A 56,720-nucleotide genomic window follows, 5' to 3' on the forward strand; every position below is an offset into this window, starting at 1 on the left:
TGCCGCAAGGTGTCGGGCAGCCATAGCGATACCTTCGCACGCCGGGTCTGAGGCAAAAAATGGGGAGCGGCCTGCCCGCTCCCGCCTGTGAACCTCGCCTCAGATCAATCCGCACCGCTCAAAAAACCGCTCCCGCCCCAGAATCATCAGCGCCGCGCGCTTGTGCGGAAAATCGAATTCCTTTTCGCAGTGGAAACACTGGTTATGCATATGGCCGATCATCTTCGCGTTATCGGCACGCGGTTCCGCCACCACGCGCTGGGTGCGCGGGTCATCCAGGAACAGGTAGTGCACCAGCGCCGACAGCCAGCTGGCGACCTTGTGCGGACCGCGATGATGTTCCTCCCCCACCAGCATGTGGATGCCACGGTCGTAGTCGGCCGCATCGTAGAACGGTGCGATACGGTCTTCCTTGGCCCAGTAGGCTTCGAAATAGGCAAAGGGTTCATCGTCGAAACAGCCGATCAGCGTGAGGGTGTGCGGATCGGCGGCGAGCTTGTCGAGGTATTCCCGATGCTGCTCCAGGCTGCCGCTTTCCTGCCAGAAACTCGCCACGCGCGCGCTGTTCTGCCAGCGATTGAAGCGCGCCAGGTCCACATCGATTTCAACGGTGCGCAGGGAAATCCAGGCGCCGAGGCGTGCGTCGTAACGTCGGTAGACTTCACCTCGGGGTTTCGGTGCGCGGACCGGGTGGCGCTTGCCCGCACTGACAATCATCTGTTGCGGGTAGCTGCCACTGGACGATTGCCCCAACCACGGCTGGGGCAGTTGCCAGAACAGGGTGCGCTCGCAGCGGTACTGTCCGGCGGTCTCGGCGACCACCAGCAAACCAGTGCTCAAGGCCTCATGCGGTGCATGTGCGAGGTGCCAGGTCAGGCGCTGCCGAGCGGGTTCCCTGGCAAACAACCAGTAGCAGGCGGCCCACAAGGCACGGGCGGAAGGCACATCGCCGGGGTTCTGCAAATGCACCTGCAATTCATCGCCACGTTCCAGGCGCAAACGCGCCAGCGGCTGGCCTTCCAGGGTCAGGCTCAGGTGGCTTTCGGTTTCATCAGCATTCAAGGCAGGCCCGGCCGGCAATGGCAGGACCGACAGGTCATTGAGATTGGACATGGGAGGGGCTCACGTAATCGTCGACAGATAAGGAAGTGACGTGAGCCGGAGGAAGAAATTTAGCCGATCAAGGTACCGCCATCACGTCGATGCGGTACGGCTCGAAAATCTTCAGCATCTGGCCGTTATCACGCAGGCGTTTGAGCATTTCGGCAAACGCGGGCCCCGTGATCGGCGCCTTCGGCCGTAGCAAGGCGTAATGGTGATAGACCTGATCGATACGCTCCGACACCAGGAACTGCGCGGCCATATCCGCATTGCGCACCATAAAGTCACTCAGGTACGAACGGGTGACCAAGGCAATGTCCGCTCGCCCACGCGCAACCATCAGCAGGTTGCTGTCATGGGAATAGGTCAAGGTGGCGTTGAAATGCTCGGCCATGTTCCTGGGGTCGGGATTGAAGCTGGCGAAGGCGTAGTGGTATCCGCTGAACACCGCCAGGCGTTTGCCCGCGAGGTCGGCGAAATAGTCCTGGCCGCGACCGGGCTCACGCTGGGCGATGAAAATCTCTGCGTCTTCCAGCCCCATGTCGATGCTGGTGTGGGGGATTTTCTGCCAGCCCCAGGCGGGGTTTTCGAAGATGGCCATGTCGATCCGGCCCTGCTCTAAATCGCGGAAACGCCTGGGAATCGAGGTGGGCACCAGCACAAACTGGTAGTCGGTTTGCAAGGCGTTCAGGGCCTCGACCAATTGCGGCAGCAACCCGGTGTCGGCGCCCTGCTCCGGGCGTACCGTGTAAGGCGGGAAATGCGCCGCGCCGACGCGCACCAATTGCGCAGCCGAGGCCGGCATCCACCACACGGCGCCCAGTGCCCATATTGTTAGTCCTGCAGCCAGCCGCCATGGCGAAAACATCAAGGCACACACCGTTCAACCGATTGATGGCGATAAGCTAGGCGTTTTTGTCTGGCGAGACAACTTTCCACCACCAAATTAATAGCTTGCGCCTCAGTCAGCTTTCAGAACCATCAGCAGGGCTTCTTCGGCCAACTGCTCCAGCGTCAGGTTGCCCTCGGCGCGAAACCAGGTAGTGGTCCAGGACAAGGCGCCGGTGAGAAAGCGCCGCGCGATAAACACATCACCCTTGATATAGCCCGCAGCCTTGGCCTCGCCCAGCACGTGCAGCCAGAGGTCTTCATACACGTCACGCAGCGCCAGGACCTGGGCCTGGCCTTCCTGCGACAACGAGCGCCATTCATACACCAGTACCGCCATGGCTTCGCCGCTGCCGCCCATGATCGACTGCAACTCGCAGCGGATCAGCGCCAGCACACGCTCGCGCACGTTCGTCGCGTGCTCCAGCGACGCCCGCATCATCGCCGTGTTGTAGTGGATGGTTTCCTCCATCACTGCCCGCAGGATCTCGTCCTTGCTCTTGAAGTGATGAAAGATGCTGCCGGACTGAATGCCCACCGCACTGGCCAGATCACGCACGGTGGTGCGCTCGAAACCCTTGTTGCGAAACAGGTGCGCCGCGGTTTGCAGCAATTTGCCCCGGGCGCTGTCAGGATCGGTCAACTGGCCGCCTTCGACCATGGTGCGCATCACCCGCAGGGCTTGGTGCTCATCCATGCTGCTCTCCTCTACTTCCACTGACGTCTTGGCCGGCAATTTAGGCCGTGTGCGCCAACCAAGCAAGCGCTTGGCCAAATCTTGCTCGAAGCGATGAACAGGGAACATTCACTCACGGTCGGCATTCACGAGATTGCAAAGGCTGGACAGGTGATTGACGGCAATCTCGGTGCGCAATCGCCAGGTTTTGCTGGAGATCGAATAGGCCCTGGGCGGAACTACAGGGCCGGGCTACGCTCTATCCCCATCAAGAAGGGACGAGTACGGGAACCTGCACAATGCCTCATTGGCTGATTATTGACCTTGAAGCCACAACGGATGAAGGCGGCTGGCCCGTGACGGAGATGGAAGTCATCGAGATCGGCGCGAGCCTGGTCAACCGCCAGGGCCGCGAACTGGACCACTTCCAGCGCTTTGTGCGGCCGTTGCGCCGCCCATTGCTGACGCCTTTTTGCCGTCAGTTGACCCACATCACCCAGGCAAATATCGACGCCGCCGCGCCCATCACCGAGGTGTGGCCGCTGTTCGAACGCTGGCTGGGCCAGCATCAATCGCGCCTGGAAGGCTGGGCCAGTTGGGGCGACTATGACCGTGCGCAGCTTGAACTTGAATGGCAGCGCAATAGCCTGGTCAGTGCGCTCGCCAAGACGCCCCATGTGAACCTCAAGCAGCGCTTCGCCAAGGCCCGGCGCCTGGACAAGCCCCTGGGGCTAAACGGCGCGCTGCAATTGGCGGGCATGCAGTTCCATGGCCAGCAACATCGGGCACTGGAAGATGCACGCAATACCGCACGCCTGCTGCCGTTGATTTTACCGGTCTAGGCAGCTCCCCCGCCCTTGGGCATACTGGCCGACCTTTCCAGACCCTTTTTCCGAGGATTCGCCCATGTTCAAAGTCAACGAGTACTTCGACGGCACCGTCAAGTCGATCGCTTTCGGCACTGCAGAAGGTCCGGCGACCATCGGCGTGATGGCTCCGGGTGAATATGAATTCGGCACCGCCCAGCGTGAAATCATGCACGTGGTTTCCGGCGCCCTGACCGTCAAACTGCCTGACGCCAGCGAGTGGGAAACCTTCGCCGCCGGCAGCCAGTTCAACGTTCCGGCCAACAGCAAGTTCCAGCTGAAGGTCGCCGTGGACACCGCTTACCTTTGCGAATACCGCGGCTAAGCCTTCGCCCGCTCAAAAAAATGCCCGTCTCCTGCGAGACGGGCATTTTTAATGGGCGCTGAAAACTATTCGAGAATGGTCACTGGCATGCCCACTTCCAGGCGGCCGTTGCCCTCATTGACCAGGTTCTGGCCGAACATCGCGCCGTCCTCCGTCTTGCGGTAGGTATCCAGTGTGGCGAAAGGCTCACGGTCGGCACTGCGCTCGCCGGTTTGCGGGTCGATGGTGGTGAGAATGCAGCGTGAGCAGCGTTTGACCGCACGAAACTCCACATCACCGATGCGCAGGCGCTTCCAGCCGTCTTCAGCGAAGGCTTCACCGCCTTCGATCACCAGGTTGGGACGAAAGCGCAGCATCTCCATGGGGCGGCCGATTTTTTGCGAGAGGTCGTCCAGCGACGCTTGCCCGATAACGAGCAACGGATAACCGTCGGCAAACGCCACCTGGTCGTCATCGCGACCGTAACCGGCCTCGGTCGTGCGGGCACGGTCCAGGGGCATCTGCACCAGCCGCGTCGGCTTGCCGATAAAGGCGCTGACCCAGGCGGCGGCTTCATCACCGGCGTCCGGCACGCGCAAGGTGTCGCGCCAGATGGTCACGCCGCGCAACTCGGCATCGCTGCCGGGCAGTGCCACGTCCAGCGGCGCATGGCCGGGCGAACTCAAGGTCAGGCCACCGCTGCGGCTCCACAGCGCCGAGAGCTGGCTCATCTTCGCCACTGCCCGCTGCGTAAGGAAACGCCCGCTGGCCTCATCCACCAGCATCCAGCGTCGATCCCCGTCCAACCCGAGTTTATCCAGGCCGATCTGCTGCAAGGTTTCGGCCATGCCGGACTTCAAAGGGTAACGGTACAACGCACTGAGACGAAGCATGGGCCTGCATTCCTGAGGGGGCAAAGATGCAACCCTAAGGTCAAGCGGTGGCTTCGTCCAGCATCAGTCGCTGACGCACCACATCCACCAGTTTGTCGGGCTGGAATTTGGACAGGAAGTTGTCGCATCCGACCTTCTTCACCATCGAGTCGTTGAAGCTGCCCGACAGCGAGGTATGCAACACCACGTACAGCTTGCGCAGACGCGGGTCGTTGCGGATCTCGGTGGTGAGGCGGTAGCCGTCCATCTCGGGCATTTCGGCGTCGGTGAAAATCATCAGCAGCTTGTCGGTCATCACGTGGCCGGCGTCAGCCCAGGCCTTGAGCATGTTCAGTGCCTTGAGGCCATCGCTGGCGATGTGCATCTTCACGCCCAGTTGGCCCAGGGTGTCGCGCAATTGCGACAGGGCAACGTTGGAGTCGTCCACCAGCAACACTTCGCGGCCACGGGCTCGTTCCAGCACCGGGTCTTCGAGCTTTTCGCGGGAAACCTTGGCGTTGTAGGGCACGATCTCGGCAAGGACTTTTTCCACGTCGATGATTTCCACCAGTTGATCGTCGACCTTGCTGATGGCGGTGAGGTAGTGCTGACGCCCGGCGCTGGTCGGCGGCGGCAGGATGGACTCCCAGTTCATGTTGACGATGCGGTCCACGCCGCCCACCAGGAACGCCTGCACCGAACGGTTGTATTCGGTGACGATGATGGTGCTGTTCGGGCCAGGCACCAGCGGGCGCATGCCGATGGCCTGGGACAGGTCGATCACCGGCAGGGTCTGGCCACGCAGGTTGACCACACCGCACACAAAGGGATGGCGCTGGGGCATCAGGGTCAACTTGGGCAGTTGCAGGACTTCCTGCACCTTGAACACGTTGATTGCGAACAGCTGCCGCCCGGCCAGGCGAAACATGAGGATCTCCAGGCGATTCTCACCCACCAGTTGCGTGCGTTGGTCTACCGTGTCGAGAATGCCGGCCATTAAAAGCTCCTGGTGTGCGCTGGAAAATGCGCGAAGGGATTGTGCAATTCATTACTGCTGTTATCGGCGGCGAAAGCCAGACCTTGACCCCCTTAAAATGCCACGCAAATTCATTGATGTCACACTGACATCATGCTCTACTGCACGCACGTCTCCAGACAGCGGTACTGCGGCATTGCACGACATTCAAATCGGTGCAAGGTTCCGCCATGTAAGGGATTCCCCTATACACAATCAGGCCCAACCTGATATTCGCAATATCTAATAGCCATTAATGTGACGCCATTCTCATTGCATGAATGGAGTCAGGCTTTTGTTTGTCATCGCAAGCCCTCGGCCCACGGGTCTTCTGGACGCTCACGTCGCGGCAACTGATGGTGTGCAATTGAGCCTGCTCACAAGGGCCACGCGCAGCCGTCGCCGTCATTCAAATAAACGTCCTACTGAACAATCAGAAGCGACCTACATACTCCAGTTATCTTTCAGCAGTAGTTTTACGCCATTCACCCTGTGCGACCTCTCATCACCCAACCTTATGTTGCGGAGATTTGCATGATGAACGACGGTAACGAGTGGCAATTTGCACTTCCAGAGTTCCTGTACGAGGCTGAAAAGCTGCTGGCCAAGTCGGAGGAGTGCCTGAGTCACCTGCATTTGATTCGCAACGACAACGACGCCATCGACTGCATGAAAGTCAGCCTGATCAAGCTCGCCGAAAAGGCCGATTGCCTGGCTCTGGGGGCGATCAGCGAATTTTCGCGGCATATCCAATACCTGATCGCCAACGCCGAAAACCCTCTGCAGCTGCACGATGAGGCCCTCAATGCCTTGGAGGATTGCCTGAGACTGCTGGCCTGGCAGCTGGAGTTGATCGATGCGAAGACAGGCCTGTTGGCACTGGATGAAGCGGAACAAACCACATTGATCGCCACGGTCACACTGCAGATTCCACAAAAGGACTTCAGATATAAACCGCAGCAGCGTATTCACCACGCTTCTTGAGGGGTTATCCAGTCGGATTCAGCGCTAAGTTGTCTAAAAACGACAGATTTAATTAACGCGCTGAAATTGAATGCCCCCTGCATGGATATCAATTAGCCATTAAGGCTACAGGCCTTTTAAAACAATAAACCTCACTTCATTAACTCTGGGATTAGCGTCCCGGGGTGTTTGCGCGTCTAAATAAGCCCGCCAGACAGGCACCTGGCGACCAACGGTAAGAGTAGTGGTACTATCACCCCGCTCGAAGTGGCTGAACTTTTGCCACTTTGAAAACGATTCAATCACGTATTCCAAACAGCGTCCGGTCAGCGTCGACCGGTCTTCCAGCAGCGAACCTTCATTGGCTACATCCGCTATGCATGCCAGCCTCAAGACATTCATCGCAAGGTCCGCGTCCCGCAGCAATGCACGCCGTTTGATCCTCACCCTCTGTCTTGGCTCGCTGCTGCTGAGCCTGTGGGCTTATTCCCACTCGGCACCGTTGCCGCTGATGATCCTGCTGTTCAACCTGGCCACCGTGTTGGTGGTGGGCGTGCAACAGTGGTACTCGCGCAAATCCATCAAGTTCCAGCCCCAGGAATTGGCCGATCGCCTGCTGCAAGTGCAGGAAAACGAACGCCACCGCCTCAGCCGCGAGTTGCATGACGATATCGGTCAACTGTTGACCGCCGCCAAGCTGCAAAGCGAATGGCTCAAGCGCCGCCTGCCGGATGAGCTGCAAACCCAGTGCAACGTCCTGTGCAACACCTTGAACGAGACCCTGGCCAAGGTGCGCGACGTGTCCGCCATCCTCAACCCTCGCCAGCTCGCCAGCCTGGGCCTGGAAGCCAGCCTGCGCGCGCACCTGCTCAAGACCTTGGAAAACACCCCGGTGCATTGGAGCCTGGAATGCCAGCAACGGCTGACCGGCATCCCGGAAGAAATGGCCGTGGCGGCTTTTCGCATCACCCAGGAAGCCGTCACCAACATGCTGCGCCACGCCCAGGCGCGCAACCTGCTGGTACGCCTGCAACGCCTGCCCGAGGGACTGTCGCTGACCATCTGCGATGACGGCCAGGGCTTTTCGCCCGCCATCAATCCCAGCCTGGAAGGCCAGCGAGGCATGGCGGGCATGTCCGAGCGGATCGATCAGCTTGGCGGTTCATTATCCGTGAGCAGCCAGCCAGGCAACGGAACACGCATCGACGCGCTCTTCCCCTGGGCGCCCCGCGCCCTCGAACGGGCCAGCGCCCCTAAGGTTATCGAGTGAGCTGCACATTACTGCTGGTGGACGACCATGCCCTGATCCGGGCCGGCGTACGTGCACTGATCCAGGATATTCCCGGCTACACCGTGACGGGCGAAGCCAGCGATGGCGCGCAGTTGCTGGAGCAATTCAATACGCTGCTGCCGGACATCGTGCTGCTGGACCTGTCGATGAAGCACACCGGCGGCCTGGACGCCTTGCAGCAACTCAAGCGTGCGCACCCCAAGAGCAAGGTGCTGATCCTGTCGATGCACACCGACCCGGAGCTGATCATGTGCGCGCTGGAGGCCGGCGCCCACGGCTATCTGCTCAAGGACACCACCGCCAATGAGCTGGAACACGCGCTGCAAGCCCTGCGCAACAACGAGCGCTACCTGAGCCCGGCGATCGCCCACACGGTGATCAACCAGGCGCTGGTGCGCAGCCAGGGGTCAGTCACACCCGCTGGTCACAGCCATAACCTCACGGCTCGCCAACTGGAAATCCTGCGTCTGATCGTGCGCGGCAAATCCACCCGCGAGATTGCCCACGGCCTGGGCCTGAGCATCAAGACCGTGGAAGCGCACCGGTCGCAGATCATGAAGCGCCTGCAGATATTCGACGTGGCGGGGCTCGTATTATTTGCCGTGCGCGAGCAGATCATCAGCCTGGACGACTAGGGGCGAACCCACCGGTAAATGCACGCGAAGCGCCTTGGGCAGCGCTTCGAAACGCAGGTCGTCCCCTTCCAGCGGCTCGCCATCAAGGTTGATGTACAAGCCCTGCGCCACCTTGATGTTGACCCACGGCAGGCGCGCCCGCACGAACATATTGTCGAGCCCGCCGTCGCTCATCAGATTGAGCAGCGTGCCGACCACTTCCTGGGGCGCCGGCAGAATGCTGACGTCGAGCAAGCCATCATCAGCCAATGCGCCAGGGCACAGCACATGCCCCCCGCCCGCCTGGCGACCGTTGCCGATGCCCAGCGCCAGCAGCTCGCCCTTCCAGTGGAAGTCCGGGCCTTCCAGCTCGCCATAGGCGGCCTTCAACTCGCTGAAGCGCGTCAGGCCGGTGAACAGATAAGCCGCGCCGCCGAGGACTTTCTTCAGGTCTTCGGAGGTATTGGCCGTGACCTGGCTGCCGAAGCCGCCAGTGGCCATGTTCAGGAAAATCTGCCCGCCGACACGGCCCAAGTCGATTGCCCTGGGCGGCACATCCAGCAACGCCAGGGCCTGGGCCGGCTCCAACGGCACGCCGGCGGCCTTGGCAAAATCATTGGCGGTGCCCAGTGGCATCAGCACCAGGCTGGCGTCGCTCTTGGCCTGGGCCATGGCTTCGGCCACGTCACGCAAGGTGCCGTCGCCGCCGCCGGCAATGATATGGGTATACCCAACGTCCAAGGCCTCCTTGACCAGCCGTTGAGCGTCACCGCCCTCCCACGTCACCCGCACCGCCAACTCCCAACCCTGCTCGCGCCGGGCCAGCACCGCCGCGCGCACGTCCTCGTTGAGGGCTTGCTTGCCGTGGAGGATCAACAATGCCTTGGGGGTGGTCATGGGGGGTGTACTCCTGGGTTCAATGGTGCTTGAAGGATGTTGACCTTTGAGGAGTAGGAAAAAGTCATTCAGGCCGAAAAATAATTGGCCTACTATAAATTATCCATCGCGTTGCACATCGACACCTTGCCCCTGGGCGCAGGCTCCACCGCGACCCATTGCTTAGCGCCCGCCGGCAGTTCGTGCAGCTGGAACGAACAGCTTGCATAGATGGACGCCTGCACCATGTAGTCCATCCCCGGCCGAGGCACGAAGGTCATTGTGCTGGAGCATTGCCGGGAATACTGCAATTTCCCCAGGTAATGAAACGCGATCGGCGTGTTCGCCGGCACCACCAGCTCGGACGACACGGCAGCGTCCCACGAGTAAATCGGCCCTGGCATGCCCAGGCTTTCGCCGTTGTGATCGGGGAAGCCCGCCTTCGTCGACGCCATCACCCCGGCGCCCGGCACATTCCAATCCAGGCAATCACGCCCCGGTACTGCGCGCACCAGACCGTCGGTGATCAACCGCACGCGAGCGGTTTCGCCGGACGTCGGGGCGACGTAGCCGGTGGACAGCGAGCGGATATTCGCCACCTGGCCGCAGCCCGTCAGCAGCACCAGCAACACCACGGGAACCCCACGTAAAACATTCATTGGCAATCAACTCGCAAAGGAAAAAAGAGCCGCTTACGGCTGTCGGCAATTCTGGTTGACCGACAGCTGCGGCGCCGGCTCGTACTTCACCATCTGCAAGCCATCGGCGCCCTGGAAGATGAAGTACTTGATACGGCAGTCCTTGAACATCGGCGAGTAACCCTCAGCCCGAAAGCCTTCGCCCTCGACCCGCTTGGTCACGGCGTTGGTGCGGCTGACCACCGCGAGCACCTGGGCATAGCTCTGGCCCATTTTCACCCCCGGCTCGCCGGTGACTGTCATCGACGAGGCACAACCGCCCGCCCCTGCCGCCACCAATGCCAGCGCGACGCCGTACAGTCCATTGCGTAGCTCGTTCATTCCCTGCTTCCTTTCAGTAATGGATTACCGGCGGCCTTCGCACACCGGTGATTCGCCGATACGGCCTTCCTTGCACAAGTCAATGTTGTCCGTACGCTTGAAACCGGCGTCTTTCATGCAATAAAACCGTTTGAGTACCTGATCAATCGGCGTCTTGTCCCCCGTCCCTGTCAGGTTGGTATAGCCGCAAGCGGTCATAGCGCTCTTGACGCCTGCTTGCGAGACGCCGCTTTTTTTCCAATTGGTGAATTCCGGCGGCGGTGGTTGAAAGCCCCTGCCCGTGCAGCCGATCAATAACACCGCGTAAACACTCAGCAGCAGGCTCTTCCTGAACATTGTGCTCTTCCTCAGGGTTTGCGCAGATCATTCATTCCCTACGACCTTTTAGTGATGGATCAGCGGCGACCTTCACACACCGGTGATTCGCCAACGCGGCCAAGCTTGCATAGGTCCAAGTTATCTTTGCGTGTGAAGCCCGCATCTTTCATGCAGTAGAAGCTCCTAAGCCTCTCATCGATTGAGCCGCCGCCCGTGCCCGCCACATTTTCGTACCCGCACGCGAGCATACTGCTCTGGACGCCCTCTACGGAGACCCCACTCTTTTGCCAATAGATAAAATCAGGCGGCGGCGGTTGGAAGCCTCTGCCCGTGCAGCCAATCAATAACATCGCGTAAACACTCAACAGCAGGCTCTTCCTGAACATCACGTTCTTCCTCATGGTTTGCGTAGATCGTTCATTCTCTGTTTCCTTTCAGGTATGGATTAACGACGACCTTCGCACGCCGGTAACCAGCAAGCCCAGACCCAGCAGCAATGCGGACTTGAACATCCTGAATGCCTTAGGGTTGAGGTTTGACTTTGACGAATTGTGATCGATTTTCCTTGAAATCCTTCCAGTAAACGGCGCATCCCGGTCCCGCGGCGCCGTAACAGTTATGGACGCTTTCACCAGCATAAAACACCTTCAACCACTCCAATACGGGGTTACTACCAGGGGGTAGTGTACCGCCGGTCCCAGGGTTAAAGCCTACGCCGGGTGTCCGTGCAACCGGGTCGAAACGATGATTCTGGTACTGCAGCGCCATCTCCTCGCGCTTTTCCTCAGAGCTGAACCTTGAGCGGTCCTGCAATATCCCCAGCAACGAATCGGCTTTTTGCACCCCATACGCAGCCCCGAAGAAATTCATCGACGTATCACCCAACACGCCAATGTTTGATGAGTCACGTGCCAAAGACTCCATGGCATTGCCCGTGGTCATGGTGCCCCGGCTATGGCCGTCGATATGCAGCCCGCTTTGACCGAACTGGACCATGTATTCCTTGGTCTGCACGGTCGCGTTGGACAGGCCCCAGAAATCGTTTTCCAGGTTTTTCTGATATGCCGCAATCATCAGCTCCGAGGTGAAGTTGTTGGCTTTCTCGAAGTGGATTAAATACTGCGGCCCGGTATCGGCAGAACTGTGCTGGTTGGCATACCTGGCCGCAGCGTCGGCATCATTGAAAATGCCGTTGTTGGCGATATGCACCTTGTTGTCCGGCCCTTTCTTGAGGTGCAGTTTCTCTTCGTCGCTCAACTCGCGATATTCAACTTTGCCTTCTTTATCAACCCGCGCCTTACCATTCTCATCCTTCAAGACCTCATACACCCGCGCCTTCTCGATAAAGATCTTGCGATACGCCTCATCCGCCAACAACGAAACCTGATGATAGAACTCGCGCTTGATCTCCTGCTCGGCCTCGACCTTGCGCCCCATTTCCGCCACATCCAAGCGTCCCACGGCGACGTGGGCAGCCTCGGTGTTGCGGTTGAGGTTGGCAATTGTCTGGTCGACCGTCATGCCACCAACCACACGCTGGCGCTCGGCGTTGGTGATCACCAATGTGCCGGCGCTGATCGCGCTGCGGGTGTCGCTGGATTCGGAGTCGGAGTCCGAGCCGTTGTTGAGGCTGTTGGCGAGCAGCGCCTTGGCCGTGCCCAGTTTGCCGTCGAGCATGTCCGAGCTCAGGTCGACGCCTGAGGTCTTGGCGCTGGCTTCGGACACGTTGTGGATGTCGGACACGGTCAGCGTGCCGGTGGTCAGGCTGTTTTTGCCGTCGGCAATGGCCTTGTCGGAACTGGCGATCACGCCGCCCTTGAGGTCGGTATTGCCGCGCACGTTGATGTCGAAACCACCGTCGCCGGCCCGGATGCCCGATTGCTCGATCACGCTGGCAAAGTTGGACTTCTGCTTGGCGTTGGTGGAACTGAAGCTGGCGGTCGCCGCACCGGCACACACCGGCGGGATGCAGATGCTGATCCCGGCGCTCATGCTCTTCTGCTCGGACGCGAAGGTACTGGTGTCCTGCAGGCTCTCGACATTCAGGTTGCCGCCAATGTCGGCCTTGACCGTCTCGCCCGACACCACCGCACCTCGCAGCGTGGTGTCCTTGCCGGAAATCAGACTGGCCTGTTTGCCGGCCGTCACGTGGGTGTTGCTCCACACCAGGTCATTGCCATCGGCATTGCCACGGCTCTGGGAGGCGGACGCGTTGAAGCTCAGGCCGTTCTTCTCGCTGCCAAACGAGATGCCGATGCCCAGGCTGCCATTCACGCTTTTGTTGGTGCTGTGTTGCTCGATGGTGTTCTGCGCGCCCGCCAGCAGGATATTGCCGTCGGCTTTCAACAACGCATTGTTGCCCGCCGTGATCTCACTGCCCTGCACGGTCAGGTCGTTGTTGCGCGTGCCGCCCGAGGACACGATCGTCACATCCCCTCCGGCGGCGACCGTCGAAGCGGCCGCCGTGTTGCTGGTCTGCTCGCTTTTGCTCTCGCTCTTGTTCATGCCCAGGGCAATGCTCAGGTTGATCCCACCTGCCGCCGCCGGGTCGGCCATGACCTGAGTATAGGCGTCGTTGGCGGACCACGCGGTACTCAGCGCCGCCAGGGTCTTCATGCGTTTGTCGTCGGTACGCTCGGCGGCTTTGTTCATGCGCTGGGCGGTTTGTACCGCACTCACAATCGGGTTGGTCAGGGTCAGGCTCACGCCGGTCTGCTTGAAGCGCTGCTCCTGCTGCTGCGCACTGAGGTTGCGCGCTTCGAGGATATTGACCTCGGACGCCTCGATCGACACATCACCATTGGGCGCGTTCACATTGCTGCCCACCTGACGGTACTCGCCGCCGGCGCTGATCAGCACGTTGCCGTCGGTTGCGCCAATGTTGCTCGCGGCCGCCGTGGTCTGCTGACCGCTGTCCTTGTTGGTCTGTTGCTTGGAACCAACGGTGACGGCGATCGCGCCGCCGCTGAACATGCCGCTGGTCTTCACATCCTTCATGTGTTTTTCGTCAAGCTGCTCGGTGGCCGCCAATACCTTGATGTCATTGCCCGCCGCCAGCACCGTGCCCGAAGTGGACACCACATTGCTGCCGGTGACCGTGATGTTGTTGCCGGCCTGCATCACCGCCTGCTCGCCGCTGAAGGTCGAAGCCTGGGCGGTGGTCTGGCTGACCGTGTCGCGAGTCGTGGTGGTCTTGCTCGAAAACATCCCGTTGCTGCCCTTGACCTTGTGCGCTTCATCGGCGCTGTTGAAGCGCTCGCCAGCCTCGACGTTGATGTCGCGCACCGCACTCACGGCCACAGCCCCCGCGTCGCTGTTGACCAGCGCCCCGCGCACCTGCACGTCACGCCCGGCGCCCACGCGGATGTCGCCGTTGGCCTGCACCGAACTGCCGACTTCATTGCGCCCGGCTTCCTTGCGCCAGTTGTCGCCATCCCATTGGTTGGCCTGGGTGTAGGACTCTTTCACGGTGGTCAGGCTGATGTCGTTGCCCGCCACCAGCGACGTCTTGCCGCCGGCGCCGGTATTGCTGACTTGCGCCGCTTGCAGGTTGATATCGTTGCCGGCAGTGGCAATCAGGCTCGCCGCCGGTGCCGACACATACAGCCCCGCCACCCGCGACAGGCCGGTGCGGGTGCCCTGCGCGCTCTCGCTGTCGGTGGTGACCGAACGCACATTGATGTCGTTGCCTGCGCTCAGGGCCAGCCGGCTGTTGGCGCTGATCAGGCCGCCGATGTTGTTGATGTCCTGGCTGGCGCTCAGGGCCACGTTATTGCCCTGGATGCGCCCGCCGAGGTTGTCGAGGTTCTGCACACTGATGTTCACGCCATCGCGCCCGGACAGACTGCCGGAGTTCACCAGATCACCGCGCACATCAAGGTTCAAGGTGCGCCCGGCCATCAGTGCGCCGGAGCCATCCAGATCGCCTTCGCGAACCCGCACATAGACCTGCGGCACCAGCACCTGGCGGACTTCACCGCTGGCCAGCGTCACGTCCCTGGACACCAGCCATACGATGTCGCTGGTCAGCTGCGCCATCTGCTCGGCAGTCAGGGCGACGCCGGGGATCAGCTTCCACTGACCCGCCAGGGTCACGGCGCTGTCGATCATGCCGCGATACTGTTCCTCATCACTGGCGTAGCCGTCGAGAAAGCGCCGGCCGGTGAGTTGCGCGATTTGCTCACGGATCAGCTTCTGTTCGTAGAAACCGTCACCGAGGCGCTGTTGCGTGGCAGCCGGGTCCAGCTTCAGGCGCCCAAGCATGTAGTCCGAAGACAACCACTTGCGATAGTTGGCAAAGCGCGGATCGGTCTCCACCAGGTAGCTGGCGGTGCTGTTCGGGTTGGTCTGGAACAGGCTGCTGTTAGGCAGGTCGGGGTTGAAACCGCCGGTGCGGATCTGCTCCACCGCGCCTGCCGCGTCCAATTGGGTCAGCGCCTTCACTTCGCTGATCGGGCTCACGGCGTGGGTGCGGCCAGCGCCCGCCAGCGCACCGGTGCCCGCCGTGCTGTCGGTAACGTTGGCCAGCACCAGCGCGCCGACCTGGGTGCCGCTGCCGTTGATGGCCGCGTACTCGGTGTACACCGAGGGTTTGAGCGAGATCTGCTGAATCAACGGTGCCGGCGTGTACGCAGTGACGCCGCGGCCCTGACGGTCGCGGCCTTTGCGCTGAATACGATAGAAGTTGCTCAGCGTGCCGCTGTCGGTGGTAATGCGCTCGCCATTCAACTCGGTATTGATCACGCTGCCGACGCCGCTGGCATTCAACGCCTGGCCGGCGATGATCCGACTCTTGTCGTTGAGCACCTGGTCGGCGATCAAGTTGAGGTTGCCACCGGCGAGCATCTGCGCCGGGTCGGAGCTGACAATCTGCGTCTCGGTGACGCTGCGCGTGTAGTCATAGCGGTTCCAGCGCGTACCGGAGCTTTCCGGCGTGACGAGGTGCAGCACCTCGTCGTTGTACAGCGAGATCTGGTCCGGCGTGTAACGGTTGGTCGAGCCCGACAGCAGGAACTCCTGCAGTACCTGATTGGACACCAGCACGCGCTGGGTGGCGAAGTGTTCGTTGGTGTTGTTGATCTGCCTGGCGTTGACGCTCAGATGACCCAGCGCTTCGACGGTGGCGCTCGCATTGTTCAGCACCTGTGCCTGGCCAGTGGCCTGGTCGTTGGCGTCGAGCAAGCCGCCGATCACCGTATCGCCGGCGCTGAAGATCAACCCGTGTTCACGGTTGTTGATGACCTGCGCGCCGATATCCAGGCGGTTGCGTGCCGCGATGGTCGCCGCCGTGGCGCCTTCGAGGGTGTTGTTGAGGGTGCCGGCGCTGATCGACAAATGATCACCGTAGAGGCGCCCGGTGCCGAGGTTGTTCAGGGTCGCGGCGCTGAGGCGAGTGCTCTCGCCATCGACTACGCCACGGTTGTCGAACTGGTTGACCGCGTTGACCTGCGCGCGCCGCCCACTGATCACGCCGCTGGCGCCGTTGTCGATGGCGCCGGCATCCACGCGCACCAGTGCGCCGGACTGCACCGCGCCCTGGTTGCTCAGGGTGCCGCCGATCTGCAGCGACAGGTCGCCGTTGCTCTGCACCAGGCCGCTGTTGATGAGATTCTGGGTCAGTCGAAAAGTCAGGTCGCCCAGGCTCTGCACCCTGCCGGCGCCGCTGTAGCTGGCGCTGTCGATCAGCACCGACTGGCCCGCAATCAGGGTGCCCGCGCCGTTATTGATGGCCAGGCTTTTCTGCGCCGGGTTGCGATCGGCCAGGGTCAACACGCTGCCCGCCGAGAGGATGCCCGCGTCGTTGTCCACGCTGCCGCTGCCCTTGAGGTTCAGCGTGGTGTCGGACACGATTGAGCCGACGCGGTTGGTCAGCGTATCGGTGTCCAGGTCGACACTCTGGCCCTTGATGCCCTGGTTCGCGCCCTGGGTCGCGCTGTTGTCCACGCTCGCGGCGGTCAGCAACAGATGCCCGTCGGCGCGCAACAGGCCCGCCTGGTTGCTCAGTTGCTGGGCGTTGATGTCCAGGGTGCGCGCGCTGCCGATGAAGCCCTGGTCGTTGAACACCTGACCGGCGCGCACCGTGACGTCGCGCTGGCCGAGGATGCCGCCGGTACTGCCGGAATTGCGGTTGCTCAGCTGTTGGCCGTGGGTATCCACGCTCAGGTCCGACTTGGCCTGCATGATGCCGCCGTCGTTGATCAGCGCGCCGCTGTCGACGCCCAGCGTATCGCTGGCGTTGACGGTGCCTGCGCTGTTATCGAGCAGCTGGCCATGGGTATCGAGCAGCAGTTGCGCGCCGGTGATCACGCCACTCTGGTTGTTCAGGCCGAAGGCGTTGAGAGTCAGCGCCGTGGCCGCCTCCAGACGCCCGCCACGGTTGTTGAGCACGCCGGTGTCGCTGTTGACGATCAGGTCGGCCGCCACCGAACCAAGGGTGCCGCCCTGGTTCAACAGGCTGTCGGTCTTGACCGTCAGGGTTTGCGTGGCGGCGACGGTGCCGTTGGCGTTGTTCAACTGCGCGGCCTTGATCCCCAGCGCGCCGCCGGCGGTAATCTGCCCGCTGCTGTTGTCGAGGGTGCCGCCGTCAAGGGTCAGTTTTGCAGCGGTGACCAGCTTGCCGTTCTGATTGTTCAGGTGCTGGCGCGCGCTGACGGTCAGGTCGCCAAGGCCGCCCGACTGCACCAGGCCGCCGGCGTTGTTCAGGGTGTCGGCGCTGACGCCGAGGGCGCCGCCGCTGGAAAGCGTACCGCCACTGTTGTCGAGGCTGCGCGCGACGGTCATCTGCATACCGGTGCTGCCGGTCTGCACCCACTTGCCGGCGACGTTGGACAAGTCCAGCGCGGTCACGCTGATCTGTGCCGCGCCGACCTGTGCGGCATCGCTGAGCAGGCTCTGATTGGCGTCGGCCGTGAGGGTCCGGCTGGCGGTGACGCGGCTGCGACGCAGGTCGAGGTTGCCGGCGGTGCTGGTCAACTCGACGGTCTGGGCGGACGTCTGGCTGTCACTCAGGTCGACGTGCGCGGCGCTGGCCTTGAGGGTCTGCGCCGCGAGGTTCTGGCCCTTGGCGCTCAGGGTGCCGGCCGAGGTCAGCGTCAGCGAACCGCTGCTGCCGAGCTTGCCGGCGCTGTCCACGCCTGCGGCCAATGCGGAACCTGCGTGGCTGCGAATCGCCGAATTAGCGCCGGTGGCGGTCAGCGCGGCATTGCCCTGGGCGGACACGATGCCACGGTTGTCGATGTCGCCAGCGGTGTGCGCGTCCAGGTTGCCCTGGGCGTACAGCGTGCCGTCGTTGTCGATGCCCTTGGCGGCGCGGACGGTCAAGTCGGTGGCGCTGCTGATCTGGCCGTGGTTTTCAATACGGCCGTCGCTGCCGATCACTACTTCTCCGGCACTGGAACCGATCTGCCCGGCGTTGCGCACACCGACGCCTGCGCCGTTGCCGACCAGGGTGATCTTGCCGGCGTACATGCCGCCCAACTGCGCCACGTCGATGCCGACGGTGGGTGTGTCGGTCGGCGCCGCGCCGGTGGTGCCGGCCTTGATGGTCAAGTCTTTGGACCAGATACCCGCGTTCACCTCGACGGTGCGCGCGATGATTTCGGTGTAGTCGGCACGGCTGGCGTCCATGCCTTCGCCGCCGATGCTGACCTTGCCGCCCGAGACTTGGTAGCCGCTGATCAGGCCGTTCTCGAACTGTGCGCGGCCGGTGGTCAGGGTCGCACGGTCGGCGTTGATAAACCCGCAGCCCTCACAGGTGATGCCCGACGGGTTGGCAATGACCACCTGCGCCTTGGAGCCGCCCACTTCGACAAAGCCGCGCAACTGACTGGGATTGTTCGAGTTGACCTCGTTGAGAATCACCCGTGCACTGCCGTTGACCAGGTTGCGGTTGCCTTCGATCCAGCCGCCCAGCTGGGTCTGGCTGTTGGTCACGCCGTTGTTGAGGATCACCCCGCGCTTGTCCACGTCGAACTGGGTGTAGGTGTTGCGCGACACGCCCGCGCCGCTCGGCCGGGTGATGTCCACCACCGTGGTGCCGTTGCCGGCGGCACCGATGGTCGGGCGCTGGCCTGCGGGTGCGGAGCCGTCGACCACCACCTGCGCTTGAACCGGCGCCACCAGCGCGACCCAGCCCATGCCCAGCATCAGCGCAAACCGCAGTGGCGTCAGCGTGGCAACCGCCGTACCCGGACGCGCCACGGCGCCGGAAGTGCCGGGGGCCTTGCACACGCTCTTGACGTTTTCGGCCACCACCATCAGCAGGCCGCGAGCCTGGTTGAAGACAATTCGATACAGATGCTTATTCATGCAGATCCTTTGCGCGGTGGCTGATCAGAGCGCGTCACTGGGTAACGGGTGAGTGGCAAACCAGGCTTGCGCCTCCAGGTCCAGGACGGCGATCCCCTGGAAATTCATGACGCGCAGTCCGCGCTCATCGCCTCGGTGGTACAGCGAACGGAAGATCCGTCCAGGCCACAGCCGCCGTCGCAACAGGCCGCTGACCCGTCGCGTATGCCCGAACGGCGCGACCCAGTCGTTGATCCACAGGCGGTCGCCGCTGTCCCAGTCTGCGGCGGGCAGGCAAACGGCCGGCTCGCGCAGATAACGCGCCTCGGCCTCGGCACTGAGGTTGAGCCACGACAGGAAAAACACCGGGCGCCCCGCTTCGCTGATCAGGATGAACTGGCGGAGCTTGATCGCCGGCAACAACAGGGTCGACAGGCTGTGCAACGGCGCATCGCGATGCGCCGCCGAGTGCATCCACAACCACACCGCCGAACCCAGCACCTGGGCTTCGTCGATGGGGCTGTCAGGCGCCGTGGGCGCGAGCACTTCGAGGGTGTCGTCGGACATGCTGGCCTCCTTCAAAATGACCAGTTGGCGCTGAAGCCACTGGTCACGTCGGCGGTCTGGAAACCCTTGGGTTTTTCCAGGGGTTTGCCGGTATAGATGTCATAGGAAAACTGCTTGTAGCCGCCGCGCAGGCCCACCACTGCACCGGCCAGGCGGCGACCCAGCAGGTACTCGGTGGAATGCCCGCCAACCTGACCGTAATCCACGCCCACATAGAGTTCCTGGCCGGTGTTGCCCAGGCTCAGGCCGAGGTCATTGCTGAAGGTCCAGCCGCGTTCGGCAGACAGAATCTGCTCGCCATCAAACCCACGCACGGTGTAGCGCCCGCCGATCGAAAAGCGGTCCTGGGGGATCAGCGGCGTGCGGTTCCATTGCCCGCGCCAGCCGCCGATGTAACGCAGCTTCTGCTGGCCGACGCTGAACGGCACCTGCAATTGTGCGTTGGCGGAAATGATCTGCGAGCGCGACGTGCCTTCGCCGTTTTCTTCCTCGGGCGCGCGCAAGGCATCTCGTGCACCAGTGCCACGGCGATAGCCGACGCCGAGGTCGAGGGTGTTCGCACCGATGAACTCACGGTGATTGATCCCCGCCTGCCAACCGGCCATGCGCCGGCGCTGAAATTCGATTTCGGTGTCTTCGATGTAGTTGCTGGACGTACGGCTCCAACCGCCGAAGGACACGGTGGTCTTGCGCACCGCATCGCGATAGATCACCCGCGACAGTTGCACCTCATTGGTCCGGCTGCGGCCGCTGTAGGAATACGCCTGGTTCACCCCGGCGATAGTCTGGTGGTAGTCGTACTCGCTGGACGTCAGGCTCAACTGCCAATAGTCGTAGGGCACCGAATAGTGAATGGTGTGGCCCTTGGACCCACGGTCGCCGCTTTCACCGCCGCCCAGGTCATGGTTGAAGCTGATATAGAACAGGTCGTTGAGAGTCGCCACGTTGTCCAGTGACAGCGCGACGTTGCCCTGGTACTTGCCGGTCTGCTTGCTGCCGGAGTCGTCCACCGACAGGCTGACCCGTACCGGCACGGCCTGCTTCCAGGCGATCACCACATCGCTTTCGCCCGGCTGCGCATCGGCGCCTTCAGCGGGGGTGATCTGCACGTCGGCTTCGGCAGTGGGCACGCGCTTGAAATTTTCCAGCGCCTGTTCGATGTCGCGCAGGTTCAGCACATCGCCATCGGACGCGGGCATCGCATTCCAGTAGTGGGCGCGGGCGGAGGTGCCGGCGGCAAACCGGATGTGTTTGATCCGGCCGGGCACCACCACCAGCGACAGGGTGCCCTGGTTCAAGTCCTGGGCCTGGGCCAGCACGCGGGTGGTGATAAAGCCTTTGGCGATGATCGCATTCTGGATGCGCTTCATGGTCAGGTTGATCCCGCGCGCGCCGACGCAACGGCCCTGCACGGGATCATCGGACGGGTTGGCGGCACGCAGGGCCCACTGGAAATCTTCGGCCTGGTCGCCGCTGAGGACCACGCGGTCGATCTTGAAGCACGGCGCTTCATCGCGCGGCAGGCGCAGGCTGGCATCGGTATCTTGAGGCGCTTGCAGGCGCACGTCGGGCGACGGCTCCAACTGCTCGCGTTGTGCACGCTCGCGCTGTTGCTGCTGGATCAATTGCTGGGCCGGTGCCTGCGGCTCGGCCGCCGACGCAGCCACGCTGACCAGCAAACCAACCGCAGTACAGGTGGAAATGCAGGACTGCAGCAACACTGATGGTTTTGTTCTAGGTACAGCGACGACAGACATTTCGCATCCTTGTGAGTGAAACTTCCTACATGCGCAGGCTTTGTCACCACAACGACACAAAAGTGCCCTGATAAAAGATGGCACTGTGACACATTTCGCAAAAGCAGCCATTCCCGGCTGCCCCAACTTTCACACTGCAACGCTCTAACTCAATGGTCAGAGCGGTATTGGCAGGCGTGAACCCATCCTCAGCTTTTGTGCAATTTACTCATCAATTGCGCTTCCGCCTGGGTCAAGCCGCAGGACTGGGTCAGCTCATCCACCGTCGCGCCCATGCCCACCAGCTTCGCCGCCTGGGCAAACGACAGGCTCGCCGGGTCGCGCTGTTCGATCTGCGCCAGCTTGTCCGGCAACGGCGCGAGGATGGCGCGCAGTTCATGCACCTCATCCCCCACCTTCACCGCACTTTGCTGGAAGTGATCAACCCGTCTGACCAATTCCAGGATGCGCCGGTCACGCACTGCATCGCGCTCGGCCTGCTGCATCGCCAATTCGCGCTGCTGACGCACGTAGCGCAGCAAAAACGCCAGCGTCCCGGCCCACAGCAGGGCCAGGACAATCACCAAGGCTTCAAAAAACAATCAGATGTTCTCCAGATCCGACCACTCTTCTTCGCTCATCATCTTGTCCAGCTCAACCAGAATCAGCAGTTCGTTGTTCTTGTTGCACACGCCCTGGATGAACTTGGCCGATTCCTCGTTACCCACGTTCGGCGCGGTTTCCACTTCCGATTGGCGCAGGTAAACCACTTCGGCGACGCTGTCGACCATGATCCCGACCACTTGCTTGTCGGCTTCGATGATGACGATACGCGTGTTGTCGCTGATCTCGGTCGCATCGAGACCGAAACGCTGGCGGGTGTCGATTACCGTCACCACGTTGCCGCGCAGGTTGATGATGCCCAGCACGTAGCTTGGCGCACCTGGAACCGGGGCGATCTCGGTGTAGCGCAGCACTTCCTGCACGCGCATCACGTTAATGCCGTAGGTTTCGTTGTCCAGCTTGAAGGTAACCCATTGCAGGATCGGATCGTCTGTAGTGCTCTTACTTGGATTACTGCTCATACTCATGACCCCTTCAAATGCCGTTGCGTACGGCGTGTGTGCTTCGTTGGCCGCACTCGCGCGCGGCCCTTATTGTTCAATCAACTGCGTATGTTTACGGGCATCGACTTGACGGCACCGCTGGCGATCAACTCGGCCAGTTCGGCGACGTCGAGCAACGCGCACATGTGTTCGATCACGGTGCCGGCCAGCCAAGGCCGCTGGCCCCGGTGACTGCGCCATTTGATTTCGTTCGGGTCCAGGCGCAACGAGCGGCTGACTTGATGCACGGCCAGCCCCCATTCGTAGCCCTGCACCGAGATTACATATTGCAAACCCTGGCGGAAGTCATCGCGGTAGCGGTCGGGCATCACCCAGCGTGCGGTGTCCAGGACCTTGAGGTTACCGGCCTGGCTCGGCAGGATCCCGAGGAACCACTCCGGTTGCCCGAACAGCGGGGTCAATTCCTGGCCTTCCAGGGAATAGATTGAACCCAGGCACACCAGCGGCACCGCGAGGGTCAACCCGGCGACGTCGAACAGCAGACACTCGAACGGCTCGGCCGCCCAGGCCGGACGATCATCGCCGCTTACGGGTGGCGGCGTAATGCTCGGTGGCATATGCACTTCCACAACCGGTTCGACCACCACCGGCGCGACAGGCATGGCCACCGGCACGGCGACCGGCACGATCACCGGCGCGGTATACGCGTCACGCGCCTGCTCTTCCAATACGGCCAACTGGAACTCATCCAGAATACTCGCCGACGGTTCTTCTACCGCAGGCTCCAGCACCAGGATCGGTTCCGGCAGTTCTTCCCCGGTCGCTTCCTGCAGCAAGGCATCCAGGTAGGATTCCAGTGCCAGTTGCGGCCGGGTCTTGAGTTGGACAGGACGATTCATCAGGCCACCTGCGCGACAAGCTGCTGGGACAGCAGGTGCTTGAGCAATGCGCGGTAGGCCAGCACCCCACGGCTCTTGCCGTCGAACTGCGACGGCGTCAGCCCGGCACGGCTGGCGTCACGCAGGCGCGTGTCCACGGGGATGTAGCCGTTCCAGATGGTCTCCGGGTAGGCGTCACGCAATACGCGCAAGGTGCCCAGCGACGCCTGGGTCCGGCGGTCGAACAAGGTCGGCACGATGCTGTACGGCAGCGCCTGCTTGCGCGAGCGGTTGATCATTGCCAGGGTGCTGACCATGCGTTCCAGGCCCTTAACCGCCAGGTGCTCGGTCTGCACCGGGATCACCAGTTGCTGGCTGGCCGCCAAGGCGTTGACCATCAGCACACCGAGCAACGGCGGGCTGTCGATGATCGCGTAATCGAAGTCCTGCCACAGTTGCGCCAGGGTCTTGGCGATCACCAGGCCGAGGCCGCTCTGCCCCGGCGATTGGCGCTCAAGGGTGGCCAACGCGGTGCTGGACGGCAGCAGGGAAATGCTCTCGTTACTGGTCGGCAGCAGCAATTGGCCGGGCAAGTCGCTCGGCACATTGCCCTTGTGCAGGAACAGATCGTAGTTGCTGTGCTCCAGCGCGTCCGGGTCGTAACCGAAATAGCTGGTCATCGAGCCATGGGGGTCGAGGTCGACCACGACCACACGCTTGCCCGCCTCGGCCAGCAAGCCGGCTAAAGCGATGGAGGTGGTGGTCTTGCCGACCCCACCTTTTTGATTGGCAACTGCCCAGACTCTCATTCGGATGATTCCTCCCGGTGGACACACGCGCGACCGAGACATTGCATAGGTTATTGAGCCGGTGACGGAGAATTGACGGCACTCTGCCGAACCGGCGGCTTTGCAGGGGCCGGTGCAGTTTGTGTGCCAGCACGCTTCAAGGCCGCGTCCGGTGTTGCATTGGCAGTGCCGGTGCCGGTCAGGCTGCGGCGCACATCCAGGTTGCGTGAAACGACCAACACCACCCGACGGTTGCGCGCACGGCCTTCGAGCGTGGCGTTATTGGCCACCGGCTGGAACTCGCCATAGCCGACCGACGCCAGGCGTCCGGGGTTCACGCCCTGCATCGCGAGCATACGTACGATGCTGGCGGCACGGGCCGAGGACAGCTCCCAGTTGGTCGGGTACTGCGCGGTGCTGATCGGCACGTTGTCGGTAAAGCCTTCGACGTGGACCGGGTTTTCAAACGGTTTGAGGATCGCCGCCACCTTGTCGATGATGGTGAACGCCTGATCGCTGGGCAACGCATCGGCGCTGGCGAACAACAGGCTGGAATTGAGCTCGATCTCCACCCACAACTCATTGCCGCGCACGGTCATCTGGTTGGAGCTGATCAGGTCGCCGAACGCGGCGCTGATGTCATCGGCAATGCTTTTCAGCGGGTCGCTGGTACCGCCCACGCCGGCAGCGGTTTCGTCGCTGTCGTTGACCAGCGGCTTGGCCGGGGTCACGCTCTTGGGCCGCTCTTCGCCAATCGGGATCGGCTTGAGCGAGCGGTCGGCATCGTTGAACACGCCGATCAACGCCTGGGAAATGACCTTGTACTTGCCTTCGTTGATCGACGAGATGGAATACATCACCACGAAGAACGCGAACAGCAAGGTGATGAAGTCCGCATAGGACACCAGCCAGCGTTCGTGGTTGACGTGTTCTTCAGGCTCGCGACGGCGACGGCTCATTGGCAGCTCACCTCTACAGAAAGCATCCCCATCAATCCATGAAGCCCTGGAGCTTCAATTCGATGGAGCGCGGGTTCTCGCCCTCGGCAATCGACAGGATGCCTTCGAGCAACATCTCGCGGTAACGGGATTGGCGCATGGCAATCGACTTGAGCTTGCTCGCCACCGGCAGCAGCACCAGGTTGGCACTGGCCACACCATAGATAGTCGCGACGAACGCCACCGCAATACCGCTGCCCAATTGGGAAGGATCGGCCAGGTTGCCCATCACGTGGATCAGGCCCATGACTGCGCCGATGATGCCGATGGTCGGCGCGTAGCCGCCCATGCTTTCAAAGACTTTGGCGGCGTTGATGTCGCGGCTTTCCTGGGTGTAGAAATCCACTTCAAGGATGCTGCGGATCGCTTCCGGCTCGGCGCCGTCGACCAGCAATTGCAGGCCTTTGCGCGAGTAGCTGTCGGGTTCGGCATCCGCCACGCCTTCCAGGCCCAGCAGGCCTTCCTTGCGTGCGGTGAGGCTCCAGTTGACCACCCGGTCGATGCCACCGGCCAAGTCGACACGTGGCGGGAAAATAATCCAGACCACGATCTGCATCGCACGCTTGAACGAACTCATCGGTGACTGCAACAACGCAGCGCCCACAGTGCCGCCGATCACGATCAGCGCCGCCGGGCCGTTGGCCAGCGCGCCGAGGTGACCACCTTCGAGGTAGTTGCCGCCGATAATGGCGACAAACGCCATGGTGATGCCGATCAGGCTCAACACATCCATCAGAGGCAGGCCTCCACCAGATGCTTGCCGATGTCGTCCAGGCTGTACACGGCGTCGGCCAGGTCAGCCTTGACGATGGCCATCGGCATGCCATAGATCACGCAGCTGGCTTCGTCCTGGGCCCAGATCGCGCTGCCGCCCTGCTTGAGCAGACGCGCGCCTTCACGGCCGTCGGCGCCCATGCCGGTAAGCACTACCGCCAGAACTTTGTCGCCGTAGGACTTGGCTGCCGAACCGAAGGTAATGTCCACGCACGGCTTGTAGTTGAGGCGCTCGTCACCCGGCAGGATTTTGATTGCGCCACGGCCGTCGACCATCATCTGCTTGCCGCCCGGGGCCAGCAACGCCAGGCCCGGACGCAGGATGTCGCCATCCTCGGCTTCCTTGACGCTGATGCGGCACAGCTTGTCCAGACGCTCGGCAAAGGCTTTGGTAAACGCCGCCGGCATGTGCTGGATCAACACGATCGGCGCCGGGAAGTTGGCCGGCAATTGGGTCAGTACGCGCTGCAAGGCCACTGGGCCGCCGGTAGACGTACCGATGGCAACGAGTTTGTAGGCCTTGCGCTTGGGCGCTGGCGAATGGGAATGCCCAGCCGTCGGTGCCGAGGTGCGTACCGGCGGCGGCGCGGGCCGGGCAACCGGTGCAGGCGCCGGGCGACTGAACGAGGAACTGGTAGGTGCAGCCGCAGGCGCTACCGGGGCAGGCGCTGGCGCAGGCGCGCTGAACAGGCTGCGACGGTTACTGCGGGAAATGCTGTGGACTTTCTCGCACAGCATTTGCTTGACCTTCTCGGGGTTGCGCGAGATGTCTTCGAAATTCTTCGGCAGGAAGTCCACCGCACCGGCATCCAGCGCATCGAGGGTCACTCGGGCGCCTTCATGGGTCAGCGAGGAGAACATCAATACCGGGGTCGGGCAGCGTTGCATGATGTGCCGGACTGCCGTGATGCCATCCATCATCGGCATCTCGTAGTCCATGGTGATCACGTCCGGCTTCAGCGCAATGGCTTGATCAATCGCCTCTTTGCCATTGGTGGCCGTACCGACCACCTGGATGCTTGGATCGGCGGAAAGAATTTCCGAGACGCGGCGGCGGAAGAAACCCGAATCGTCCACCACCAGGACCTTGACTGCCATAAACACTCCGTTAGGTGGGGCGGGCATTACCGCCCTGCCCCACCAGAATCAAATACGCCGTGCGGCGTAACGCTTGAGCATGCTCGGAACATCGAGAATCAGCGCGATCCGACCGTCACCGGTGATGGTCGCACCCGACATGCCCGGGGTCCCCTGCAGCATTTTGCCCAAAGGCTTGATGACCACTTCTTCCTGGCCAACCAGTTGGTCGACGACAAAGCCGATCCGCTGGGTGCCCACCGAGAGAATCACCACATGGCCTTCGCGCTGTTCTTCATGGGCAGCCGATGCAACCAGCCAGCGCTTGAGGTAGAACAGCGGCAACGCCTTGTCGCGCACGATCACCACTTCCTGGCCGTCCACCACGTTGGTGCGCGACAGGTCGAGGTGGAAGATTTCGTTGACGTTGACCAGCGGGAAGGCGAACGCCTGGTTGCCCAGCATCACCATCAGGGTCGGCATGATCGCCAAGGTCAACGGCACCTTGATCACGATCTTGGAGCCCTGGCCCTTGGTCGAGTAGATGTTGATCGAACCATTGAGCTGGCTGATCTTGGTCTTCACCACGTCCATGCCCACGCCACGGCCCGACACGTCGGAAATCTCGGTTTTGGTCGAGAAGCCTGGGGCGAAGATCAGGTTGTAGCACTCGGTGTCGGTCAGGCGGTCGGCGGCGTCCTTGTCCATCACGCCACGCTTGACCGCGATATTGCGCAAGATCGCCGGGTCCATGCCCTTGCCGTCATCGGTGATCGACAGCAGGATGTGGTCGCCTTCCTGCTCCGCCGCCAGAATCACCTTGCCGCCACGGGACTTGCCCGAGGCTTCGCGTTCTTCCGGCGTTTCGACGCCGTGGTCGACAGCGTTGCGCACCAAGTGGACCAGCGGGTCGGCCAGGGCCTCGACAAGGTTTTTGTCGAGGTCGGTTTCTTCACCCACCAGTTCCAGGTTGATCTCTTTCTTCAGTTGGCGCGCCAGGTCACGAACCAGGCGCGGGAAGCGGCCGAAGACTTTCTTGATCGGCTGCATCCGGGTCTTCATCACCGCGGTTTGCAGGTCAGCGGTCACCACGTCGAGGTTCGACACGGCCTTTTGCATGGCTTCATCACCACTGCTCAGGCCCAGGCGCACCAGGCGGTTACGCACCAGCACCAGCTCGCCGACCATGTTCATGATGTCGTCCAGGCGCGCGGTATCAACCCGCACGGTGGTTTCGGCTTCACTGGCCGGTTTTTCCGGCGGCGGTGGCGCCGCAGCACGCGCAGGTGCTGGCGCCGGGGCGGCTGGCTTGGCCGCTGCCACAGGGGCAGGTGCAGGCGCGGCGGCCTTGGCGGCAAGCGGTGCCGCCGTGGCCACAGCCGCCGTCGAGGCGACTTCGGTAAACTTGCCCTTGCCGTGCAAATCGTCCAGCAGCGCTTCGAATTCGTGGTCGGAGATCAACCCATCGTCCGCAGGCTTGGCACTGGCGGCCGCGGCAGGCGCTGCCGCCACTTCCGGCAGGGCGTCGACCGCAAACGTGCCTTTGCCGTGCAACTGGTCCAGCAAGGCTTCGAATTCGTCATCGGTGATGTCGGTGCTGGCCGGGGCCGCAGGTGCTTCGACAGCCGCGACAGGCGCCACCGCATCGGCGGCGAACTGGCCCTTGCCGTGCAACTGGTCGAGCAGCGATTCGAACTCGGCGTCGGTGATGTCTTCGCTGGTCGGCGCCGCTGCCGGGGCAACGGCGGCCGGCGCTTCGGCCTCGGCCTTGACGGCACTGAGGGAGTTGAGCAACTGCTCGAACTCACTGTCGGTCACGTCCGCTTCAGGCTCCGCCACCGGCTCAGGCTCAGCCTCGACCACCGGCGCTGCCGTGGTGTCGGCCGGCTCTGCATAGCGCGCCAGGGCGGCCAGCAGTTCCGGGGTGGCCGCGGTGATCGGGGCACGTTCGCGAACTTCGCTGAACATGCCGTTGACCGCATCCAGTGCTTCGAGAATCACGTCCATCAACTCCGAATCAACGTGACGCTCACCCTTGCGCAGGATGTCGAACACGTTCTCGGCGATGTGGCAGCACTCCACCAGCTCATGGAGCTGGAGGAAGCCGGCGCCCCCTTTTACAGTATGAAAACCGCGAAAAATTGCATTGAGCAGGTTCGCATCATCCGGTCGGCTTTCCAGCTCGACCAGTTGTTCGGACAGTTGCTCTAAAATTTCGCCGGCCTCTACAAGGAAATCCTGAAGGATCTCTTCATCGGCGCCGAAGCTCATGTGGGTGCTCCTTAGAAGCCTAAACTGGATAACAGGTCATCTACGTCATCCTGACCTGACACAACGTCTTCACGTTTATCGGCATGAATCTGCGGACCTTCACCCTTGGCGAGATGTTTTTGTGGATCTTTTTCAGAGAGGATCGCTTCGCGGTCATGTTCGATGCCGGCAAAACGGTCTACCTGGCCAGCCATGAGCACCAATTTGAGCAGATTGCTTTCCACTTCGGTGACCAACTGGGTCACGCGCTTGATCACCTGACCGGTGAGGTCCTGGTAATCCTGGGCCAGCAGGATGTCATTGAGGTTGCTGGCGACCGTGCGGTTTTCCTGTTCGCTGCGCGACAGGAAACCGTCAACCCGACGGGCTAACTCACGAAACTCTTCAGCCCCCACTTCACGACGCATGAAGCGGCCCCAGTCAACGCTAAGCGCCTGGGCTTCAGTGGCCATGCCATTGACCAGAGGCGTGGCGTTTTCCACCAGGTCCATGGTGCGGTTGGCCGCGGCCTCGGTCAGCCTGACCACGTAGGACAGGCGTTCGGTGGCATCAGTGATCTGCGAGATTTCTTCGGCCTGGGGCATGTGCGGGTCAATCTGAAAATTGACGATCGCACTGTGCAGCTCGCGTGTGAGCTTGCCCACTTCCTGGTACAGGCCGCGGTCACGGGTCTGGTTGAGCTCATGGATCAACTGCACCGCGTCGCCGAAATGGCCTTTTTCAAGGCTGTCGACCAACTGGTGAGCATGCTTTTTCAGGGTGGACTCGAAGTCTCCCTGTGACGATTCGTTATGCTCCATAGCTCCCCCGCGATGGCATTAGCCGTGGATGCGTTCAAAGATCTTTTCGATCTTCTCTTTCAAGGCCTGTGCAGTGAATGGCTTGACCACGTAACCGTTGACCCCGGCTTGGGCGGCTTCGATGATCTGCTCACGCTTGGCTTCGGCGGTTACCATCAACACGGGAAGACTGCGCAATTTTTCGTCGGCGCGCACGTGGCGCAACAAGTCGATGCCCGTCATGCCCGGCATGTTCCAGTCCGTTACCAGAAAGTCGATGCTCCCGCTGTTGAGGATCGGAATCGCCGTAAGGCCGTCATCCGCCTCGACCGTGTTTGTGAACCCAAGGTCACGCAACAGGTTTTTTATGATCCGCCGCATCGTTGAGAAGTCATCAACGATGAGGATTTTCATGTTCTTGTCCAATTCGACCTCCAAGCAGTCTTAAACGCGCCCAGCACCTGGACGCGCCATTTCAATCAACAGGCATTACACAAAAAGGACTGCCGGGGGCACCACGGATCGAACCCGCGATGGCCTATCACCATCGCGGTATCGCTTTGCAGTGCTCCCCACACTGCCTGTCAGCGCGCTCGCCACTCTCCCAAACGCCCCCGCAAGCGGGCTGCGCATTGGCTGTGCAACTGGCTGACACGCGATTCGCTGACCCCCAGGACCTCACCGATTTCCTTGAGGTTCAGCTCTTCGTCGTAGTACAGCGCCAACACTAACCGCTCGCGCTCGGGCAAGTTGGCAATGGCGTCCGCCAATGCGCCCTGGAAGCGTTCATCCTCCAGGTCACGTGACGGCTCCATGTGCGCGCTCGCGCCGTCCTCGTGCAACCCTTCGTGTTCGCCGTCCTGCAACAGGTCGTCGAAACTGAACAGGCGGCTGCCCAAGGTATCGTTCAAAATCCCGTAGTAATCGTCGAGACTCAATTGGAGTTCGGCCGCAACTTCGTGATCTTTAGCGTCGCGGCCGGTTTTTGCTTCAATTGCACGAATTGCGTCACTGACCATGCGCGTATTGCGGTGCACCGAACGCGGTGCCCAATCGCCTTTACGCACCTCATCGAGCATCGCGCCACGGATGCGGATGCCCGCATACGTCTCGAAACTCGCGCCTTTGCTGGCGTCGTACTTGGTCGACACTTCGAGCAAGCCGATCATGCCGGCCTGGATCAGGTCTTCGACCTGCACGCTGGCAGGCAGGCGTGCCAACAGGTGATAGGCGATACGCTTGACCAGCGGCGCATAGCGCTCAATCAACTCACCCTGACTGTCACGGGCAGACTTCTTGTAGGCGTTGTAGCCGTTCGCTGTCATAGCACCGGTCCTGCGCTCGTCTGATGTACCAATCGCTCGACGAAAAACTCCAGATGCCCCCGTGGGTTGGCGGGCAACGGCCAGGTATCGACCTTCTGGGCAATAGCCTTGAACGCCAGTGCGCATTTGGAACGAGGGAACGCTTCGTAGACTGCACGCTGCTTTTGCACAGCCTTGCGCACACACTCGTCGTAGGGAACTGCGCCGACGTATTGTAAGGCGACATCGAGAAAGCGATCCGTGACCTTGGTCAACTTGGCGAACAGGTTGCGCCCTTCCTGCGGGCTCTGGGCCATGTTGGCCAGGACGCGGAAGCGGTTCATGCCGTAGTCACGGTTAAGCAGTTTGATCAGGGCGTAGGCGTCGGTGATCGAGGTGGGTTCATCGCAGACCACCAGCAACACTTCCTGCGCGGCGCGCACGAAGCTGACCACGGACTCGCCGATCCCGGCGGCGGTGTCGATCACCAGCACGTCGAGGTTGTCGCCGATATCACTGAATGCCTGGATCAGGCCGGCATGTTGCGCCGGGCTCAGGTGCACCATGCTCTGGGTGCCGGAGGCGGCCGGCACGATGCGGATCCCACCGGGGCCCTGGAGCAGCACATCGCGCAGCTCGCAGCGCCCTTCGATCACATCGGCAAGGGTATGTTTGGGCGTCAGTCCCAGCAGAACGTCGACGTTCGCCAACCCCAGGTCAGCGTCCAGCAGCATGACGCGACGGCCAAGCTCTGCCAGGGCCAGGGACAAATTCACTGACACGTTAGTTTTCCCGACGCCACCTTTGCCGCCGGTCACCGCGATCACCTGTACGGGATGCATGCTGCCCATTTTATTTCTTTACCTTGTCTTGCTTAGACGCAGGCTACATGGCTTGGCCGCGTGAATCGCTTGCAGACCATCGATGTAGGTACATTTCACGGTGTTCATCCTGACTTCAACCGACCCGTTTTGCCGGGTTGTGGTAGAGGTCGGCGAACATATCGGCCATCGCTTCCTCGCTAGGCTCTTCTTGCATTTGCACGCTGACGGCGCGGCTGACCAACTGATGACGGCGCGGCAGATGCAGATCATCCGGGATCCGCGGCCCGTCGGTCAGGTAGGCAACCGGTAGTTCATGGCTGATAGCCAGGCTCAACACTTCGCCCAGGCTGGCGGTTTCATCCAGTTTGGTCAGGATGCAACCGGCCAGGCCGCAGCGCTTGTAGCTATGGTACGCAGCGGTAAGAACCTGTTTCTGGCTGGTGGTTGCAAGCACCAGGTAATTTTTCGACTTGATGCCACGCCCGGCCAGGCTTTCCAGCTGCATGCGCAACGCCGGGTCGCTGGCTTGCAGGCCAGCGGTGTCGATCAGCACCACGCGCTTGCGCAGCAGCGGGTCGAGGGCGTTGGCCAGGGATTGGCCCGGGTCGACGTGGGTCACCGGCACATTGAGGATGCGGCCCAGCGTCTTGAGTTGCTCCTGGGCGCCGATGCGGTAGCTGTCCATGCTCACCAGCGCGATGTTGTTCGCGCCGTACTTGAGCACATAACGCGCTGCCAGCTTGGCCAGGGTGGTGGTCTTGCCCATGCCGGCAGGGCCGACCATGGCAATGATACCGCCCTCTTCCAGGGGTTCGATTTCCGGGGTAGTGATCATCCGCGCCAAGTGGGCCAGCAACATGCGCCAGGCCTGGCGTGGTTCTTCGATTTCGGTGGTCAGGGCCAGCAGGTCGCGGGACAACGGGCCGGACAAGCCGATGCGTTGCAGGCGGCGCCACAGGTTGGCCTGTTGCGGTTTGCTGCCTTGCAGTTGCGTCCAGGCCAGCGAGCCGAGCTGCACTTCGAGCAGTTCGCGCAGGCCGTTGAGTTCAAAACGCATCGAGTCGAACACACGCTGGTCGACAGCCGCGGCCGGGGCTGGCGCGGCAGGACGCGGCGGCTCGACGAAGGTCGGCTCAACCAGCGGCTCGGCAGCGGTCAGCGGCAGGCCGGCGAACAACTGGCGGTTGGTGGTGGTATCGCTGTCGCCACGCATGCTCAGTTCAGCCTGGGCCGAGACGATGCGCGAGGCGGTCTTGCGCAGCTCGTCTTCGAGCTCCATGTTCGGCACACGGGGCGCCAGTGCCGAGGGGGTGTAATCCAGGGCAGCCGTCAGCTCGACACCACCGGCAATACGACGGTTGCCGATAATCGCGGCGTCGGCGCCCAGCTCATCACGGACCAGTTTCATGGCCTGACGCATATCGGCGGCGAAAAAACGCTTCACTTGCATAACCCACTACCCTCAGCCGTTGGGCCCTACTGTCGCGACGATAGTCACTTGCTTGTTGTCAGGAATTTCCTGATAAGCCAAAACGTGCAAATTCGGTACTGCCAGGCGTCCAAAACGCGACAACATCGCGCGGACCGGGCCTGCCACCAGCAGAATCACGGGTTGGCCCTGCATTTCCTGGCGCTGCGCGGCGTCGATCAACGAGCGCTGCAGCTTTTCAGCCATGCTTGGCTCCAGCAGAACGCCCTCTTCCTGGCCTTGTCCTGCCTTCTGAATACTATTGAGCAATATTTGTTCCAACCTTGGTTCCAAGGTGATCACAGGCAGCTCGGAGTCAAGCCCTACAATGCTTTGCACGATTGCGCGGGACAATCCGACACGCACCGCAGCCACCAGCGCGGCAGTATCTTGACTCTTGGCGGCGTTGTTGGCGATGGCCTCGGCAATGCTGCGAATGTCGCGTACCGGCACCTGTTCGGCCAGCAACGCCTGCAGCACCTTGAGCAATTGCGACAGCGACAGCACACCCGGCACCAGCTCTTCTGCCAGTTTTGGCGAGGCTTTGCCCAGCAAACCCATCAATTGCTGGACTTCCTCGTGGCCGATCAGCTCGTGGGAGTGCTTGTACAAAATCTGGTTGAGGTGGGTCGCAACCACGGTGCTGGCGTCGACCACGGTGTAGCCCAGGGATTGCGCCTGGCTGCGCTGGCTGATTTCGATCCACACCGCTTCCAGGCCAAAAGCCGGATCTTTGGCGGTAATGCCGTTGAGGCTGCCGAACACCTGGCCGGGGTTGATCGCCAACTCGCGGTCCGGGTAGATCTCGGCTTCGGCCAGGATCACGCCCATCAGGGTCAGGCGGTAGGCGCTCGGGGCCAGGTCGAGGTTGTCGCGGATGTGCACAGTGGGCATCAGGAAGCCCAGGTCCTGCGACAACTTCTTGCGCACCCCCTTGATCCGCGCGAGCAATTGGCCGCCCTGGTTGCGGTCCACCAGCGGAATCAGACGGTAGCCGACTTCCAGGCCGATCATGTCGATCGGGGTCACGTCGTCCCAGCCCAACTCCTTGGTTTCCTGGGCGCGGGCCGGGGATGGCAACAGTTCCTGCTGGCGCGCGATTTCCTGTTGGGCAATCACTTTGACCTGGTTCTGCTTCTTCCAGAACAGGTACGCGCCACCGCCGGCCAGGGCCGCCATGCTGAGGAACGAGACGTGGGGCATGCCCGGCACGATGCCCATGATCGCCATGATGCCCGCCGCCACGGCCAGGGCCTTCGGCGAGGCAAACATCTGCCGGCTGATCTGCTTGCCCATGTCTTCGGAGCCCGACGCACGGGTCACCATGATGGCCGCAGCTGTAGATAACAACAGTGATGGCAATTGCGCCACTAAACCGTCACCGATGGTCAGCAAGGCGTACACCTTGCCCGCATCGCCGAAGGTCATGCCGTGCTGGAAGATACCGACGGCGATACCGCCAATCAGGTTGATGAACAGAATCAACAGGCCGGCGATGGCGTCACCACGCACGAATTTGCTGGCACCGTCCATGGAACCATAGAACTCGGCCTCCTGGGCCACTTCCAGGCGGCGACTCTTGGCCTGGTTCTGGTCGATCAGGCCGGCGTTGAGGTCGGCGTCGATGGCCATCTGCTTGCCGGGCATGGCGTCGAGGGTAAAGCGCGCGCTCACCTCGGAGATCCGCCCGGCGCCCTTGGTCACCACCACGAAGTTGATGATCATCAAGATCGCGAAGACCACGATACCGACCACATAGTTACCGCCGATCACCACCTCACCGAACGCCTGGATCACCTTACCGGCGGCGGCGTGGCCGTCCTGGCCGTGGAGCATCACCACGCGGGTGGAGGCCACGTTCAGCGCCAGTCGCAGCAGGGTTGCCACCAGCAGGATGGTCGGGAACACCGCAAAATCCAGCGGCCGCAAGGCGTACACGCAGACCAGCAGGACCACGACGGAGAGGGCAATGTTGAAAGTGAAGAACACGTCCAGCAGGAACGGTGGCATCGGCAACATCATCATTGCCAGCATCACCAGCAACAACAACGGCACACCCAGATTGCCTCGCGAGAGGTCAGTCAGGGTCGTACGGGCCGTGCCGAGCATTTGAGAGCGATCCACCACCGGTATTCCTCGTTTCCTTGAAGCAAACTTTTGACGCCGGGAGGCGTCCTGAAGGCGGTATTGCAAGAAGCCTTCCAACTTTGCCTTTGAGGGTGTGGATCGCCACGGTCGCCCGAGATACTGCGGATGCAAGAAATCCAAATGTGGGAGGGGGCTTGCCCCCGATGGCGGTGTATCAGCCACCGGCTCCTGGCCTGAAACACTGCAATCGGGGGCAAGCCCCCTCCCACCTTTGAGCCTTTAAATAGGTTTTATATTCTCGGCTTGCAGACCTTTTGGTCCTTGTGCTGTCTCATATTCCACTTTTTGGCCTTCATTCAGGCTTTTGTATCCATCCGTCCTAATTGCCGAGTAATGGGCAAAAACATCCGCACTCCCATCATCCGGGGTAATAAAACCAAAGCCCTTCTCCGCGTTGAACCACTTCACCGTACCCGTCGCCATCGCCGTTCTCCGTACACTTCAATTAAGGACCTGCACCGGTTTCGTCAGATCAGTTTGATGTCGCATGCATAGATGCCATCGGGCCGATGAATCATCCGAAACGACACTTTCTGGCCCTGCGAAAGCCTGCGCCCATCCGAGCTGAGCAGATCTACTGGCACCTCATCCCCACCACCATCCGGCGCAATAGAGCCTCTATCGGTCTGCGGGTCATAAAATTTGACTCTGCCTGTAAACAACTGCATCACCTCACTTCCTGCATCTTATTGCGCAGTGCCTGAAGGCTATAAAACAGCGAGAAGGTGATACTGGCTACTGTCAAAGTTGACAGGTAGACGGAGATTGGCGATCAGTGGTAGTCGAAGAAATCAGGAATCGCGCCGCAATTCCGGAGGGATCGGCAGGTCTTTGAGCGGATCCGGGCGTTTGCCCTTCCCTGCGCGGTACTGGCGAATCTGATAGACATACGCCAGTACTTGGGCCACCGCCAGGTACAACCCGGCCGGGATTTCCTGGTCGAGGTCGGTGGAGTAGAAGATCGACCGCGCCAGTTCCGGGGATTCGAGCAACAGGATGTCGTTGGCGACGGCGATTTCGCGGATTTTCAAGGCCGTGAAGTCGCTGCCCTTGGCCAGCAGCATCGGCGCGCCGCCCTTCTCCGGGTCGTACTTGAGGGCCACGGCGTAGTGCGTCGGGTTGGTGATGACCACATCGGCGTCGGGCACCGCGCCCATCATCTTGCGCTGGGACATTTCCCGCTGCAGTTGGCGGATGCGTTGCTTGACCTCGGGCCGGCCTTCCTGGTCCTTGTGTTCGTCGCGCACTTCCTGCTTGGTCATCAGCAGTTTCTTGTGGCTTTCCCACAGCTGGATCGGCGCATCCACGGCCGCAATGATGATCAGCCCGGCGGCCATCCACAGCGCGCTCCAGCCGACCACCTGCACGCTGTGGATGATCGCCGACTCCAGCGGTTCATGGGCGATGCGCAGCAGGTCGTCGATGTCGGACGACAATACCATCAGCGCTACAAAGAGAATCAGGATGAACTTGGCCAGGGCCTTGAGCAGCTCCACCAGGGCCTTGGCGGAGAACATGCGTTTGAGGCCCGCCGCCGGGTTCATGCGACTGAATTTGGGCGCCATGCTGCCCGCGGCGAACAGCCAACCACCGAGGGCGACCGGGCCGATCAACGCAGCCAGCAGCAAAGTGATCAGGATCGGCTGCACCGCCAGGATCGCGATCTTGCCCGAGTGCAGCAGGTATTGCCCCATGGCATCAGGATTGAGCAACACTTCGCGGGGCAAGGTGAAGTTGTGCTTCATCAACTCCAGCAGATCCAGCGCCAGGCCACCGCCGTAGATCAGCAGGGCGCCGGCACCGGCCATCATGGTGGCGACGGTATTGAGTTCTTTGGAGCGCGCAATCTCGCCCTTTTCCCTGGAGTCCTTTTTACGTTTCTCCGTGGGGTCTTCTGTTTTGTCCTGACCACTCTCGCTCTCGGCCATGGCTCAGCGCGCCCGTGCCAGATCACGTAAGAACTGCAAGGCGTCGGTCGCCAGCGGTTGATACTGATTGAGAATGTCGGCCAGGCCGACCCAGAAAATCCCCATGCCCAATACCAGGGTCAACGGGAAACCAATCGAAAAGATGTTCAACTGCGGCGCCGCACGGGTCATCACGCCAAACGCGATGTTGACCACCAACAACGCAGTGATCGCCGGCAGCACCAGCAACAACGACGCGCCCAACACCCAACCGAGGCGCCCGACCGTTTCCCAGAAGTGATTGACGACCAAGCCGGAACCCACCGGCAAGGTGGTGAAGCTTTCGGTCAGCACCTCGAACGCCACCAGGTGCCCGTTCATGGCCAGGAACAGCAAGGTCACCAGCATCGTCAGGAATTGCCCGATCACCGCCGCCGACACGCCGTTGGTGGGGTCGACCATGGAAGCGAAGCCCATGCCCATCTGGATCGAGATGATTTGCCCGGCAATCACAAACGCCTGGAAGAACAGTTGCAGGGAGAAGCCCAGCATGGCGCCGATCAGGACTTGTTCGGCGATCAGCATCAGGGCACTCAGGTCCAGGGCGTTCAACGGCGGCATGGGCGGCAAGCCCGGCACCAGCACCACCGTGATCGCCACGGCGAAATACAGGCGCACACGACGCGGCACCAGGGTCGTGCCGAACACCGGCATGGCCATCAACATGGCCGTCACGCGGAACAACGGCAGGATGAACGAAGCCACCCAGGTGCTGATCTGGGTGTCGGTCAATGCCAGCAGGGAGTTCACCCGATCAGCCGATCAAGTGCGGAATACTGCCGTACAGCTGCAGGATGTATTCCATAAAGGTTTGCACCAGCCACGGGCCAGCGACGATCAGGGTGACCAGCATCACCAGCAAGCGCGGCAGGAAGCTCAGGGTCTGTTCGTTGATCTGCGTGGCGGCCTGGAACATCGCCACCAGCAGGCCCACCAACAGGCTCGGCACCACCAGCACGGCGACCATCACGGTGGTCAGCCACAGCGCTTCACGGAACAGGTCGACGGCAACTTCTGGAGTCATCGACCTATACCCCGCCGAAGCTGCCGGCCAGGGTGCCGATAATCAGCGCCCAGCCGTCCACCAGCACAAACAGCATGATCTTGAACGGCAACGAGATGATCAGCGGCGACAGCATCATCATACCCATGGCCATCAGCACGCTCGCCACCACCAGGTCGATGATCAGGAACGGAATAAAGATCATGAAGCCGATCTGGAACGCAGTCTTCAACTCAGACGTCACGAAGGCCGGCACCAGGATCGTCAGCGGCGCCTGATCCGGCGTGGCGATGTCAGTGCGCTTGGACAGGCGCATGAACAGCTCCAGGTCGCTGGAGCGGGTCTGCGACAGCATGAAATCCTTGATCGGCACCTGGGCCCGATCAATCGCCACCTGGGCGGTAATGGTTTCCGCCAGATAGGGCTGCAGGGCTTGCTGGTTCACCTTGTCGAACACCGGCGCCATGATGAACATGGTCAGGAACAACGCCATGCCGGTGAGAATCTGGTTCGACGGCGTCTGCTGCAAGCCAAGGGCCTGACGCAGGATCGAGAACACGATGATGATCCGTGTGAAGCTGGTCATCAGCATCACAAACGCCGGGATAAAGCTCAGCGCGGTCATGATCAGCAGGATCTGCAGGCTGACCGAATATTCCTGGGCCCCGGACGCGTTGGTACCCAGCGTGATCGCCGGGATCGACAACGGGTCGGCGGCCATCGCCAACGGCGCAGCCAGCAACAGCATGAGCGTCAATAAAACGCGCATTACTTCGTATCCTTCTGATCCTTGCCCAGCAATTCCATCAGGCGCTGAGCGAATTCGGGCGTGGCGGGCTTGGACTGATCCACGTTCACCGGGGTCTTGAGCACATGCAGCGGGGTGATGCGGCCAGGGGTCAGGCCCAACAGGATCTGTTCTTCACCCACTTGCACCAGCACCAGTCGATCACGCGGGCCGAGGGCGCGGGAGCCGATCATCTCGATCACCTGCGCGTTGCCCGGACCGACCTGCTGCACGCGGCGCAACAGCCAGGCCAGCACAAAGATCAGGCCCACCACCAGCAACAGACCCAGCACCAGCTGGGTCAACTGGCCACCGAGGCCGCTGCCGACCGGCGCCGCAGCGACGGCCGCCTGAGCCACCGGTTCTGCCGCCCAGGCGCTCAATGGCAGCGCGACCCAGAGTCCCACCATCAGCCGCTTCATATCAGCGCAACTTCTTGATGCGTTCGCTCGGGCTGATCACGTCCGTCAGGCGGATGCCGAACTTCTCGTTGACCACCACCACTTCACCGTGGGCAATCAGGGTGCCGTTGACCAGCACGTCCAATGGCTCACCGGCCAGGCGATCCAACTCGATCACCGAGCCCTGGTTGAGCTGCAGCAGGTTGCGGATATTGATGTCGGTGCTGCCCACTTCCATGGAAATCGACACCGGGATGTCGAGGATCACGTCCAGGTTCGGCCCATCAAGGGTCACCGGGTCGTTGTTCTTCGGCACGCTGCCGAATTCTTCCATTTGCATGCGGTTTCCTGCGGGTGCGGTGGCGGCATCGGCGGCCAGCAAGGCGTCGATATCGTCCTGGCCCACATCGCCGGTTTCTTCCAGGGCCGCAGCCCATTCGTCAGCCAGGGCCTGGTCTTCGGCGGAAGTGTTTTCGTGTTCGGTAGCCATTGCATGTCCTCGGCGAAGCAAAAATGAGTGTTGATCAGCGACGATTGATCGGCTCGACCACTTGAAGAGCCAGGTTGCCCTTGTGGGAACCCAGCTTGACCTTGAACGACGGCACGCCGTTGGCGCGCATGATCATTTCTTCCGGCAACTCGACGGGGATGATGTCCCCCGGCTGCATGTGCAAAATATCCCGCAAGCGCAGTTGGCGACGGGCCACGGTGGCGCTCAAGGGCACGTCGACGTCCAGCAGGTCTTCGCGCAGGGCCTTGACCCAACGTTCGTCCTGATCGTCCAGGTCGGACTGGAAACCGGCGTCGAGCATCTCGCGCACCGGCTCGATCATCGAGTACGGCATGGTCACGTGCAGGTCGCCGCCGCCGCCATCGAGTTCGATGTGGAACGTGGACACCACAATGGCCTCGCTCGGCCCGACGATGTTGGCCATGGCCGGGTTTACTTCCGAGTTGATGTACTCGAAATTGACTTCCATGATGGCCTGCCAGGCTTCCTTCAAGTCGATGAAGGCCTGCTCCAGCACCATGCGTACGACGCGCAACTCGGTAGGGGTGAATTCGCGGCCTTCGATCTTGGCGTGACGGCCGTCACCGCCGAAGAAGTTGTCCACCAGCTTGAACACCAGTTTGGCGTCGAGGATGAACAGCGCGGTGCCGCGCAACGGCTTGATCTTGACAAGGTTGAGGCTGGTCGGCACGTACAGCGAGTGCACGTACTCGCCGAACTTCATCACCTGCACGCCGCCCACCGCTACGTCCGCCGAGCGGCGCAGCATGTTGAACATGCTGATCCGGGTGTAACGGGCGAAACGTTCGTTGATCATCTCCAGCGTCGGCATGCGTCCACGGACGATGCGATCCTGGCTGGTCAGGTCATAACTTTTGACGCTGCCGGGCTCGGCAGCCATTTCGGTCTGTACCAGACCATCGTCGACGCCATGCAACAGCGCGTCGATTTCATCCTGGGACAGCAGGTCTTGCACGGCCATGTCGTGATCCTACTGCAATACGAAGTTAGTGAAGAGCGCCTGCTCGACCACGACTTTGCCGAGCTCTTTCTGGGCCACTTCCTGCACGCTGGCAGTGACCTTCTGGCGCAGCATTTCCTGGCCCACCGGGGTGGCCAGGGTGTCGAAGCTCTGCCCGGAGAACAGCATCACCAGGTTGTTGCGGATCACCGGCATATGCACTTTGAGGGATTCAAGGTCGCCTTTGTCGCGCGCCAGCAAGGTGATGCTCACCTGGAGGTAGCGCTGACGACCGTTCTGATTGAAGTTGGCGACAAAGGCCGGAAGCATCGGCTCGAAGATTGCCGGTTGCTTGACGTTACTGGCGGTTTCAGCGGCGGGTGCCGGTTTGCTTGCACTGCTGTGCATGATGTACCAGGTGCCGCCCACGGAGGCGCCGATGGCCAGGAGCAGGCCCACGACTATCATCAGGATAAGCTTGAGCTTGCCTTTGCCTGCGGGTGCTTTTGCTGCGTCTTCGCTCTTCGCCATGCCAATAATCCGTCACTATTCGGGGATTCATAGATCTACGGAAAGGCAAGAGCAAGTGTTATGCCAGAGTTGTCCGGGCAAGCGGGGATGAAGGGCACCACAAAACAAATGTGGGAGGGGGCTTGCCCCCGATGAGGTGTTTCAGTTCATACATCAGTTGACTGACACACCGCTATCGGGGGCAAGCCCCCTCCCACATTTTGACCCATGCCAGGCTCAGGTCAGGCGTAGTAATCGACGGCGCTGGAGCCGACCACCGTAGACGTCACGGGCGCTACCGCTTCAGCCACATCAAGGTGGCTGCCGCTGTCACCGCTGTCACCACCGCGCCCAGCGCGACTCACGCCACCGGTCTGGGCCTGCTGTTGCTGCTGCTCCTGACCACGGGACTGGTCGGACACATTGACGTCCACCTGCCCCATGCCCTGTTGCGCAAACATCTCCCGCAGGCGGCCCGACTGGCTTTCCAGCGCCTCACGCACCACCGGATGAGCACTCATGAAATTGACCTGGGCCTGCTGATCGGCGGTCATGTTGACCTTGATATCCAGGCGACCGAGTTCAGCCGGCTGCAACTGGATCTCCGCCGACTTGAGGTTGGCGCTGGACAGGTACATCACCCGATTGACGATCTCGTCAGTCCAGCCGCTCTGGTGCATGGCCAGTGGCGCATTCGTCGTCGGCGGCAAGGCGTTGGCCGTTCTCGGCGTGGCCGCCTGGGTCAGCGCCGCCAAGCGATTGGCGAAGTCATCGACACGGGTGTCGCTGCTGGCGTTTTTCAGGTCTTTGAGGCCGCCTTCGATCAAGCCGCTGAAGGCTTTGTCGCCGCCTTGGTCAGTGCTGTCTTTGGTGGCTTGCTCGTCGACCATCGTGGCCAGCCCGGCAGCAAAGTTCTGCGCGGCGGTTGGCTGGTCCTGGGTGGTCGTCGGCGCAGTCTTGGCCTGCGTCTGGCTGCTGGCCGACACATGCCCGCCCTGCTCCATCGCCAGGCGCAGGGTCGGCAGCGCGTCGAGGGGATCGGCCTCGGGGTCGAACACCGGCTTGGCTTCTTCGCTCGCCGCAATTGGCGCTGCGCTCACGGGCTGAGCCTTGGTGTCGGCTGCGTCAGCGACAGGGGCCGGGACTACCACCGGAACGGGCACGGCCACCGGGGTGACAGCGGCAATCAACGCCGGGTCGACAACCGGATCAACGGCGGGCTGTTGCACCACCAGCGTCGGGTCAGCCGGCGCCTCCTCATCCGCGCTCGCGCTGGCGCTGTCGTCGGACGCGACTGGCGGCTTGGCAGGCAAGGTATTGCCGCTATCGGCAACGGCGGGCGTACTGGCGGCAGGCTTGTCGCTGCCGGTCGCCGATTTGGCGGCGGCATCGGCAGGCTTGTCCCGCGCTGGTTTGACCGAGTTGTCGTCGGCCTTGACCGGGGCTTTCGTGCCTTGGTTGGCGAACACTTGAGCGAAGCCAGGGCCCTTGTCCCGTGGGTCCGCGGCCGTGACCAGTGCATTAGCGGCAGGCGCTTGCGGCTTGGCCGCAGGAGCAGCCTGAAGAAGCGAATTAGGGGCGACTGGCATAAGTAAAGGTCTCCACTGCATGGGGATCGGGGATGCAGTATCAGGAGATATAGCAAGAGTTGGGCCAGGTTTGCGGGATGCGCTGTGCAATGGGTGCATAGCCGGTGCCTGGCCAATGGCACGCTCGATCAAACCCCGGCAAACCGCTCCCGTTCATGCTCATACAACGGCCGAACCAACTCAAACTCCCGATCAATCTGATCCACCAAGCCCCCCAGGTCCGAAGCAGCCTCAACAGACTCAGCCTCCAGCAACTGACACAACTGCGCCAAACGCACCGCCCCAAGGTTGCCACTGCTGCCCTTGAAACTGTGCGCAATCTGCCCCAGCGCCTTGGCATCATCCCGCGCCTGGCGCAGCGCCTCGACGCGTTTGCGGGAGTCGTCCAGAAAGGTTTCAAGCAGCTTGGGATAGTCGCCTTCCATCACCTCCTGCAAACCCGACAACACATCCGGGTCCATATGAATCTCTGCCACTTGCTCGCTCCCTGATCAAGAATCGGCGGATTATGCCAGAGCCCCCCAGCAAAACTCCACGCAGACACTGCGCCCACCGTCGGACCAGCGTACCTCGCTACTCAGCTGGCGCACCAGGCTCAGGCCCCGACCAGACAGACGGTCCACGTCCAGCGGCCGCGCCAGTACCCGTTCCACGTCGAAGCCCGGCCCGCTGTCTTCCAGGCGCAGGGTCATTTTGCCGCCCATCGGGGTGGGTACCACTTGCACATGTACCCGCACGTAACCGCTGTTCAACTGCGCCAGACGGTCGTTGCGCTGGCGATAATATTCGGCGAAACCCTGGGCATCGCACTTGAGCCGCGAATCCAGCCCGAGCACGCCGTGCTCCAGGGCATTGGAATACAACTCGGCCATCACGCTGTAGAGCGCCCCGCTCTGCTCGCGCAGGCCGTGGATTTCCAGCAGCAGCTGCAGCAGATAAGGCAAAGGGTTGTAGCGCTTGAGGGTCTCGGCACGGAATTCGAAGCTGACCGACCAATCCAGCGGGCACGATTGGCCACTGTCGGCATACAACGGCCCGGTGGCACGCAGTGACTGGCCGGCCCGCAGGGTGATTTCCACCATGCTCACGTCATCCCGCGCCTCACCGCGAAACGCCGCCAGGGCCTCTTCGATATCCTCGAACAGGCGATTGGGCTCGCGATTGGCCGCGAAGACCTGCTGCAAACGCTCGGCGCCGAACAGTTGATCGTGGGCATCGGCGGTATCCAGCACGCCGTCGGACAGCAAAAACACCCGGTCGCCCAAGGCCATGGGCCACACCTCGGTGCGGTCATCAAAGGCTTGCGCCGACAGCACCCCCAACGGCAAATGCCGCGATTGCAGCGGCGTGCGCTTGCCGCTGGCGACGTCATGCACATAACCGTCGGGCATACCGCCGTTCCACACCTCCAACGCACGCCGCTCGGTACTCAGGCACAACAGCGTGGCGCAGCAGAACATGTCCACCGGCAGGATGCGCTTGAGCTTGGCATTCATCTCCCGCAGGATCTGAGACAGGCCATAGCCCTTGGCAGTCATGCCGTAGAACACTTCCGCCAGGGGCATCGCGCCCACTGCCGCCGGCAGGCCGTGGCCAGTGAAATCGCCGAGCAGCACGTGCATGTCGCCCGACGGCGTGTAGGCCGCCAGCAGCAGGTCGCCATTGAACAGCGCATAGGGCGATTGCAGGTAGCGGATGTTCGGGGCGGCGTTGATGCAGCCGGAGTGGGCGACCTTGTCGAACACCGCCTTGGCCACCCGCTGCTCATGCAGCAGATAGTCATGGTGCCTGGCGATCAGGTCACGCTGTTGCAACACCGTGGCTTGCAGGCGGCGCAGGCGGTCCATCGCGTTGATCTTGGCCGCCAGGATCAGTTGGTTATAGGGCTTGGGCAGGAAGTCATCACCGCCGGCATCCAGGCAATCGGCCAGGGCGGCGCTATCGCGCAGGGAGGTGAGGAAAATGATGGGGACCAATTCCTCCCCCGCCAGTTGCTTGATCCACCGCGCGGCGCCGTAGCCATCCATCACCGGCATCAAGGCATCCATCAGCACCAGTTGCGGACGCTCGCGGGCAAAGAGCTCGACAGCTTCTTCGCCGTTGGTGGCGGTAAGCACCTGATGCCCCTGGCGCCGCACAATGGTCGACAGCAGCAGAAGATCGGTCGCATTGTCATCGGCGATCAAGATCGTCAGCGCCTCAACCGCAGGGGCCAGGGTGCTCAATTGATGTCGAACAGCTTGTCGAAGTTGGAGATGGCGAGGATCTTGCGCACGTCGGAGTTGCTGTTGATCACCTCGACTTGCGCATCGTCCCCACCCGCGTGATCGCGCAGCAGCAGGAGCATGCCCAGGGCCGAACTGTCCATATACGTGGTGTCTTTCAGGTCGACCACATAGGACTCAGGCACTTTGTAGAAACGCTCGTAGGACTCACGAAAGCCCTGATGACTGCCGAAATCAAACCGGCCCTTGATTGCAATCGTCAACTTCTTCCCATCCAGGGATACTTCTGACTCGATTGACATACGACGGCTTCCTTGTCATTGGCGATATGCAACAAGGTTTAGCAGGTGATGGGGCTGTGGGCAACTTCTCGCCAAGATCAATACACATCTTTACGCGGCATGCGCTGGGACAACTCATCCAGCAGCTTCTGCTCGCGCTTGTCTTCGAGGGCCCGCGCCTCATCGATATAGCGCTGCACCAGCTTGCGCAAGCCTTCGACTCGCGCAAACGCCTCCTGCCAACTTTCGCGGGCTTTATCGAGGTTGTTCTGGTGCCAGGCCAGGCTCTGGCGCTGTTGGCCGACGGCGGTTTCCAGTTGATTGAGAAAGCCCTGGTAGCCCATCAGCCATTGGCCCGAAACGCCCTTGGTGCCGCGCTCGATCCATTGTTGCTGGTACTCGCCGCGAAAGCGCTCCAGGTCGCCCAGCTTGCTTTCCGCCAGGCGAACCTGGCCCTGGAAATAACCCAGGCGCTGCACGGCGGTTTTTTCGGCCTTTTCGGCCATGTCCACCACCGGGGCCAGGCGCGCGGCGCGGCTGTTGGCCATGGCTTAGCCGCCTGGCGCAGGCGCGAAGATGGAGTGCAGATGGGCTTCGCTTTCGCCCATGCTGATCTTGTCGTTGAGGCCCTGGCGCAGGTAGGTCACCAACTGCGGTTGCAGGGCGATCGCCAGGTCGGTGTCGCGATCACCACCGGCCACGTAGGCGCCGACGCTGATCAGGTCGCGGCTCTGTTGATAGCGCGACCACAACTGCTTGAATTGTTGCGCACGGACCATATGCTCCGGCGTGACCACCGCCGGCATGACCCGGCTGATGGACGCTTCGATATCGATGGCCGGGTAGTGCCCTTCTTCGGCCAAACGGCGCGACAGCACAATGTGACCGTCGAGCACGCCCCGCGCCGAGTCGGCGATGGGGTCCTGCTGGTCATCGCCTTCGGACAATACGGTGTAGAACGCGGTGATCGAGCCGCCACCGGCCTCGGCATTACCGGCACGCTCCACCAGCTTGGGCAGCTTGGCAAACACTGACGGCGGGTAACCCTTGGTCGCCGGCGGTTCACCGATGGCCAGGGCGATTTCCCGCTGGGCCTGGGCGAAACGTGTGAGCGAGTCCATCAGCAACAGGACGTTCTTGCCCTTGTCGCGAAAATATTCGGCGATGCGCGTGCAGTACATCGCGGCGCGCAAACGCATCAGCGGCGCATCGTCCGCTGGAGAGGCGACGACCACGGAGCGCTTGAGGCCTTCTTCACCGAGGCTGTGCTCGATGAACTCCTTCACCTCGCGGCCCCGTTCGCCGATCAGCCCCACCACAATGATGTCGGCCTCGGTAAAGCGCGTCATCATGCCCAGCAACACCGATTTACCCACACCGGTACCGGCGAACAGGCCCAGACGCTGGCCGCGGCCGACCGTCAATAATCCGTTGATGCTGCGAATGCCCACGTCCAGCGGCACGCTGATGGGATTGCGGTTGAGCGGGTTGATGGTGGGGCCGTCCATCGGCACCCAGTCTTCGGCTTTCATGCCGCCCTTGCCGTCCAGTGCGCGACCGGCGCCATCCAGCACGCGGCCAAGCATGCTCATGCCCATGGGCAGGCGACCCGTATCGGCCAGCGGCACCACGCGGGCACCGGGGGCGATGCCCGCCAGGCTACCCACGGGCATCAGGAAAATCTTGCTGCCGGAAAAACCCATCACTTCCGCTTCGACCTGCACCGGGTGGTAGCTGTCGTCGTTGATCACCATGCAGCGGCTGCCCATGGCAGCGCGCAGGCCCTCGGCTTCGAGGGTCAGGCCGACCATACGCAACAAGCGCCCTTCGAGGATGGGCTGGCCGGGCAGTTCAGTGGCTTCGACGTAGCCGCTCAGGCGCTTGGCGAAGCTGGTGCGATCAAGGCGCATCGGTAGCGTCCAGGTCCACGCTGAGGTCAGGTTCGGCGGGGTTCAATACCTGCTCGTGAACTTGATCCAGCAACTTGGCCATGATCTGGCTGATGCGGGTTTCCACCGTGGCATCGATGCGGCTGTGTTCGGTCTCGACCCGGCAACCACCGGGCTGCAGCGCTGCGTCTTCGACGATGCGCCAGGTTTCTTCATGGCGCTCGCGCAGGGCTTTGACCTGCTCGAAATCCTGCGGATTGATGTACAGCCGTACATTGCCGACACCCAGGGGCAGCAGCTTGAGGGCTTCGCGCATCACGCTTTCGATATGGCTGGAATCGAGCACCAGTTCGCGCTGGATCACCTGGCGGGCAATGTGTTCCACCAGGCCGACCATGGATTTTTCGATCTGCGAATCCTGCTCGGCGATGGGGTCGAACAACACGCCCATCAAGCGCTCCAGGCTGGCCAACTGGACGCTCAGCGCCGCTTCGGCCTCTTGGCGCACCTTGAGGGTGGCGCTGCGAAAACCGTCTTTTTCACCGGCCGCGAAGCCTTCGTTGTAAGCCTCCTGGCGGATGCTTTCCAACTCTTCCAGGGTCAGTGGCTGGACTTCTTCCAGCGGCACTTCTTCCATTTCCACCGGCAGCTCTTCAACCGGTTCCGGCTCAGGCTCCGGCACGTGCGGATCGAAACTGGGCAACGACCAGATGTCGAACCCACCGACATCCCGTGCGCGAATCAGATCGCTGGGCGCCTCATCTTTGTTCGACATCAGGGGCGCCTTAGATCATTTCTTCGCCGCCCTTCCCGCCGAGAACGATTTCTCCGGCTTCGGCCATACGGCGGGCAATGGTGAGGATTTCTTTTTGCGCGGTTTCCACGTCGCTGACGCGCACCGGGCCCTTGGCTTCCAGGTCGTCGCGCAACAGTTCCGAAGCACGCTTGGACATGTTCTTGAAGATCTTCTCCTTGACGCCTTCGTCCGAGCCTTTGAGGGCCAGCACCAGCACGTCGGAGGAGACTTCGCGCAGCAGCGCCTGGATGCCACGGTCGTCGACATCGGAGAGGTTGTTGAAGACGAACATGAGGTCTTCGATCTGGCCGGACAGGGTGTCGTCGATCTCGCGGATCGAGTCCATCAACTGGCCTTCGACCGAGCTGTCGAGGAAGTTCATGATGTCCGCCGCGCGCTTGATGCCACCCAAGGTGGTCCGTGCGGCGTTGGAGTTGCCGGAGAACTGTTTCTCCAGAATGGTGTTCAATTCTTTCAGGGCCGCTGGCTGCACGGTGTTCAGCGACGACACCCGCAGGATGATGTCCAGGCGCACTTTATGGTCAAAGTGGCCGAGCACTTCACCGGCCTGGTCCGGGTCGAGGTACGCGACGACGATGGCCTGGATCTGCGGGTGCTCGAAGCGGATCACGTCGGCGACCGCACGCGGTTCCATCCACTTGAGGCTGTCCAGACCGCTGGTATTGCCGCCCAACAGGATACGGTCGATCAGGCCGTTGGCTTTGTCTTCGCCCAGGGCCGAGGTGAGCATCTTGCGGATGTAGCTGTCGGAGCCGACGCCCAGGCTGGTCTGGTCGCCGACGATCTCGACGAACTCGCTCATCACCTGTTCGACTTGCTCACGGTGCACATTGCGCATTTGCGCCATGGCCACGCCCACACGCTGAACCTCTTTGGGGCCCATGTGGCGCAGCACTTGGGCGGCGTCGGTTTCACCGAGGGACAGCAGCAGGACTGCGGCTTTGTCGACCTTGGTGAGCTTGGCAACAGCGGCTCGATTATCACTCATCTGCGTTGATCCACTCTTTCACGACCTGGGCCACACGGCCCGGGTCTTCTGCCACCAGACTTTTGATTGCGTTCAACTGTGCGTCGTAGCCTTCGCTCGGGCTTGGCAACAGGATGCTTTGCGGGCCGCCGAGGCTGACGCGGTCGTTGGCCAGTTCGCCGTCCAGGCCGCCCATGCCACCCAACTCGACGTCACTGCCACCAAACGCCGCCAGTTGTTTGTTCTTGCCGTTGCCGGTGATGTTGTTGAGCACCGGACGCAGCACGCCGAACACCAGCACCAGGATGAACAACACACCCAGCACTTGCTTGACGATGTCCCAGAACCACGGCTGGGTGTAGAACGCCGCTTCGGCGATGACTTCACCACGCTCGGCGGAGAACGGCATGTTGATCACGCTGACGCTGTCACCACGGCTGGCGTCAAAACCGACGGCGTCCTGCACCAGGCGGGTGAAGCGCGCCAATTCGTCGGCGCTCCACGGCGCACGGGTAACGGCGCCATCCGCCGCATTGACCTTGACCTGATCATCGACCACCACCGACACCGACAGGCGATTGACGCGACCCTGTTGTTGCTTGGTGTGGCTGATGGAACGGTCGAGTTCGAAGTTCTTGGTGGACTGGTTACGCTTGTCCGCCGGGTACGGTGCGAGCATCGGCTGGCCGGTGGCCGGGTCCATGATCTGCTGGCCGTTGGCGTCCAGCAATGGCTGGCCAGGCTGGATCGCAGCAGCGGCAGCAGCAGCGCCACCGGTGGTTTGCGGGGCCGAGGCCGGGGCCGGTGGCTGGTTGCTCAGGGCACCCGGCACGCCTTGCGGCGGGCCATTGGCGGCGGTGCGTTGTTCGCTGGTGGACTGCTCGCTGCGCAAGGCCGGCTGGTCCGGGTTGAATTGCTCGGAGGTCGACTCGACCGCGCTGAAGTCCACATCGGCGGACACTTCAGCCTTGTAGCGGTCGTTGCCCAGCACCGGTTGCAGGATGTTGTGCACACGCTGGGTCAGCATGCTTTCCATGCGGCGGCTGTAGTCGAACTGCTTGCCGGCCTGGGTCAGCGCGGAGTTTTCCGCCATATCCGACAGCAGGTTGCCCTTCTGGTCGACCACGGTGATCTGGGATTTACTCAGCTCAGGCACGCTGGTCGCCACCAGGTTGACGATCGCCAGCACTTGGCCTGGCTCCAGGGAACGGCCGGAGAACAGCTCGACCAATACCGAAGCACTTGGCTTGCGTTCATCACGCACAAACACCGAGCTTTTCGGAATGGCCAGGTGCACACGGGCGCCCTTGACGTTGTTGAGGCTGGAGATGGTGCGGGCCAGCTCGCCTTCGAGGCCACGACGGTAACGCGTGGCTTCCATGAACTGGCTGGTCCCGAGGCCCTGGTCCTTGTCGAGGATTTCAAAACCGATATTGCTGTCGGACGGCGTTACGCCAGCGGCGGCGAGCTTCATGCGCGCACGGGCCACGTCATCGGCCTTGACCAGCAGCGCGCCGGAATTGGGCTCCACGGTGTAGGCGATGTCGGCGGCGGCGAGGGTTTCCATGATCTGCTTGGAATCCATGCCCGCCAGGCTGCCGTACAACGGACGGTAATCGGGTTGTTGCGACCACAACACCACGGCAAAACCAATTGCCACGCTCGCAGCCAGGCCGACCATCAGGCCCACCTGACGCAGCATGGTCATTTCCGAGAGGTTTTCCAGGAACGACAGGCCAAACAGCGGCGGCTTGCCATCTGCCTTGGCGGGTACGTTGTCGGAGACTGCTTCTGCCATGACTTAAATCTCGCCCTTAAACCGGCATCTGCATGATGTCTTGATAGGCCTGAACCAGCTTGTTACGCACTTGGGTCAGAGCCTGGAAGGAGACGCTGGCCTTTTGCGAGGCGACCATCACATCGGTGAGGTCCACGCCGCTTTTGCCGATCTCGAATGCATTGGCCAACTGGCTGGAGGCTTGCTGGGTGTCACTGACTTTGTTGATGGCTTGGCCGAGCATGTCGGCGAAGCTGCTTTGGCCCAATTGCGGCGCTGGCGCGACGGATTTCGGTTGAGCCATGGCATCCATTTGCATGGAGCGCATATCCAACATCAATCGATTGAACTCAATACCCTGGCTCATGAACTTCTCTCTCCAACCCGCAAATTTTTGACACTACGCAGCGATTACTAGGGGAGGTAGCAACAAGGGTGCCAGCTCTGTATCAAGTCGTAAGAAAAGGCGACAAACCTTGTCGACCTTGTTACCGGTCAGGTGGCGAACAGATACGCTTCCACGTCCATCCCGGCGTCACGCATTTGCGCCAGCTTGTAGCGCAGGGTACGCGGGCTGATGCCCAGGCGCTCGGCGGCCTCTTTGCGGCGGCCGCGCTCGGCGCGCAGGGTGTCGATGATCATCTGGAATTCGCGGCGACGCAGGTCGTCGCCCAGGGCACCGCCGGGCTCCGCCTCGGCAACCACGGGCGCAGGCGCCAAGGTAGGCAATGGCGCCGCACCACTGCCCATGGACAGGCAGAAATCCTGGGGCTGGATCAAACCGCCCTGCTGCAGAATCAGCGCGCGCTGGATGGCGTTGTCCAGTTCCCGCACGTTGCCCGGCCAGGGATAGCTGATCAGGCAGGCTTGCGCCTCGGCCGACAGTCGCGCCTGGGCGTGCTTCATTTTTTTGACGTGGTTGTTCAGCAGCCGCTCGGCCAGCGGGACGATGTCCGCTGGGCGCTCACGCAGCGGGCGCCAGGCCAGGGGAAATACCGAAAGCCGGTAGAACAGATCTTCACGAAAGCGCCCCGCCGCCACTTCGCCGGCGAGGTCACGGTTGGTGGTGGCGACCACACGGATGTCCAGCTGGATCGGCTTGCGTGCGCCCACGCGCTCCACTTCGCGCTCTTGCAGCACCCGCAGCAGCTTGGCTTGCAGGCCCAGCGGCATTTCCGAGATTTCGTCCAGCAGGATGGTGCCGCCGTCGGCCTGTTCGAATTTGCCTGCCTGGGCCGCGATGGCGCCAGTGAACGAGCCTTTTTCATGGCCGAACAGGGTGGCTTCCAGCATGTTGTCGGGGATCGCCGCGCAGTTGATGGCGATGAACGGTTGTTTGGCGCGAGTGGATTGTTGGTGGATATAACGCGCCAGCACTTCCTTGCCGGTGCCGGACTCGCCGGAAATCAGCACCGTGGAATCACTGCGCGCCACCCGGGCCGCCAGCTCCAGCAATTGCGCACTGGCCGGCTCGAAGGCAATCGGGCCCTCGCCTTCGCTGGCGGGGATCACGCCCAGGGCGTGCCGCGCGACCAGTTCGATCAGCGCCTTGGGTTCGAAGGGCTTGACCAGGTAGTCCGCCGCGCCCTGGCGCATGGCGTCCACCGCGCGCTCCACGGCGCCATGGGCAGTCATCAGCAACACCGGCAGTTGCGGTTGGCGCGCACGCAGCAGGGCCAGCAATTGGTGGCCGTCCATGCCTGGCATGTTCACGTCACTGACCACCAGGCTGAAGGTTTCGTGCTCCACCGCCTCCAAGGCCTCCTCGGCAGAACCGACCGCCCGGTAGTCATGGCCCGCCAACAGCAGCGTGTCAGCCAATGCTTCACGCAGGGCGCGATCGTCTTCCACCAACAGAACCTTGATAGCCATTACTTTTTACTCCGCGCCTGCCGCGCATGAAAACAGCGGCAGGCTTATCAGTGCACAGGTGCCACGCCCCAGTCGGGAATGCAGTTGCAATTCTCCCTGATGGGCACGGGCCACGGCCTTGACCACGGTCAGGCCGAGGCCGGTTCCGTTGGTCTTGGTAGTGAAGAAGGGTTCGCCCAGGCGTTTGAGCACCACAGGGTCGATGCCGGCACCGCTGTCGCTGATGCACAGGCGCAAGGTTTGCTCGCGGCTATACAGGTGGACCTTGAGCCGCGCACCGGGGCCGCTGGCCTGGATAGCGTTTTCGATCAGGTTGAGCAGCGCGCCCACCAGGGTGTCTCTATTGCACAGCAACTCGCCGAGGTGGCTGTCGCACTGCCAGCGCACCTGAGTGTCTTGAATATGGGTGCTTGCAGCCGCTTGCAGGGCCTGCATCAGGTGGGCGGGTGTCACACGGTCGGTCAGCGGCAATTCGCCGCGGGCAAACACCAGCATGTCGCGCACCTGGTGCTCCAGTTCGTGCAGACGCTCCTTGAGACGGCCGGCAAACCGCTGCTGGGTGGCGACGGGCAATTGCTCATCAGTCAAATGACTGGCGTAGATCAACGCCGCCGACAGCGGCGTGCGGATCTGATGCGCCAAAGAAGCGACCATCCGCCCTAATGACGACAAGCGCTCGTGGCGCGCCAATTGGTCTTGCAAGTGACGGGTTTCGGTCAAGTCATTAAGCAACACCAATTGCCCCGGCTCCGCGTCCAGGGAACGGGTGGCGATGGACAGGCGGCGCCCGTCCTTGAGGGAGATTTCGTGACCGTCATCTTCACGCGGCGCGAAGCAACGGGTGATGACATGGCGCCACAACTCGCCTTCCAGCGGCAGGCCGAGCATGTCGCAGGCCGCAGGGTTGGCCTCGCGCACGCGGCCTTCTTCATCGATGACAATCACGCCACCGGGCAGCAGCGACAACAGGTTTTGCAGACGGTTGGCCAGGCGCTCTTTCTCGGCTAACTCTTGCATGCGCTGGGCGCTCACCACTTCCAACTCGCCTTTAAGCTCCGAGACGCGGGCTTCGAGCAGGCTGTAGGAGTCAGTCAATTGGCTCGACATCTGGTTGAACAGCGAAAACGCCTGTTCGAGACCCTGACGGCTTTGCTGCTCCACAGAGGGAATAAGCCCCGGGATAGAGGGGCTGGAAGATTGCTGGGCGGCGTGGGGCATCATGCTCTCTCGCTGGCTGACCGTCAGTTAAACGGAACGTTGCGAGGGCTGTAGCAATACTTGTGCCGAAAAAAAACCGCTGATAAATCAGCGGTCTCTGGAATCAGGCGTCAATCATCCGCCTGTTCATCGCCTTCCCGACGACTCATGCCGTACTTGCGCATCTTCTCCACCAGGGTGGTTCGGCGGATGCGCAAGCGCTCGGCGGCGCGGGCGACGATGCCGTTGGCGTCGTCCAGGGCCTGTTGGATCAAGCCTTGTTCCAGGTTGCCGAGGTAGTCCTTGAGGTCCAGGCCTTCGGGCGGCAGCATGGCGGTTGAACCAAAGTCCGGCGTGTGGCCGTTGATGGCGACACGCTCTTCCATGTCGCTGCGCAGGCTGTCGACCATCTGCTCGTCTTCATCATCGACGTAGCGGAATTTCTTCGGCAACTCGATCACGCCGATCACACCGTACGGGTGCATGATCGCCATGCGCTCCACCAGGTTGGCCAGCTCGCGCACGTTACCCGGCCAGCCGTGGCGGCACAGGGACATGATGGCGGCAGAGTTGAAGCGAATCGAACCGCGCTTTTCGTGTTCCATGCGCGAGATCAGTTCGTTCATCAGCAGCGGGATGTCTTCCACGCGCTCACGCAGCGGGGCCATCTCGATTGGGAAGACGTTGAGGCGGTAGTAGAGGTCTTCGCGGAAGCTGCCCACCTCGATCATGCTTTCAAGGTTCTTGTGGGTAGCGGCGATGATGCGCACGTCGACGCTCTGGGTCTTGTTGCTGCCCACGCGCTCGAAGGTGCGCTCCTGCAACACGCGCAGCAGCTTGACCTGCATCGGCAGCGGCATGTCGCCGATTTCGTCGAGGAACAGGGTGCCGCCGTTGGCCAGCTCGAAACGCCCGGCACGGCTGGTGATCGCCCCGGTAAAGGCGCCCTTCTCGTGGCCGAACAGTTCGCTTTCAAGCAGCTCTGCCGGGATCGCCCCGCAGTTGACCGGCACGAATGGCCCGTCGCGGCGCTTGGAGTGGTAGTGCAGGTTGCGTGCGACCACTTCCTTGCCGGTGCCCGACTCGCCGAGGATCAGCACACTGGCGTCGGTATCGGCCACTTGCTGCATCATCTGGCGCACGTGCTGGATGGCGCGGCTGGTGCCGACGAGGCTGCGGAACAGGTTGGGTTCGCGGTGGCGACCGCGCTCGCGGGCCTGGTCGTACATCTCGCGATAGACCTGGGCACGGTGCAGGGAATCAAGCAATTTGCTGTAGCTGGGGGGCATTTCCAGGCTGGAAAGTACGCGGCGGCGTTGGTCTTCCGGCAGCTCGACAGAAGAAATATCGCCAATCAGCAACACGGGAAGGAACTCATCCCAGGTAGACAGTGTCTTTAACAAGCCCAAAACAGCGCCTGGAGCGTTTACCGTCCCGATCAGCACACAAATGACTTCACGGCTCGATGACAACGAGCTGACCGCCTGCTGCCAGTCATGGCTACCGCAGGGCAGATTTTCTTCGCCAAGAAAATTCAAAATCACCGCCAGGTCGCGGCGGCGGACGCTATCGTCATCGATCAGCAGAATTTTGGTTTCACGCCACATGCAATAGCAACTTCCCTAGTAAAACTTCCTGCCCCGAGATTGAGGGCAATCGAGGCGCCTGTAAGACTTCTTACCCTACTAGACGTCTGAAATCTGAAAACAGCACTAGTTAAGTCAAAAATGCGAGCACAGTCAAATATATGACGCGCCGTTCGGATTAACTGAGCCATTCAGCCGAACAGATGGTAAACCTTTGACGCATTTTTAGCTTGGTTGATCTGCGACATCTCTTCAAAAATAGCCTGCCTTTCGCCCGTCGTCACCTGCAGCAATTGCTGGTAGACCGCCAACAGGCTCTCAAGCTTCTCACGCAACGCATCTTCGTCTACCGGCGCCTCACTGAGCACCTGCTCGATCACGTCGCGACAGCCCATATCCAGCTCGCCGATGGCGTCCCAGTTACGGTCCGCCAGCGCGCCCATCAGCGCCTCACGGGTTTCATCAATGCGTTGCAGTGCGTGGCTCATGACGTGTTCCTCAAGGCACCCAGGCCTTATTCTGCGGTGGCCTGTGGGGCGCCAATCGCATCCCAGCCTTCTTTAACGGTAATCATCAAACGAGCCACTTCGTCGATCATGTCGACGTCGTTAT

Annotated in this window: 58 protein-coding genes (2 of these 58 only partly in view); 6 read left to right on the forward strand and 52 right to left on the reverse strand. The window is 61.7% G+C overall.

From position 1 onward, the window contains the following. On the forward strand, positions 1–51 hold the 3' portion of the coding sequence (locus tag NDJ82_RS02915; protein WP_034117025.1) for an RNA polymerase factor sigma-70. 501 nt of this gene lie to the left of the window's left edge; 51 of the gene's 552 nt are visible here — the last part of the coding sequence; its start codon lies off the left edge, out of view; its stop codon occupies positions 49–51. Positions 52–99: 48 nt separating this feature from the next. Here NDJ82_RS02915 and NDJ82_RS02920 read toward each other — a convergent pair whose 3' ends face one another. The 3 genes from NDJ82_RS02920 to NDJ82_RS02930 form a co-directional block, all read right to left on the reverse strand. Beyond that, positions 100–1,113, reverse strand: coding sequence for a GNAT family N-acetyltransferase (locus NDJ82_RS02920; RefSeq protein WP_191959181.1), 1,014 nt, complete (start codon positions 1,111–1,113; stop codon positions 100–102). 67 nt (positions 1,114–1,180) lie between these two features. Further along, positions 1,181–1,969 carry a substrate-binding periplasmic protein gene (locus tag NDJ82_RS02925; protein ID WP_099584158.1) on the reverse strand — a complete coding sequence of 263 codons (789 nt, stop codon included), beginning with the start codon at positions 1,967–1,969 and terminating at the stop codon, positions 1,181–1,183. 93 nt (positions 1,970–2,062) lie between these two features. Continuing rightward, positions 2,063–2,686 carry a TetR/AcrR family transcriptional regulator gene (locus tag NDJ82_RS02930; RefSeq protein ID WP_250924910.1) on the reverse strand — a complete coding sequence of 208 codons (624 nt, stop codon included), beginning with the start codon at positions 2,684–2,686 and terminating at the stop codon, positions 2,063–2,065. Between the two features lie 278 nt (positions 2,687–2,964). Between NDJ82_RS02930 and NDJ82_RS02935 the strand changes: the two genes are divergently transcribed. Both NDJ82_RS02935 and ppnP read left to right on the forward strand, forming a co-directional pair. Further along, positions 2,965–3,507 carry a 3'-5' exonuclease gene (locus NDJ82_RS02935; RefSeq protein WP_099584156.1) on the forward strand — a complete coding sequence of 181 codons (543 nt, stop codon included), beginning with the start codon at positions 2,965–2,967 and terminating at the stop codon, positions 3,505–3,507. Positions 3,508–3,571: 64 nt separating this feature from the next. Then, complete coding sequence (gene ppnP, locus NDJ82_RS02940) at positions 3,572–3,856, forward strand: pyrimidine/purine nucleoside phosphorylase (protein WP_010208796.1); 285 nt, start codon at positions 3,572–3,574, stop codon at positions 3,854–3,856. 65 nt (positions 3,857–3,921) lie between these two features. Here the strand turns inward: ppnP and NDJ82_RS02945 are convergent, their stop codons facing one another. Together NDJ82_RS02945 and NDJ82_RS02950 are read right to left on the reverse strand one after the other, a co-directional pair. Further along, positions 3,922–4,728, reverse strand: coding sequence for an MOSC domain-containing protein (locus NDJ82_RS02945; RefSeq protein ID WP_250924911.1), 807 nt, complete (start codon positions 4,726–4,728; stop codon positions 3,922–3,924). Positions 4,729–4,768: 40 nt separating this feature from the next. Next, a complete protein-coding gene (locus NDJ82_RS02950) occupies positions 4,769–5,704 on the reverse strand; it encodes a chemotaxis protein CheV (RefSeq protein ID WP_032887940.1) in 936 nt (311 codons plus the stop codon). 552 nt (positions 5,705–6,256) lie between these two features. On the opposite strand from NDJ82_RS02950, the gene NDJ82_RS02955 reads away from it, so the two are divergent. From NDJ82_RS02955 to NDJ82_RS02965, 3 genes are all read left to right on the forward strand, one after another. Next, a complete protein-coding gene (locus NDJ82_RS02955; protein ID WP_177411557.1) occupies positions 6,257–6,706 on the forward strand; it encodes a hypothetical protein in 450 nt (149 codons plus the stop codon). A gap of 355 nt (positions 6,707–7,061) precedes the next feature. Continuing rightward, positions 7,062–7,955: a sensor histidine kinase gene (locus tag NDJ82_RS02960; RefSeq protein ID WP_099584153.1), complete on the forward strand. Its 894-nt coding sequence runs from the start codon at positions 7,062–7,064 to the stop codon at positions 7,953–7,955. Further along, entirely contained in the window at positions 7,952–8,611 is a 660-nt protein-coding gene (locus NDJ82_RS02965) for a response regulator transcription factor (protein WP_099584152.1), read from the forward strand. Before NDJ82_RS02960 ends, NDJ82_RS02965 begins: the two co-directional genes overlap by 4 nt. Here the strand turns inward: NDJ82_RS02965 and yegS are convergent. From yegS to fliS, 47 genes are all read right to left on the reverse strand, one after another. After that, on the reverse strand, positions 8,570–9,487 hold the full coding sequence (gene yegS / locus NDJ82_RS02970; RefSeq protein WP_099584151.1) for a lipid kinase YegS: 918 nt from the start codon (positions 9,485–9,487) through the stop codon (positions 8,570–8,572). The two genes, NDJ82_RS02965 and yegS, sit on opposite strands and share 42 nt — an antisense overlap. A gap of 92 nt (positions 9,488–9,579) precedes the next feature. Continuing rightward, positions 9,580–10,125, reverse strand: a complete 546-nt coding sequence (locus tag NDJ82_RS02975; protein WP_250924912.1) for a hypothetical protein — start codon at positions 10,123–10,125, stop codon at positions 9,580–9,582. A gap of 33 nt (positions 10,126–10,158) precedes the next feature. Beyond that, positions 10,159–10,485: a hypothetical protein gene (locus NDJ82_RS02980; protein WP_250924913.1), complete on the reverse strand. Its 327-nt coding sequence runs from the start codon at positions 10,483–10,485 to the stop codon at positions 10,159–10,161. Between the two features lie 24 nt (positions 10,486–10,509). After that, positions 10,510–10,821: a hypothetical protein gene (locus NDJ82_RS02985; RefSeq protein ID WP_099584148.1), complete on the reverse strand. Its 312-nt coding sequence runs from the start codon at positions 10,819–10,821 to the stop codon at positions 10,510–10,512. Between the two features lie 59 nt (positions 10,822–10,880). Next, positions 10,881–11,189 (reverse strand): hypothetical protein, encoded by a 309-nt coding sequence (locus NDJ82_RS02990; RefSeq protein WP_244643503.1) that lies wholly within the window; start codon positions 11,187–11,189, stop codon positions 10,881–10,883. A gap of 136 nt (positions 11,190–11,325) precedes the next feature. Then, positions 11,326–19,110 carry a hemagglutinin repeat-containing protein gene (locus NDJ82_RS02995; protein WP_250924914.1) on the reverse strand — a complete coding sequence of 2,595 codons (7,785 nt, stop codon included), beginning with the start codon at positions 19,108–19,110 and terminating at the stop codon, positions 11,326–11,328. 24 nt (positions 19,111–19,134) lie between these two features. Further along, on the reverse strand, positions 19,135–19,656 hold the full coding sequence (locus NDJ82_RS03000) for a toxin-activating lysine-acyltransferase (RefSeq protein ID WP_099584145.1): 522 nt from the start codon (positions 19,654–19,656) through the stop codon (positions 19,135–19,137). A gap of 11 nt (positions 19,657–19,667) precedes the next feature. Then, a complete protein-coding gene (locus tag NDJ82_RS03005; protein WP_244643504.1) occupies positions 19,668–21,413 on the reverse strand; it encodes a ShlB/FhaC/HecB family hemolysin secretion/activation protein in 1,746 nt (581 codons plus the stop codon). Between the two features lie 188 nt (positions 21,414–21,601). Then, complete coding sequence (locus NDJ82_RS03010; RefSeq protein ID WP_099584144.1) at positions 21,602–21,994, reverse strand: DUF2802 domain-containing protein; 393 nt, start codon at positions 21,992–21,994, stop codon at positions 21,602–21,604. Then, positions 21,995–22,477: a chemotaxis protein CheW gene (locus NDJ82_RS03015; protein WP_099584165.1), complete on the reverse strand. Its 483-nt coding sequence runs from the start codon at positions 22,475–22,477 to the stop codon at positions 21,995–21,997. Between the two features lie 80 nt (positions 22,478–22,557). Next, complete coding sequence (locus NDJ82_RS03020; protein ID WP_099584143.1) at positions 22,558–23,358, reverse strand: CheW domain-containing protein; 801 nt, start codon at positions 23,356–23,358, stop codon at positions 22,558–22,560. Beyond that, positions 23,358–24,146 (reverse strand): ParA family protein, encoded by a 789-nt coding sequence (locus NDJ82_RS03025; protein ID WP_090399980.1) that lies wholly within the window; start codon positions 24,144–24,146, stop codon positions 23,358–23,360. Before NDJ82_RS03025 ends, NDJ82_RS03020 begins: the two co-directional genes overlap by 1 nt. 50 nt (positions 24,147–24,196) lie before the next feature. Next, positions 24,197–25,084, reverse strand: a complete 888-nt coding sequence (gene motD / locus NDJ82_RS03030) for a flagellar motor protein MotD (RefSeq protein WP_099584142.1) — start codon at positions 25,082–25,084, stop codon at positions 24,197–24,199. Positions 25,085–25,115: 31 nt separating this feature from the next. Further along, positions 25,116–25,856 (reverse strand): flagellar motor protein, encoded by a 741-nt coding sequence (locus NDJ82_RS03035; protein ID WP_099584141.1) that lies wholly within the window; start codon positions 25,854–25,856, stop codon positions 25,116–25,118. Further along, positions 25,856–26,995, reverse strand: coding sequence for a protein-glutamate methylesterase/protein-glutamine glutaminase (locus tag NDJ82_RS03040; protein ID WP_112196365.1), 1,140 nt, complete (start codon positions 26,993–26,995; stop codon positions 25,856–25,858). The genes NDJ82_RS03035 and NDJ82_RS03040 overlap by 1 nt, the downstream gene beginning before the upstream one ends. A 48-nt stretch (positions 26,996–27,043) precedes the next feature. Continuing rightward, positions 27,044–29,245: a chemotaxis protein CheA gene (locus tag NDJ82_RS03045; protein WP_250924915.1), complete on the reverse strand. Its 2,202-nt coding sequence runs from the start codon at positions 29,243–29,245 to the stop codon at positions 27,044–27,046. Between the two features lie 11 nt (positions 29,246–29,256). Next, entirely contained in the window at positions 29,257–30,045 is a 789-nt protein-coding gene (locus tag NDJ82_RS03050; RefSeq protein ID WP_099584138.1) for a protein phosphatase CheZ, read from the reverse strand. Between the two features lie 18 nt (positions 30,046–30,063). Beyond that, positions 30,064–30,438, reverse strand: a complete 375-nt coding sequence (locus tag NDJ82_RS03055) for a chemotaxis response regulator CheY (protein WP_160385018.1) — start codon at positions 30,436–30,438, stop codon at positions 30,064–30,066. Positions 30,439–30,608: 170 nt separating this feature from the next. Further along, the gene (gene fliA, locus NDJ82_RS03060; protein ID WP_015885174.1) at positions 30,609–31,349 is read right to left on the reverse strand and encodes an RNA polymerase sigma factor FliA; all 741 of its coding nucleotides are present in this window, start codon (positions 31,347–31,349) and stop codon (positions 30,609–30,611) included. Next, entirely contained in the window at positions 31,346–32,179 is an 834-nt protein-coding gene (fleN, locus tag NDJ82_RS03065) for a flagellar synthesis regulator FleN (RefSeq protein ID WP_003192912.1), read from the reverse strand. The genes fliA and fleN overlap by 4 nt, the downstream gene beginning before the upstream one ends. Before the next feature lie 106 nt (positions 32,180–32,285). Next, positions 32,286–33,602: a flagellar biosynthesis GTPase FlhF gene (flhF, locus tag NDJ82_RS03070; protein ID WP_099584137.1), complete on the reverse strand. Its 1,317-nt coding sequence runs from the start codon at positions 33,600–33,602 to the stop codon at positions 32,286–32,288. A gap of 12 nt (positions 33,603–33,614) precedes the next feature. Then, on the reverse strand, positions 33,615–35,729 hold the full coding sequence (gene flhA / locus NDJ82_RS03075; RefSeq protein WP_178117141.1) for a flagellar biosynthesis protein FlhA: 2,115 nt from the start codon (positions 35,727–35,729) through the stop codon (positions 33,615–33,617). Between the two features lie 258 nt (positions 35,730–35,987). Further along, a complete protein-coding gene (locus tag NDJ82_RS03080; protein ID WP_191959176.1) occupies positions 35,988–36,191 on the reverse strand; it encodes a cold-shock protein in 204 nt (67 codons plus the stop codon). A gap of 44 nt (positions 36,192–36,235) precedes the next feature. Beyond that, positions 36,236–36,436 (reverse strand): cold-shock protein, encoded by a 201-nt coding sequence (locus NDJ82_RS03085; protein WP_191959175.1) that lies wholly within the window; start codon positions 36,434–36,436, stop codon positions 36,236–36,238. A 123-nt stretch (positions 36,437–36,559) separates the two neighbouring features. After that, entirely contained in the window at positions 36,560–37,696 is a 1,137-nt protein-coding gene (flhB, locus tag NDJ82_RS03090; RefSeq protein WP_099584134.1) for a flagellar biosynthesis protein FlhB, read from the reverse strand. 3 nt (positions 37,697–37,699) lie between these two features. Next, positions 37,700–38,485: a flagellar biosynthetic protein FliR gene (fliR, locus tag NDJ82_RS03095; protein WP_250924916.1), complete on the reverse strand. Its 786-nt coding sequence runs from the start codon at positions 38,483–38,485 to the stop codon at positions 37,700–37,702. Between the two features lie 4 nt (positions 38,486–38,489). After that, positions 38,490–38,759 (reverse strand): flagellar biosynthesis protein FliQ, encoded by a 270-nt coding sequence (gene fliQ, locus NDJ82_RS03100; RefSeq protein WP_099584132.1) that lies wholly within the window; start codon positions 38,757–38,759, stop codon positions 38,490–38,492. Between the two features lie 4 nt (positions 38,760–38,763). Then, entirely contained in the window at positions 38,764–39,507 is a 744-nt protein-coding gene (fliP, locus tag NDJ82_RS03105; protein ID WP_099584131.1) for a flagellar type III secretion system pore protein FliP, read from the reverse strand. Then, positions 39,507–39,947, reverse strand: a complete 441-nt coding sequence (gene fliO, locus NDJ82_RS03110) for a flagellar biosynthetic protein FliO (protein WP_158876878.1) — start codon at positions 39,945–39,947, stop codon at positions 39,507–39,509. Before fliO ends, fliP begins: the two co-directional genes overlap by 1 nt. Before the next feature lies 1 nt (position 39,948). Then, a complete protein-coding gene (gene fliN / locus NDJ82_RS03115; protein WP_099584129.1) occupies positions 39,949–40,416 on the reverse strand; it encodes a flagellar motor switch protein FliN in 468 nt (155 codons plus the stop codon). Positions 40,417–40,450: 34 nt separating this feature from the next. Further along, positions 40,451–41,419, reverse strand: a complete 969-nt coding sequence (gene fliM / locus NDJ82_RS03120; protein WP_010208755.1) for a flagellar motor switch protein FliM — start codon at positions 41,417–41,419, stop codon at positions 40,451–40,453. A gap of 9 nt (positions 41,420–41,428) precedes the next feature. Then, the gene (fliL, locus tag NDJ82_RS03125; RefSeq protein ID WP_099584128.1) at positions 41,429–41,929 is read right to left on the reverse strand and encodes a flagellar basal body-associated protein FliL; all 501 of its coding nucleotides are present in this window, start codon (positions 41,927–41,929) and stop codon (positions 41,429–41,431) included. A gap of 221 nt (positions 41,930–42,150) precedes the next feature. Further along, the gene (locus NDJ82_RS03130; protein WP_250924917.1) at positions 42,151–43,497 is read right to left on the reverse strand and encodes a flagellar hook-length control protein FliK; all 1,347 of its coding nucleotides are present in this window, start codon (positions 43,495–43,497) and stop codon (positions 42,151–42,153) included. A gap of 128 nt (positions 43,498–43,625) precedes the next feature. After that, the gene (locus NDJ82_RS03135) at positions 43,626–43,973 is read right to left on the reverse strand and encodes an Hpt domain-containing protein (RefSeq protein WP_099584126.1); all 348 of its coding nucleotides are present in this window, start codon (positions 43,971–43,973) and stop codon (positions 43,626–43,628) included. Between the two features lie 30 nt (positions 43,974–44,003). After that, positions 44,004–45,722 (reverse strand): ATP-binding SpoIIE family protein phosphatase, encoded by a 1,719-nt coding sequence (locus tag NDJ82_RS03140; RefSeq protein WP_250924918.1) that lies wholly within the window; start codon positions 45,720–45,722, stop codon positions 44,004–44,006. Further along, the gene (locus tag NDJ82_RS03145) at positions 45,719–46,024 is read right to left on the reverse strand and encodes an STAS domain-containing protein (RefSeq protein WP_191946573.1); all 306 of its coding nucleotides are present in this window, start codon (positions 46,022–46,024) and stop codon (positions 45,719–45,721) included. Before NDJ82_RS03145 ends, NDJ82_RS03140 begins: the two co-directional genes overlap by 4 nt. 77 nt (positions 46,025–46,101) lie before the next feature. Then, positions 46,102–46,551, reverse strand: a complete 450-nt coding sequence (gene fliJ / locus NDJ82_RS03150) for a flagellar export protein FliJ (protein ID WP_099584123.1) — start codon at positions 46,549–46,551, stop codon at positions 46,102–46,104. A gap of 3 nt (positions 46,552–46,554) precedes the next feature. Beyond that, positions 46,555–47,913 carry a flagellar protein export ATPase FliI gene (fliI, locus tag NDJ82_RS03155; RefSeq protein ID WP_099584122.1) on the reverse strand — a complete coding sequence of 453 codons (1,359 nt, stop codon included), beginning with the start codon at positions 47,911–47,913 and terminating at the stop codon, positions 46,555–46,557. Continuing rightward, positions 47,903–48,667, reverse strand: coding sequence for a flagellar assembly protein FliH (fliH, locus tag NDJ82_RS03160; protein WP_250924919.1), 765 nt, complete (start codon positions 48,665–48,667; stop codon positions 47,903–47,905). The genes fliI and fliH overlap by 11 nt, the downstream gene beginning before the upstream one ends. A gap of 10 nt (positions 48,668–48,677) precedes the next feature. After that, positions 48,678–49,697, reverse strand: coding sequence for a flagellar motor switch protein FliG (fliG, locus tag NDJ82_RS03165; RefSeq protein ID WP_017735208.1), 1,020 nt, complete (start codon positions 49,695–49,697; stop codon positions 48,678–48,680). Beyond that, positions 49,690–51,474 carry a flagellar basal-body MS-ring/collar protein FliF gene (fliF, locus tag NDJ82_RS03170; protein WP_099584120.1) on the reverse strand — a complete coding sequence of 595 codons (1,785 nt, stop codon included), beginning with the start codon at positions 51,472–51,474 and terminating at the stop codon, positions 49,690–49,692. Before fliF ends, fliG begins: the two co-directional genes overlap by 8 nt. Before the next feature lie 16 nt (positions 51,475–51,490). Then, on the reverse strand, positions 51,491–51,820 hold the full coding sequence (gene fliE / locus NDJ82_RS03175; protein WP_099584119.1) for a flagellar hook-basal body complex protein FliE: 330 nt from the start codon (positions 51,818–51,820) through the stop codon (positions 51,491–51,493). A gap of 128 nt (positions 51,821–51,948) precedes the next feature. Further along, positions 51,949–53,325, reverse strand: a complete 1,377-nt coding sequence (locus NDJ82_RS03180; RefSeq protein ID WP_250924920.1) for a sigma-54-dependent transcriptional regulator — start codon at positions 53,323–53,325, stop codon at positions 51,949–51,951. A gap of 6 nt (positions 53,326–53,331) precedes the next feature. After that, positions 53,332–54,543: a sensor histidine kinase gene (locus NDJ82_RS03185; RefSeq protein ID WP_250924962.1), complete on the reverse strand. Its 1,212-nt coding sequence runs from the start codon at positions 54,541–54,543 to the stop codon at positions 53,332–53,334. 110 nt (positions 54,544–54,653) lie between these two features. Continuing rightward, positions 54,654–56,129, reverse strand: coding sequence for a sigma-54 dependent transcriptional regulator (locus NDJ82_RS03190; protein WP_099584116.1), 1,476 nt, complete (start codon positions 56,127–56,129; stop codon positions 54,654–54,656). A 170-nt stretch (positions 56,130–56,299) separates the two neighbouring features. Beyond that, positions 56,300–56,596, reverse strand: coding sequence for a flagellar protein FliT (gene fliT / locus NDJ82_RS03195; protein ID WP_099584115.1), 297 nt, complete (start codon positions 56,594–56,596; stop codon positions 56,300–56,302). 26 nt (positions 56,597–56,622) lie between these two features. Continuing rightward, positions 56,623–56,720: the 3' portion of a flagellar export chaperone FliS gene (gene fliS / locus NDJ82_RS03200; protein WP_099584114.1), read on the reverse strand. The gene runs 307 nt beyond the window's last position; 98 of the gene's 405 nt are visible here — the last part of the coding sequence; the start codon falls outside the window, past its right edge; it ends in the stop codon at positions 56,623–56,625.

The sequence above is a fragment of the Pseudomonas sp. SR18 genome (assembly GCF_023701505.1).
Taxonomy (GTDB): domain Bacteria; phylum Pseudomonadota; class Gammaproteobacteria; order Pseudomonadales; family Pseudomonadaceae; genus Aquipseudomonas; species Aquipseudomonas cyclaminis.

Coding starts and splice junctions, on each gene's coding strand:
- NDJ82_RS03040 (WP_112196365.1), bottom strand. CDS start 26,995: ATGGCAGTCAAGGTCCTGGTGGTGGACGATTCGGGTTTCTTCCGCCGC.
- NDJ82_RS02995 (WP_250924914.1), bottom strand. CDS start 19,110: ATGAATAAGCATCTGTATCGAATTGTCTTCAACCAGGCTCGCGGCCTG.
- fliE (WP_099584119.1), bottom strand. CDS start 51,820: ATGAGCCAGGGTATTGAGTTCAATCGATTGATGTTGGATATGCGCTCC.
- NDJ82_RS03035 (WP_099584141.1), bottom strand. CDS start 25,856: ATGGATGTGTTGAGCCTGATCGGCATCACCATGGCGTTTGTCGCCATT.
- NDJ82_RS02920 (WP_191959181.1), bottom strand. CDS start 1,113: ATGTCCAATCTCAATGACCTGTCGGTCCTGCCATTGCCGGCCGGGCCT.
- fliO (WP_158876878.1), bottom strand. CDS start 39,947: ATGAAGCGGCTGATGGTGGGACTCTGGGTCGCGCTGCCATTGAGCGCC.
- NDJ82_RS02975 (WP_250924912.1), bottom strand. CDS start 10,125: ATGAATGTTTTACGTGGGGTTCCCGTGGTGTTGCTGGTGCTGCTGACG.
- yegS (WP_099584151.1), bottom strand. CDS start 9,487: ATGACCACCCCCAAGGCATTGTTGATCCTCCACGGCAAGCAAGCCCTC.
- fliA (WP_015885174.1), bottom strand. CDS start 31,349: ATGACAGCGAACGGCTACAACGCCTACAAGAAGTCTGCCCGTGACAGT.
- fliP (WP_099584131.1), bottom strand. CDS start 39,507: ATGCGCGTTTTATTGACGCTCATGCTGTTGCTGGCTGCGCCGTTGGCG.
- NDJ82_RS03050 (WP_099584138.1), bottom strand. CDS start 30,045: ATGGAGCATAACGAATCGTCACAGGGAGACTTCGAGTCCACCCTGAAA.
- NDJ82_RS03180 (WP_250924920.1), bottom strand. CDS start 53,325: ATGGCTATCAAGGTTCTGTTGGTGGAAGACGATCGCGCCCTGCGTGAA.
- NDJ82_RS02930 (WP_250924910.1), bottom strand. CDS start 2,686: ATGGATGAGCACCAAGCCCTGCGGGTGATGCGCACCATGGTCGAAGGC.
- motD (WP_099584142.1), bottom strand. CDS start 25,084: ATGAGCCGTCGCCGTCGCGAGCCTGAAGAACACGTCAACCACGAACGC.
- NDJ82_RS02980 (WP_250924913.1), bottom strand. CDS start 10,485: ATGAACGAGCTACGCAATGGACTGTACGGCGTCGCGCTGGCATTGGTG.
- NDJ82_RS02960 (WP_099584153.1), top strand. CDS start 7,062: ATGCATGCCAGCCTCAAGACATTCATCGCAAGGTCCGCGTCCCGCAGC.
- fliI (WP_099584122.1), bottom strand. CDS start 47,913: ATGCGCCTTGATCGCACCAGCTTCGCCAAGCGCCTGAGCGGCTACGTC.
- NDJ82_RS02935 (WP_099584156.1), top strand. CDS start 2,965: ATGCCTCATTGGCTGATTATTGACCTTGAAGCCACAACGGATGAAGGC.
- NDJ82_RS02945 (WP_250924911.1), bottom strand. CDS start 4,728: ATGCTTCGTCTCAGTGCGTTGTACCGTTACCCTTTGAAGTCCGGCATG.
- NDJ82_RS03015 (WP_099584165.1), bottom strand. CDS start 22,477: ATGAGCAGTAATCCAAGTAAGAGCACTACAGACGATCCGATCCTGCAA.
- flhF (WP_099584137.1), bottom strand. CDS start 33,602: ATGCAAGTGAAGCGTTTTTTCGCCGCCGATATGCGTCAGGCCATGAAA.
- fliH (WP_250924919.1), bottom strand. CDS start 48,667: ATGTCGAACAAAGATGAGGCGCCCAGCGATCTGATTCGCGCACGGGAT.
- NDJ82_RS03185 (WP_250924962.1), bottom strand. CDS start 54,543: ATGCCCCACGCCGCCCAGCAATCTTCCAGCCCCTCTATCCCGGGGCTT.
- NDJ82_RS03190 (WP_099584116.1), bottom strand. CDS start 56,129: ATGTGGCGTGAAACCAAAATTCTGCTGATCGATGACGATAGCGTCCGC.
- ppnP (WP_010208796.1), top strand. CDS start 3,572: ATGTTCAAAGTCAACGAGTACTTCGACGGCACCGTCAAGTCGATCGCT.
- fliM (WP_010208755.1), bottom strand. CDS start 41,419: ATGGCCGTGCAAGACCTGCTGTCCCAGGATGAAATCGACGCGCTGTTG.
- fliJ (WP_099584123.1), bottom strand. CDS start 46,551: ATGGCCAACAGCCGCGCCGCGCGCCTGGCCCCGGTGGTGGACATGGCC.
- fliG (WP_017735208.1), bottom strand. CDS start 49,697: ATGAGTGATAATCGAGCCGCTGTTGCCAAGCTCACCAAGGTCGACAAA.
- NDJ82_RS03080 (WP_191959176.1), bottom strand. CDS start 36,191: ATGGCGACGGGTACGGTGAAGTGGTTCAACGCGGAGAAGGGCTTTGGT.
- flhB (WP_099584134.1), bottom strand. CDS start 37,696: ATGGCCGAGAGCGAGAGTGGTCAGGACAAAACAGAAGACCCCACGGAG.
- NDJ82_RS02985 (WP_099584148.1), bottom strand. CDS start 10,821: ATGTTCAGGAAGAGCCTGCTGCTGAGTGTTTACGCGGTGTTATTGATC.
- NDJ82_RS02925 (WP_099584158.1), bottom strand. CDS start 1,969: ATGTTTTCGCCATGGCGGCTGGCTGCAGGACTAACAATATGGGCACTG.
- NDJ82_RS03020 (WP_099584143.1), bottom strand. CDS start 23,358: ATGAATCGTCCTGTCCAACTCAAGACCCGGCCGCAACTGGCACTGGAA.
- NDJ82_RS02950 (WP_032887940.1), bottom strand. CDS start 5,704: ATGGCCGGCATTCTCGACACGGTAGACCAACGCACGCAACTGGTGGGT.
- fliF (WP_099584120.1), bottom strand. CDS start 51,474: ATGGCAGAAGCAGTCTCCGACAACGTACCCGCCAAGGCAGATGGCAAG.
- NDJ82_RS03045 (WP_250924915.1), bottom strand. CDS start 29,245: ATGAGCTTCGGCGCCGATGAAGAGATCCTTCAGGATTTCCTTGTAGAG.
- fliL (WP_099584128.1), bottom strand. CDS start 41,929: ATGGCGAAGAGCGAAGACGCAGCAAAAGCACCCGCAGGCAAAGGCAAG.
- NDJ82_RS03085 (WP_191959175.1), bottom strand. CDS start 36,436: ATGCAGTTGTTTACAGGCAGAGTCAAATTTTATGACCCGCAGACCGAT.
- fliT (WP_099584115.1), bottom strand. CDS start 56,596: ATGAGCCACGCACTGCAACGCATTGATGAAACCCGTGAGGCGCTGATG.
- fliQ (WP_099584132.1), bottom strand. CDS start 38,759: ATGACTCCAGAAGTTGCCGTCGACCTGTTCCGTGAAGCGCTGTGGCTG.
- NDJ82_RS03005 (WP_244643504.1), bottom strand. CDS start 21,413: ATGTCTGTCGTCGCTGTACCTAGAACAAAACCATCAGTGTTGCTGCAG.
- NDJ82_RS02990 (WP_244643503.1), bottom strand. CDS start 11,189: ATGTTCAGGAAGAGCCTGCTGTTGAGTGTTTACGCGATGTTATTGATT.
- NDJ82_RS03025 (WP_090399980.1), bottom strand. CDS start 24,146: ATGAGAGTCTGGGCAGTTGCCAATCAAAAAGGTGGGGTCGGCAAGACC.
- fliN (WP_099584129.1), bottom strand. CDS start 40,416: ATGGCTACCGAACACGAAAACACTTCCGCCGAAGACCAGGCCCTGGCT.
- NDJ82_RS03145 (WP_191946573.1), bottom strand. CDS start 46,024: ATGTCAATCGAGTCAGAAGTATCCCTGGATGGGAAGAAGTTGACGATT.
- fleN (WP_003192912.1), bottom strand. CDS start 32,179: ATGGGCAGCATGCATCCCGTACAGGTGATCGCGGTGACCGGCGGCAAA.
- NDJ82_RS03055 (WP_160385018.1), bottom strand. CDS start 30,438: ATGAAAATCCTCATCGTTGATGACTTCTCAACGATGCGGCGGATCATA.
- NDJ82_RS03130 (WP_250924917.1), bottom strand. CDS start 43,497: ATGCCAGTCGCCCCTAATTCGCTTCTTCAGGCTGCTCCTGCGGCCAAG.
- NDJ82_RS02955 (WP_177411557.1), top strand. CDS start 6,257: ATGATGAACGACGGTAACGAGTGGCAATTTGCACTTCCAGAGTTCCTG.
- flhA (WP_178117141.1), bottom strand. CDS start 35,729: ATGCTCGGCACGGCCCGTACGACCCTGACTGACCTCTCGCGAGGCAAT.
- NDJ82_RS03000 (WP_099584145.1), bottom strand. CDS start 19,656: ATGTCCGACGACACCCTCGAAGTGCTCGCGCCCACGGCGCCTGACAGC.